We start from the raw sequence: 57671 nt of genomic DNA, 5'->3' as shown, positions 1-57671 counted from the left end.
TCTAGAAGATTACGTACAAAAACCTTTTAAAATAGAAGATACTACTAATGAAATATCACACTATTTTTTTGATATGAAACCAAACAGTTCAATTACTACGAAAATCTCTTTACACACCTCTCCTAATGCAAATGAATTAACCTTTTTAATAATTAAAAAACCTGAATACAAATTAAAAGATAATAACTTAAATAAAGCAGCTATTTTAGAAGATATTCTAAGTATGCGATATTCAATGCATCCTCTTCAGAAAGAAAACGAAAAAATAAAATTCTCCCTTATAGATCCAGATGCTATTTTAAAAGATGGTCTTTACGAACCATTATTTGTTACGAACCGTGAAGAGAACTTACAAACTGTCTTCTTTGAAAAGGAAGGCAAGCAATTAATTTTATCAAGCGGTAATGAAACAAATGATGAAATGACTTACGCAATCGTGGCTTTTAAAGATTGGAAACAAGTTGAAATATTTAACAATAGAAAAGTCGTTTATACTAAGGTTGCACCTGAAACAAGACAAATCTTTAATTTCACATTGCCTTCAGTGGATCAGGAAAGTAATTTTCAACTCGTTGCTTTTCCATTTCCTTTTAAAGTTAGCGAAGAAGATTATATCAGTCAACAAGCATTCAGTTCCTTTCGCATCGTAATTGAAAATGAAAATAAATAAGTTATACTGTGCACATTACAACAACCTAAAAAAGGCCTACTCACACGAGTAGGCTTTTGAAACTATGAAAGTTTCGTCAATAACTGATTTAAATCTTTTTTCGTTTTCGTCGTTAATGATTTCATTTTATTAATATCGATTTTTTCTTTCTCCGCTCCTACAATTAACGGATACATGCTTTGACCGATTGTTTTAGAATCCGTCGGATGTGATGCTTCTAGCTCTTTTTCAATCACGTCCCACTTTTCATTAATTTGTTTGCCAAGCTTATTCACTGTTTCCAATTTTGGATTAGCAGCTAACTGCTTGTCCAAGCTATCAATTAATGCCACAACTTCTTTAACGTTCGTTTTCACAGCAACACTTTTCTTCGGATCTTTCGTTGTCTTTTCGTTATTGTTTGTGTTTGTGTTTGAGCTTGTACTTGTGCTTTGATCTGCTGTTTTCCCGCTAGTCGTTTGGTCATTCGTTTTTCCTGTCGTTTCTTTTTCTTTTGTTTTCACATTCTCATTTTGAGTTGATGTTTTACCGTTACTTTCTGTTCCTGATGATTCTTTCGTATTTTTTGCATCTTTATCTGTTTTTTCATTTGAAGAAGTATTTGTTTCTTTTTCAGTATCTTTCGTTGTTTTGGACGCTTCATCTGCACTTGTCGTTTTTGCTTCTCCTTCATTTTGCGCTGTTACTTGCTCTTTCTTTTCTGCCTCTTTATCTGCTGATGGACTACAAGCTGCCATAGTAAGCATTGTGCCAATTGTTATCGATGCGATAGCGACCTTTTTCATTTTCATATAAATCCCCCTATGTTTACTTTATTTATCCTCCCCTTTACGATTCGATTTCCCTTTAAAAAATCCCTTTTCATACGAATTACCATCTTTCCGACAGTAATCTTCATAATAATACGTACAAAAACTGATAAATCAATTCGAATATTCGAGTTTCTTCTACTTCATTTTTCTTCTCTCTAACAAAAGAAAAAGAGTATATTGTCACATTAAGAATTACTATCTTTATATGACGATATACTCTTCTATCAAATTTTTATCTTTCTTGACATTTTATTTATACAAAAAAATAAAATTTTCTTTCGTTTTTTGTTTCTCAACATTTGTTAACATAATATTTTTATGAATAACCACCATTCGAGTGAATGACTTGCCCAGTAACCCATTTCGCTTCTTCACTTACTAAAAAAGAAATTAAGCGCGCAGCATCCATTGTTTCTCCAACTCTACCTTGCGGGAACTTCCATACTAAATGATGCTTCAGCTCCTCTGTAATCCATCCTGTATTCGTCGGTCCTGGATCTACAGCATTCACTGTAATCCCCTTCTCCATCGCAACTGGTGCTACTGACTTTGTAAATGCTTCAATTGCTCCTTTCGTTGCTGCGTATGCTAGTTCATCAGGCATTGGCCCGAGTGACTGTCCTGAAGTAAGATTAATAATACTCCCACTCGTCTTGCTTGCATAATGTTTTATAAATAATGAACTTAATAACATAGTAGCCCGAACATTAACCGTATAATGTTTATCTAACTGTTCTACATTTAATTCCTCAATTCTCGTATGAGTAGCATACGCTGCATTATTAATTAAAATAGATGGATCACCTAACCGTTCTGATACCATATAAAACAAACGATTTGATGAATACGACTGCGATAAGTTGATTTCTGCCATTTCACATCGAACACCGTAACTTTCAATTTCCTCTTTCAGCAAAAAGGGTTCTTGATCACTCATTCCCCATGGCATCGCTTTATCATACTTTGGCCAGTACGTGAAAAAAATGTCTATCCCCTTTTGAGCAAGCACCTTGCATACAGCTGCACCAATTCCATTCAGACGAGTTGCCCCTGTTACAATTGCTATTTTCTTCACCTTTTTCTCCTCCATCTATACACAGATCCCCTGCATGAATACAGAGGATCTATCTTCTTATTGAATATTTGACAGTATACGTTCAGCACCTAATTTTAACATTTTAATAAAAATATAATTTACAATCGTAAACATTACAAATAAAACGATAAACATAACCCACAGTCCGACATGAAGGAAGAAGTATAATACACTTACTCCCCCCACAATAATTAAAGCTATTAAAATATTAACTAAAAAATTCCACAAAGTTGTATATCGACTTTTAAATAATTTCTGCTCTGTATCCCAATGAATATCTGCAGTTTGTGCGTCCCAGCGTGTTCCGATTAAATTAATTAACAATAAACCGTTCGCACTTAATAAGAACCAAAGAACCATAAATACTGGAGAAATTCCCGCTACAACTGCCATCGTAATACCGAATACTGCTAAAATAATTACATTAATTAACCAAGCAGTGATTGCTTTCGCAAAAAAGATATCCGAAGCCTTTACTGGTAAATAACGATTCACAAACCAAGAGCTTCCATCTCGCGAAAATGACGTTGTTGCAATGACGTTACTACCCATTAAAAATAACGATGCACAAAGGCCAACACCAATTGCAAATCCCGTTGTCTCTGGATTGTTAATATACTCTGTAATAAACTTTAAATTTCCATCTTGCACAAATAAAATAAAGAACAACATAATTGGCATAACGAAAGTTTGTACGATACAATTTAAGAAAAATTGTGGTGTACGGAATAACGTTTTAAATTCTTTTTTCACATATGCTTTCAAATGTGAACTTTGTACCGTAGATTTCTGTAAGCCTTCTGCTGAAATGACTTCTTTTTTTGCTGTACTCGTTGAAAGTCCAATAACCCCTTTTAAATATGTACGCTCTGCAATGTAATAAAACAACACAAAAAATACAAATGAAATAACTGCAAAGATTATTATATATAAAGGACCCTTCCAATTTGCATTTTCTACTAATGCCACTGCTCCAAAATATGTAGTTGGAAAATAGTTTGTCATTTGTACTAAAAGAGAAGACTGGTTGTTTGCAAGGTAATCCGCAATTGCATCTTCAGAAAACGAACTTTTATTTTTCCACTGCAAAAATACGTTAATTCCTACAATAAATAGTATACTTACGATTCCAATAAATATATTTCCTCGGTCTTTATTTTTCGCTATATTTGTATACCTCATAATAACTGTCATCAGTAACGAAGCTAGTACTAACGGCACAATCGGGAAGAGTAAGTAAATAAAAATCATATATATGTAATATGTAATAAACGCGCCACTTTTTAAACCGTACGTAATAAAGATTGGTAATAAAATAAATGAACTCATTACGTATTGTGTAATTAATACCGTTAAAAATTTGGCTGAAATAATTTGCGCTGGTTTTAATGGTAATGGTAATAACATTTCAATGTCATTGCTGTAGTAAAATACAGTTAAAATGTTCGTAATACTCATTAAAAATACCCATATACTCGCAATCGCAAGTCCCATTGCGATAATCATTCCTGGATCTTGCCCTAAATGTATCATTCCCTCATACATTGCATGCGTGATAGAACCAAACAGTAAAAAGCCGACAAATAAAATAGCTGCAAATGAAAATACATACGCCCATCGCTTCTTCTTATCTGTTATAAAATCTGCATAATTTAATTTCAATAATACTTTCGTTAACGTCCAAATTTTACTCATTGCCCGTCATCTCCAAGAACATTTTTTCAAGTGATTCATTGGATTTAAAATGATCTCTCATTTCATCTAAATTCCCTTTGAACTGCAAATTCCCCTTATTAATAATCGCGACGCGGTCACATAATTTTTCTGCCACTTCTAATACGTGTGTAGAGAAGAATACAATCTTTCCTTTATCCGCATGTTCTCTCATCATTTCTTTTAAAATATATGCAGATTTCGGATCCAGCCCCGTTAACGGTTCATCTAAAATCCATACATCTGGCTCATGCACGAGCACACCAATAATAACAATCTTTTGTCTCATACCGTGCGAGTAACTTTGAATTTGATCTGATAAAGCATTATAAAGATCAAATTTCTTCGCTAAGGACTCAATTCGTTCTTGGCGTACTTCTTTCGGCACTTCATACATATCTGCCATAAAGTTTAAATATTCAATTCCCTTTAATCGTAAAAACATATCTGGACTATCTGGGACATAACCAAACGTCCTTTTCGCTTCCATCGGATTTTTCATAATATCTATACCATTAATCGTAATCGTTCCTTTGTCCACCCCATGGATACCAGTAATCATCTTAATTGTCGTTGATTTACCGGCACCATTCGGTCCTAAAAATCCAAAGATTTCTCCGCTAGGCACAGATAAACTTAAATCTTTTACTGCATAGGTAGAACCATTATAACTTTTTGACACATTCGTAATTTCAATCATTACATCCAATCCTTTCCTTAATTACCAAATAACTATATTAACATTATAGCATACTTATATTTTTAGATTTTTGTATTTTTCAGTTTTTAACCTTTAAAATAAATATACAGACCTAACCCAACGATTAAAACGACAGCTAGTATAATATAAATCATCGTAAGTCTTCTAATATTCCCCTTTGTAGATTTACTATAATTTGCATCACCCTTTCGCCCAATTAACACCGTCGCGACTACAGTAATCACTACAAGTAATACAACGATCATAATCCAATTTAGCATACCTTCCTCCCCCTCCTTACAACCATTTTACAATATTATCCTCTTTATTTCGCAGCCTATTTCCTCTTTTTACTATTATTATGAAGCAAACTGGAAAACTATTATTACCATTCCTATTCATATGTGATATATTTATAACATAACGTGATTTATTTCTAACATGATAAGGAGGAACTATCATGAAAACAACTTGGATAAAATATTTAGGATTTCTTGGTTTCTTCGGTTTTCTTGGCTTTTTTTATGGAAAAGGATTGTTTACTATGTTTTGTTTCTTCTCCTTTTTCACCTCATATAGAACGGTTCAACACGATGAACTGTTTGAACAAATCGTTAATAAATCGTGCCGCAATGCCTTTATCGTTACGTTACTAACTACCGCTATCATTATGTTCATTGAAATGTTATTTCCAAACCCGGTGCTACAAGAAATTGATATCGCTCTTATTTTCGGCACACTTATTCTTACGTTCGGATTCTCTATGTTCTTTTACGATAAACCAGTTGATGAAATGGAAGATGCACCATGGCGTTCGTAACGAAAATAAAAGAATACCGCGCCAAATTGAACATGACGCAAGAAGATTTAGCGAAACAAGTTGGTGTACGTCGTGAAACAATTAGCCATCTCGAAAAAGGAAAATATAATCCTTCCTTGCAGCTTGCTCACGATATTGCGAGGGCACTTCATAGTACGATTGATGAGGTTTTTATTTTTGAGGATTGATTAAAGGCATCCAGTCACAAGAATCACATAAAAAATACCGTCATTCTTTCCAAGACGAATGACGGTATTTCTCATTGATTATCCATATAAAACCGCATGAAATATGCCTAATAGTAAGTATTGATCCTGCATGTAATCTTCATCATATACTTTCATCTCAATGTAATACATATCTTCCTCAAGACGAATATTCCAATCTGCAATTACATAGCCTTTTCGTAATAACTTTCCCATTCCAAATGAAGTTTTATGAACAACATATTCTTCTGCCTTATATGTAAAGGTAAATAAGAAATTTGCATCCAATAACTTTCCGTCACATACAAGTATTTCATGCTCTACATCATTATTATCTTTGTACGTTACTAAAATCCTTCTTTGGCGCTGCCTACTTACATCCTTTGCAATGACGCGAATATTTCCCTTACTATCCTTTATTTCATAAATGATATTACTACCAATTTTCGGAATAAAATCCAGCACTCTCATCAACGTATTTTTATAATAGCCCCGTACTACGCCTACTTGCTCGCTTCCATTATAAACCTCTATCGGCGTCGTATCTGCTTTGCTGTCACACGGTCGTTTGTAAGAGAGCTGCATCATTCGCTCTCCTCTTAAGTACTGATCAAACGTCACAGGATATTCAATCGCGCGCAGTTCTTTATTTAGCTCATACAAATAGCGTTGAACACTCTCTATTAATGTTGTAGTAGCTATACGCTCTTGCAGTTCAAATTCTTGCCAGCTGGAAGAAACATTCCATTGATTATGATCCTCTTCATAGAAGAAACTAAGAATTACCTCTTCACGGTTAGCCGTTTCATATTTCATAGGCACGTTCTGCCCATGTTGAACTTGTTCCATCCACTGACCTAAATAAATGCCCAGCTCTGCAACCTTTATACATGATTTTTGAAAAAATACGCTGTCACTCGCGCAAATCGTTACATCTCCTTCGATAAAACCCTTTGAATATGCATCATACCGTGACTCATCCTTCTGCGGGAGATTCTTGTCTAACTCAAATAAAAACGTTAACATCCTTTATTCACCTCTAGTTGTTACACTAATCATACATGACATCGCATCACTCTGAGAAACTATTTATATACGTATATTTAATTCACGCATTATAACACGTGAATGACCTTGTATAGTAGCGTTATTTTTTGTTCTATATCTTAGTATATGAACTTATATCATCGATTTTTCAAATATATCTATCACAACTCACAATATATCAACGATTTTTTCAATATATCTATCACAACTCACAATATATCAACGATTTTTTCAATATATCTATCACAACTCACAATATATCAACGATTTTTTCAATATATCGATTTTTCGACAAATATCAGCACAATTAAAATGAAGCTACCTTTTCTTCCGCCATTTCTACAATTTCTAAAATTTGTAGCAGACTCTCCACTTCATAAGTCGGATTAACACTCGTCTTATTCTCTTTCAAACTCGGATTATACCAACACGTATCAATGCCGTAATCTTCTCCGCCTTTCATATCAGAAGTTAACGAATCTCCAACTATTAGTACACTTGATTTATCAGTAATCCCAAACTTTTCAAACGCATAATCAAAAATCTCACGCGCTGGTTTTTGATGACCAACTTCTTCAGAAATAATAATGTGATCAAAGAAATTACATAAAGGTGAATTTCCGATTCTTGATTGTTGCACCTTCGTATATCCATTCGTAATAATACCTAACTTGCAATCTTGTAGATTTTCACATAATTGCACTGCACCTTCTATAAGGTGTACCTCTTTTCCTAAGTTTTCAAGATATACATCACTAAATTGCTGCGCATCTACGTCTATATTATGAAGTGCAAATAATTGTCTAAATCGCTCTACGGCTAATTCACTTAGCGTAATCATTTTATTTTCTAAATCTCTCCATAATCCATTACTAATCTCTTTATAACTTGCAAGATGATCATTATACCCTGTAGGCATACCAAACTGTACAAACGCATTATGTAGTGCGTATCTTTCCGTTTCAGGGAAATCTAATAATGTATCATCTACGTCGAATAATATAACTTTGTATTTCATGATGTTCTCCTCAACTCCTATTTTAAAAGCTTCGTTCTCATTGCTTAAAATTTATTTAATTCTTTTAACTAAAGCACACTTTAATTCAATTTTTATATAACTAAAATTACACCTCTGCGTTTAATAACTTATAATCATTATTAAAGTAGGCATGTTAAATTACACCACTTTACCGTCACTTAACATAATAACACGATAGTAATATAAGTTTATATATTTCATTATGAGGCGCTTAACCTGCTCTTTATTGAATACACCATTATCTTCTATTTTCAACTACGCTATAAGTAAAAGGAGGCTAATCTGCTCAGCCTCCTTTTACTTATTAATCTTCTAGTAATAACACTTTCATTTCCTCTAACGACTCTTTCGTAAAGCCAAGTGCTTTTTCAGCATACGCTTCAACTGAACCATATTGCTTTTTCACTTCATCAATCGCAGCTTGTAAATACTCAGCACGAGCTTCGAACATCGCACCTAATATCGCTCTACTCTCATCGTTTTGTAGTTTTGCACCTAAAAAGGCCATCATTTTCTCGTTTAACTTTTCACGGAAACCGTTACTTAGTAAATAATCTTCCATTACTGTTTTCTCTGGTACACCTAGTAAAAGTAATAATAATGCTGATCCAAATCCAGTACGGTCTTTTCCAGCTGTACAGTGGTTTACTAACGGTAAGTTTTCCGGGTTTTGCGCTAAGTTTAAGAAGCTTACGAACGCCTCGTTACCACTTACGAAATCTTGATTCATTTTTACAAAGTATTCGCCTGGTTTCCCTAACATAGAAAGGTCACCAACTTGGAAAAACTCATTTATATTCAAGTCTTTCGCTAAATCTTGCATAACTGGTAAGCACACTTGACGAGCTCCTGTAATCTCAGGGTTTGGCTTATGCTTCACTTCGAAGTCTGTACGGTAATCACAAATTAACTTTAAGCCAGACTTTTGTAAATACTCAATATCCCACTCTGTTAATCCTGCTAACTCTTCAGAACGGTACAACTTGCCCCATTTTACTTTACGGCCTTCAAGCGTTTCATACCCTCCCATATCACGGAAGTTAAACGCGCCTTGTAATGGCAGTCTACGCTCAGCTACTGTCACTGCTTGTCCATTACTACCTATTAGTCTAAAATATGGACGCTCATTTTCACTTAAATTTCCAATTGTATATGATGATTCTCCATTTACCGTTGCAAGTAACTCCCCATTTTCTTCAATATGATCTGGTGAAGTACTCCAATAAATGCGAACTTCTTCTATATTATCTTCCCACTTTATATGTAACGTATTCGTTTCATTTCTTTCTACAGTTGCTTGTAGCCAATGTCTTTGCTGCTCCATTCTTTCACCAACGCTTTCTTCGTATAGTCTAATCCTTCTCTATTTTATTATAGGAATATCTACTTTGTCGTTCTCATTTTTCTTTTTATCTTACAAAGAGGCAAAAAGTTCTTTTACTTGTTCAAAATTTGTACATGGATTCCCTCGAAATACGTATGCGATTTGTTCATTACCGAGATTTTCATATACAACTGTTCCGTGATCAGGGTGAGAATAAAACTCTAACCCGTTTATAATTTGTTGTGGACCATAATTCATTGCCCATGAAGAAACAGGATAATACGCTTTGTTTTTATGCCTACAAACCCAAAGTGCATATAGTTTATTATCTTCGTCCCAGTATACATACTGCGTTTCATCATTTCCAAAACCGACCGATTCAAGTTTCCAACTCAGCTTTTTATGAATTGATAACTTTACATAGCGTATGTTATCTGGATCATTCCACTCACGACATCTTCCTATCTCACCCATTTCACCTCTCTTAGCTTGAAAGCTTAATAAGTAAAATGGTGTATGTAATATCGTTTTCGCAAACTCTGTATGTACCGGTTGTAATCCGAGTAGAAACCTTTCCATTTCGCCTAGGTTTACATATCCATGATCAACAGAAATTTCAACTTGTGTTTTCCATGTAGATGTAACGTAACTTTCTTTTCCTTTATAATTTACACCTTTTTAATACACAAGCTTTTTATATTGAAAACAATCCCCTTTTGCTTGAGAAATACAGGTATCTGGAAATACTGGCTCCATTATATCGAGAAAAAACTCCTTTACTCGAAACATTCCAGTTGGAGTATCAATCTGAAACCAAACAGTTTCCCACTTTTCACCTTCAAAACGTTCTGAAACTTTTTCAATCCTCCACCCTTCTAACAACACATTTGGATACAGTAAAACGAATGAATGCATGGATTGTTTTAACATATATACCCCTCCCACTAAATGAGTTCGAGAGAGTACATCATTCACCCTCCTAAAACTCCCTCACATACCGCTCAGTACAACTCAGCAACTGACATCCATTCTTTTCAAAAACATCCTTCATCCACTCATTTTTCATATTTGTCTCACCAATATAATAAGATGCACCTATTTCCTTTAAGACAAACAACGCACCTGCAAATAATGCAGCTTCATATCCCTTATTACGCATATTTGGAGTAACTGCGAAGTACATAAGTTTCCCTTCTTCTAACGTACCTCTTTCAATATGCGGGATTACAATTCCTATCGGCTTTTCATCGACATTCGCTGTTAAGCAATGTTCTTTCCATTGCTCACCAATTTCTTGTAGCATCATATGCACAAATTGATCATGAACGACTGGTTCTCCCGTCGCTTCATTCCACAGTGAATAAAAAGCCTCTTCCCCTACTTCTTCAATTAACTTAAAATCAACTTCACTTTCTATATCTTCTACTTCGTATATATCTTTAAATACAATCATGCTTTCCGTAACATATTCAAATGAATACGTTTCAAAACATTTTTTATACACATCATAATTTGGGCTTTTTGAAGAAATTTCAAAATGTAATTTTTCTAATCCATCTTTTTCAGCTTCGGCAACGCAATACTGCATCATTCCCTCTAATTGCTCTTCTGTAAAAACCTCTGCATTATTTTCTTTTATCATAATAGAAGAAGCACTTCTTCTTATTTTAAAATGTTTTTCTAACTGTTCTATCGTCGTCATATTCTTCCCTCATCTATATCATACTCGAATTTCTAATCGTTCTCCTTGCATGAGCAGGATTGTCCTTGAATATATAGAATACTAGAAAAGATCGCATCTTTAAAGTGCGGAGGAGGTTCTCCAGTGGATATTACAGCATTGCAACAACAATTAGAGCTTATACAACAAAATGACTATACGCAACTACAGCATATAGATGTAAATGAGTTAACTTTGAACATGCTTCAGTATATCGGAACGACTGATAGCTACGTTCGTTACCAACTTATATATAAATGTTTTGCGCATTTCATTCATCATGAATTCCTTATGGACGATCAGCTGAAATTACTTCTGCAAACTTGTTTAAGTGATGAGTATTTATATTGTGACATTTACTCCCCACATACAGATGGGGTTTTCACACGTTCTTACACTGTTTCGTTAATTGCGTTAATACTCCAATTCGCTAATTCGCACTACTTTTGTACAGAGGAGGATATCGAAGAAATAAAAAATAAACTCATTACATACACAAACTTAGAAACGGATTTTCGGGGCTATATCGAAAATAAAGGATGGGCTCATTGTCTTGCTCATGTATCTGATGCCTTTACTGAAATTGTTCATAATACGTATACAACTTTTGAATGGTACGAAGAATTAATTCATTGTTTATTAAATAAAATCTTTATTCCATCTGACCTTTTTCATAATAACGAAGATGAGCGCATTGTTACGCCATTACTAGCAATGCTGTATCATGATTTTCCTCAAAACGAGTTAATTTCTATTATTCATAAAAAAATAAAAAGGCTTCCTCAAATTAGAAAACGCCTTTCGCTTAATGAGTATTGTATTTTATGTGCCAATATTAAAACCTTTTTACGCACATTATTTTTCAGAACAAAAGATGACCATAACTTAGCCTTTACAGCACGTAAAACAGAAAGAATGTTAAAAGAACTTCCTAACTATTATTAAATACAAGGAGCAATGACATGGGTTATATTGAAGATATGAGAAATCTAGTAGGAAATCATCCACTTATTTTAATAGGATCACACGCCATTATATTAAATGAAAAAGATGAAGTATTGCTGCAACTCCGTACAGATTTTAAACGCTGGGGCATTATTGGTGGTGCCCTAGAATATAACGAAACGTTAGAAGATGCTTTAAAACGAGAAGTGTTTGAAGAAACTGGACTTATTATTAAAAATCCAGAACTATTCCGTACATACTCAGGGCCAGACTTCTTTCAAATCTATCCAAACGGCGATCAAGTACACGGTGTACTCGTTGTTTATATTTGCCGAGAATTTCATGGTGAACTTGTATGCGATCAAAGTGAATCAAAAGAACTACGCTTCTTTTCACTTGATAAATTACCTAATAATCTTCCTCCTGTTATTGAGAGGATTATTACAGATTATCTAAAAAAATAAGGGAACGCTTAACGTTCCCTCTCAAATCCAATCTGCTTTTTAATTTCCGCTAAATTTACCTTCGCAATAGCACGTGCCCGCTCAGCACCTTTTTCTAACGCTTCATATAATAAATTTGGCTCATTCATATACATTGCGTATTTCTCCCGAGGTCCAGCTAACTCACGATCTACAACGCGAAATAACTCTTTTTTAACATCGCCCCATCCGATTCCAGTCTCATATTTTTCACGTAATGACTGTACTTCGTCTTCTGTCGCAAATTCTTTATAAATTGTAAATAAGGTTTCTAGTTCTTTCGGTTCATTTGGAAGTGAAGAATCTGTTTTGATTTTAAATATTAATTTTCGTAGTTTTTCTTGCTCTGCAAATAATGGGATCACATTTCCGTAACTTTTACTCATCTTCCTTCCGTCAAGACCAGGTAAAATAGCTCCTTCTTCTTGTATGACATACTCTGGAAGTGTAAATGTCGTGCCAAATGTATGATTAAAATACGTCGCAATATCACGAACAATTTCAATATGCTGAATTTGGTCTTTTCCAACTGGTACATGAGTAGCTTGAAATAATAATATGTCAGCTGCCATTAAAATCGGGTACGTGTATAACCCCATATTCACTCCCGCATCGACCTCTAACCCTGCTTCTTTATTTTGCTCCACCTTCGCTTTATACGCATGAGCACGGTTCATAAGACCTTTCGGAGTTAGGCAAGCTAAAATCCAAGCTAATTCTAGAATCTCCGGCACTTCCGTTTGTCGATAAAAAATCACATCTTCTCCAAGTCCAAGCGATAGCCAAGTAGCTGCTACCTCTTTCGTATAACTACTAAACTGACTCGGATCATGCACAGCATTTAATGCATGATAATCAGCTATAAAGTACAATGCTTTTCCTTCATTATTCTTTGACATTTGTAATGCAGGTTTAATCGCACCAATATAATTTCCTAAATGCGGATAACCTGTCGGCTTAATTCCTGTTAACATTATTTTTTCACTCACACTAACTCCTCCTTTCTCAAAATAAAAAGAGCCCCTCATCCTTAAAAAAGGACGAGAGACTCCCGCGGTACCACCTTAATTAGCTATCATTAGCTCACTTCATACTTCAATAACGTGAAGTAAGCGTCTTTACCTACTCATTTCAGTTAGAAGCTCCAGAGTCCATTCCATATTCATCCCTTACTGATTCTCACCACATATCAGCTCTCTGAAAAGTTTCGAATATGTACTCTTCTCTTTCATTGCTTTTTCGTTATTTTTTACAGTTTATCACATTTCACTTCTAAACAAACCCGAATTTTCTATTTTATATAGCAGGAATTTCCACTTCAATTGTCTAATGATATATAGGTTTGCAGAAATATTCGAAACAACTTTGGAGGTTTTTTCATGGTAAAATATATATCCATTTTAGGTTCCACAGGATCCATCGGCACATCTGCATTAGATGTCGTTTCAGCTCATCCTGAACATTTCAAAATCGTCGGTTTAACCGCAAATTATAATATCGATCTTCTTGAGCAACAAATCAAAACGTTTCAACCTCGTATTGTAAGCGTTGCAACAAAAGACTTAGCAGACACGCTTCGTACGCGTATTTCAGCGAATACAAAAATCACATACGGAACTGATGGCTTAATTGCGGTAGCTACTCACCCTGATTCAAATCTTGTATTAAGTTCTGTTGTCGGAGTTTCCGGACTACTTCCAACGATTGAAGCATTAAAGGCGAAGAAAGATATTGCCATCGCTAATAAAGAAACGTTAGTTGCAGCTGGTCATATCGTAACTGAACTGGCCAAGCAAAACGGATGTCGTTTAATTCCAGTCGATAGCGAACATTCAGCTATTTTCCAATGTTTAAACGGCGAAAATAATAAAGAAATTGAGAAATTAATCGTTACAGCTTCTGGCGGTGCATTCCGTGATAAAACACGTGAAGAAATGAAAACTTTACAAGCAAAAGATGCTTTAAAGCACCCAAACTGGTTAATGGGGGCAAAACTAACGATTGATTCTGCCACATTAATGAATAAAGGATTCGAAGTAATGGAAGCAAGATGGCTATTTGATATTCCTTATGAAAAAATTGATGTAATGATTCATAAAGAAAGTATTATTCATTCTTTAGTAGAGTTTATTGATGGATCAGTTATTGCGCAGCTCGGTGCTCCTGATATGAGAATGCCAATTCAATATGCGTTTCACTACCCTACTCGGCTACCTTCTTCCTATGAAAAATTAAATTTATTAGAAATTGGTAGTTTACATTTTGAAAAACCAGATTTAGAGAAGTTCCCTTGTCTACAATACGCATATGAATGTGGCAAAATTGGTGGCACTACTCCTGCTGTATTAAACGCAGCAAATGAAATTGCAAATGCACTATTCTTAAAAAATGAAATTGCCTTTTTCGATATTGAAAAAACAATTTACAAAACAGTTGAAGCTCATCATAACGTAAAAGATCCTTCACTAGATGCTATATTAGAAGCGGATCAATGGGCGCGCCAATATGCAAATGAATTGTTAATAAAAAAGAGCTAAAACAGTTCCCACTGTTTTAGCTCTTTTTTTCACGTATTCAACTTAACAAATCGATATCCGTGCGTAACTAACACTTTTAATATTGCATACCCTGGAATTGCTAAAATAATCCCCATAATTCCAAATAAATTTCCGGCAGTTAAAATAATAAAAATGATAGTAATCGGGTGAATATCTAACTTTTTACCCATGACTTGCGGAGAAATAAATTTACCTTCTGCTAATTGTACGACCATCATTACGATAATTACCTTTAAAACCATTGCTGGCGAGTCAATAAATGCGATAATTAAAGCTGGTGTAATTGCAATGATTGGGCCTACGTACGGAACGATATTTACAATCATCGCTAAAATAGCGAGTAGTACCGCATATTTAATACCGATAATAAGGTAACCAATTAATAGCATAATACCGATAAATAAGCTAACGATAATTTGTCCTCTAATATACGAGCTAATCGCATAATGCATATCGTCTAGTATTCTCATCGCTGCTGGTCGTCTTTGTTCTGAAATAAACTTTAAAAAGTGATTCGGTAATTGCTCACCATCTTTTAAAAGATAGAACAATATAAACGGAACCATTACAAACGTTAAAACAACCTCTGTAACAGTACTCAAAAATCCAGTTACATTTCCTGTTACTGATGATAAAGATTTCGTAAAATCAACTGTGTAGTCTTTTACCATATTCGCAACATTAATATTTAAATTCTCCTGAATTTTACCGAGTAAATTACTTTCCCCGAATCTACGTGCTGCTTGTTCAATCTCATGACCAAAATAAGGTAAGTTATCAATTAATGCATCAATTTGATCTTTAATAATAGGGATAACCGTTACAACTAAAAATACAAATAATCCTAGTACGATTAAATATATGGAAGCTATCGATACAATTCTTGAAACACCTTTCTTTTCTAAAAGCGAAACGAATGGATGTAAAATATAGAATAGCACGCCTGCTAATAGTACTGGGAAGAAAATTGTTTTTAAAAATACGATAAACGGTGTAAAAACAAATGATATTTTTGTTAGCAATAAAATATTAATGAACAATAACGCAAATCCAAGTAATACCGCCAAATAATTTTGTTCTCTAAAAAACTTTCTTAACTTATCTCTTTTTCTTATATTTATTTTCTCCAATGAAACCACCTCTTCGAATGATGAAAAGCCCTTATTCAGGGCTCTTCATCATAATCTATATATCTATTTCTTTGCAGCTTTCACTACAAATGATACAATAAAAATTAACACGATTGCACCTAATAATGCTGGCACGACATGAATCCCACCAAATGATGGCCCAAAGGATCCAAATAATCTACCACCTAACGAAGCACCTAATAAACCTGCGATAATATTTCCGAACATACCACCTGGGAAATTTTTACCTGTTATAGAACTAGCAATTGCACCTATAATAGCACCAACTAAAAATGTGATAATCCATCCCATTTTTAGTCCTCCATTTCTATTATAGTTTGTATGATTCAATACAAACATATGTATTTATCATTGCTAATCATATTTCACTATAGAAATATATTTACTACTATTTTACATATGGAGATACATATATTATATGCAAAAAAAGAAAAATATTGTCAAACTCACTCATAAAGCAATTATATTCATATACCATATTCAAAGGAGGCTTCATTATCTATGATTCTTAAGTTAAATTCCACTTCTATTGAAGTAGCAACATCCATTTTACAGGTTCAAATTCCAGCTTATAAAGTTGAAGCAGACTACTTAAATAGTACTGCCATACCTCGTTTATATGATACTGTAAACGATATTCAAAGTTGTGGTGAAACATTCTATGGATATTTTTCTGAAAATAAACTTGTCGGTTTTATTTCTTTTGTACAAGAAGAAAAACTAATCGATATCCACAGGTTAGTTGTATCGCCCGATTTTTTTCAAAAAGGAATCGCAACGAAACTCCTAATTCATATATTTAACATGTTTCCCTCTTCAATGACATACATTGTACAAACAGGTAAAGCGAATACCCCTGCTATTACTTTATATAAAAAACACGGATTCATTACAGTATCAGATACAATACTTCCTGACGGTATGATTCTTACGCAATTAAAAAAGACAGAATACACAAAATAATTTGACTTGTTCGCTCCTTTATGTTATTTTTTACTTTATAAAACCTTTTGCTGAGTCCAAATTTTGGAGCGGGGGAACCATTTTTGTAGCTATGCTACTTGGGGCGAATCTTTTTTAAGTAGGGAAACTCTCACTTCCCGAGTCCGACAGCTAACCTCGTAAGCGTAATGGGAGAGGAAGGTGCTTTTTGCCTATGTTACACATTTTGCCTCCTTAATTATAAATATGGGATCGATATCAAATAGTCACCTATATTTATAGAAAAGGAGAATGTATTATGTTACGTTTATCTGATCACGCAATAAAAATGATGGAGCAAAGACTCCGAATTGAAAAACAACGCACATATCAAGCAAATAAAGTTGTAGATAACTTACATCACAAATACTTCTTTCAGCATATTTTCCAACCGAAAAGATGAAGAAAATGTTTATTTAATATTAAAAAACACAAGGTGTGTCTTACAAAGACATTCCTTGTGTTTTTTATATTCTTTATAAAATTCTCACTACATTTAAACTTGCTGTAATCGCACCTGCTATAGTAGTCACATGACCTACACCTAACGGGCCATTTTGTAATATTAATGTTGAATTGGCACTCGTCACATTCACAAGAAGTGTATTTGAAATGGCTGGTTCGATTACTACAGTTGATGTCGTTACGTTTTGTATAAAACTCCCTGTTAGTTGCGTTCCATTTAATAGCAACCTAACAGATACTGTCTCATTCCCACCAGTCGCGTCCCCTTGGAAATAGTAGCTTACTAAATATATTCCTGGCGTCGCTACTGTGACTGTCGTAGCACTAGTTAAAGATACACCAGTTCCATATACAGTGGATCCAGAATTAATTGGGATGTTGGCATTTGCTGCAATTGTACTTGTTGATGTAGAAAAGAAATATCCGCCACCTGTCGATATAGCAGATGATCCTGTTGCTCCTGTCAAGCCAGTTGGACCCACTTCACCTTGTATTCCTTGTGCTCCTTGCGGGCCTTCCTCCCCAGTAATTCCTTGTATCCCTTGGAAGCCGTCTTCTCCTTGTATACCAGTAGCCCCTTGCTCTCCTTGTATTCCTTGAACACCTTGAGGACCTTGTGAACCAGTTACACCCGAGAGTCCAGTTATGCCTCTCTCTCCTTGCATTCCTTGTCCTCCTGTTTGTCCTCGCTCACCTATTTCCCCTTGTATTCCCTGTATGCCTTGTATACCTTGACTACCAGCAGGACCCGTAGCTCCTTGTATTCCAATATCACCAATTAGACCTTGGTTACCGATTAATCCTTGAGCACCTTGGAGACCAGTCGGGCCAGTTATACCTTGCTCTCCTGTACCACCAATAGCTCCTTGTATTCCTTGTGCTCCTGTTGTCCCTCGGGGACCTTGTATTCCCCTGATACCTTGAGGACCTTGGGGCCCAGTTGCTCCCGTCGGTCCAGTCACCCCTGTAGGACCAACAGGACCTTCATGCCCTCCAGTTGGACCGATTGGACCACTATTACCTGTCGGACCAGTTGCTCCTATAAGCGGAAGAGGCAGTGCCACTCCGAATTTTTTGCAATTTCTATGATGACGCACAACAATCCCCCTTCCCTAAAATCATTACACCTTTTATATGAAATGCATTTTTATAAGAAAAGTACACCTTTGACCTCATTTTTTTAAAATAAAGAAGCCTATCATTTCATCTTGGTATTATCCCCTATAGGTAGACAGTAAAAAAAGAGTCCATCTGATATGATGGACTCAATACTGTTTTATCTGGAGGGGATTTTTTTATGGCAAGAAAGGGACAATCATTTCAAAAATATACAGAAGAACTAAAGCGAGAAGCAGTTCGTCTTCGATTAGAAGAGAGAAAATCATTGCGAGAAATTCGTGAACAACTCGGTGTGAAGAGAGATGCTCAGATTATTGAGTGGGTAAAACGTGCGCAACAGGGGGAGTCCTTTGATGATCAACGTGGCGTCTGGAATCGAAAGAATTTTAATAGTCTAGAAGAAGAAAATGCTTATTTGGAGGCACAGGTTGAGTATTTAAAAAAGCGCAATCCAAATCTAAACGGGAAGGAATGGTCCTAAAGAAAGAACGATTTTCTCTTATCGATTCATTACGCCAAGCCTAGCCACTTCGATGGCTGTTTCAAATCGCGGAAGTTTCTAAGGCTGGCTACTATAAATGGCGGAAATATCATAACGTACAGCGTTTACGTCAGAAAAGGGATAGGTGGCATAAAGAACATATTTTATCTATTCATCGTCAGCACCCTTATTATGGGTATAAACGCATGACTCGTGCTTTAGCTCGAGAAGGAGTGGTAATGAATCATAAACTTGTTCGTCGTCTCATGAGAGAGCTGGATATTCAATCTATCATTCGAAAAAAATGTCCGTTTTATGGAAGAAAAACATCTGTGATATTTAAAAATCATTTGAAGAAACTGTTTTGATAATGCGTGTATCGAATCATTCTTCTCACATTTAAAAACAGAGAAGTTGTATTTAGTGCGCCCAAAAACATATGAAATGGTCTATCGAGCAATTCAAGAATATATTCAATTCTATAATACAGAAAGGTTCCAAGAAAAACTTCACGGTCTTTCCCCGATAGAATATCGGGAAAAGGCCGTGGCATAATACTCTTTTTATTACTGTCTACTTGACAGGGAGATGACCAACAGTCGAATCTTTTTATTTTTCATATTCAAGGTGATTATGTCTTTTACAACCAAATAAATAGCAAGCCCCTATATAATCAGTTTCAAACTCTAATCCTGGAACGTATCCAGATTTGATACGTTCTACCAATGTTTTATAACAATTATTCTCTTCTGTATATTCCTCAATTAACTCTTTCTTATCATTTTCTGTCCAGTTTTCTTCTACTTCTTCATTCTGAACATCTTCTATTTCTGCTGTTTTCGCTTCGATAGATTCCCGTATAACTTCATTTATACGGGAGAAATTATTCGTTTTATATAGAGCATACACAAATCTACCAATCCAATTAGGACTTTTCCAGCATTCTTTATATCCCTTTTCGAACCATTCAATTGCTTCTTTATAGCAATTCAACTCAACATATAAATCTGCTACCTTAATTTCCCCTAAAAAATTATCAGATTCCCTGTTAAAAGTATCTAACTTCTCTTTTGCTTCTGTCGTTCGCCCTAAATCAATTAAACATTTTACATAGCTATACATGATATAGTCCGAATCCCCTGCAACTCGCAAGAAAAATTCTGAAGCTTTTTCCAGCTCTCCAAGGTTATAATGTGCTACAGCTACATTATGATATGCTTCATCTGATGGTTGAATCGAAATAGACTTTTGTAATGCTTCTTTCGCTTCTGTCCATTTTTCTTGTTTCATGTAAATGTCCCCTAAGATGTTATAAGGAAAGTATGAAGAAGGATTCAACTTAACAACTTCTCTTATTAATTCAAGAGCTTTATCATCATTCTCTTCCTCATAAAAGTACATCCAAGCCAGATTATTGAGAGATTGTACGTCTCTAGATTCATGTACTGCTTGTTGAAACAGTTCCATTGCTTCCTCATATTTATTTTGTTCAAACATTTCAATTGCCTTCTCATTAATGTTCAAATAAATACCTCCGAAGTAAATGAATTCATCTATTCCCTATCATTATAGTAAAATGTAAAAATTATAATTTCTATAAAAAAATTTCTTTCTCTCGTCTACATTTCGATTGAAATAGAAGCTAAAACACATGAATTTACAACAATCAGTAAATTTTTCAATCTCCCTTAAATTGGATATACACCCTGTTTTAATTTACATATTATGGTACAATTAAAAGGGTACTAACTAAACATTTACGCTCCACACTAGTAATCTAGCAATACCAAAATCAAAATTCACATGGAATTGAGGGATGTTATGAAACAGAAATTAGCTGTTCTTCTATTCACCGGAATCATATTATCCGGATGTTCAGCTATTCCAGGAAATTCTTTAGAAACTGGAAACGGCAGTATGGAATTATTAACACCAACCATTACAACAAAAGATAATGAATTAGAAATTAAGACCGAGGGCATTGATGAAAATAAAGTGACCTTTATTTATGTTGCTAATAAAAAAGTGTTGGAACAAAAGCTAAAGAATGGTGAATCCTACAAGCTTAACATTAAAGATATCGAACATGCTCATAGGACAGACTACAAACCAAAAGTTCAACTTTTGCAAACGAAAGATGATGATGATGGTGGAGAAATAGTAACCTTCAAACAAGTTAGATATACAGTTAAAAACTGATTTTAAAGTTGTTTCATTATAAATGTAACGAACGAAAATATACTTTTAACAGTAGATACATGTAAGGGGTGCTAACATGAAAAAACGATGGATTTCTTGGTGGATTGGTAACATATTTTGGATTATCGTTTTTGGAATATGGGCCACTATCATTTGGCTACGAGATGTTGATGGTGCTGGTGTTATTCAAACACCTGAAATTAAATCAATATCACTTATCGTTTTATTAATTACGTTTATCATACCGGTATTTTTTCAAATTATATGGCTAATCATTAATTTGAGAATGAGTAAAAAAAATAATTATACGATTTAGTTTTTTTGAATTAACAGATGAATATTTTTCATAAAAAAGAGAGGAATCTACATCAAAATAGATTCCTCCCTTTTACATTTGGACTTATACTGCGCTTTTACTGCAGCACTACTCCTCTTTTTTACGATGCATGTTCATCTTTCTTCTTCATTAACGCTCTTTTCTTCATCGCTTTCGTTAAATATCCACCTTTAAACGAACGAATTTCATACGAAGACATAAACGCTTTCGGTGCAATTTCATTAATAATTTCTAAAAGCTCTTTCTCTCTAGAACGCTTTGCGACGATATCTAAGCGATAACGTATAGAATTAATACCTTCGCCTTCAAATACTGTAACGCCAAATCCAGAGTGACGTAACTCATCTACTAATTCATTACAACGGTCTAGTAAACTAACTTGATACGTAATATAACCAATTGCTAATTTATTCTCTATATAACCGCCTAATAACAGTCCCGCACTAAAGCCAATGACATAGGCAACGATGTTCATCCAATTTGATAAATCTTGAAACACAATACCTAAACTGACAATGTAAATAGCTCCTTCTAACAATCCAACACCAGCAGCGGATCTTGTTTGATTCTTTACAAGCAAAATCGTACGAATTGTTAAAATTGGAACGTAAATAATTTGTAGCACAAAAATAAGTAGCGCTTGTAACATTGGTATCCACCTCTTTCAAAAAGTCTTTTGTCATAATAACATACATAACCTTTAGAAATCGATGGGTTTTTTAAAATTTTTTTATTATTTTTCATACTATTGAAAAACGCAAAAAAGAAGCGTATCATATTTGTCGTTAATTTGATTACTTGTATCATATCGCTAAACTAAAAAAGGAACCCAATTAGGTCCCTTTCATCATAGCTCTATGTTTTTCGAAGCATGTTCCCTTTGCTTCTCTTCTTCTTTCACTAACTGCATATTTGCATACGCTAAATTTGCAATCATTAAAAAGTGACCACCTAAAATACCTGTACCGAATGCCCAAATTTCCATTTCATGCTCAATTTCATACATGATTATAGCTCCTAAAATAGCAGCTGCAAATCGGTTTAAAACTCCTAATCCAGGAGACTTTTCCTTCATTACGATACTTTTTCCGAGTTTCTCCACTCTGCGAGCTAATAACCAAAGACAATAGGCGCTTACTGCTAATCCAATACCAAACCCTGTCACTTGTTTTCCAAACGGAGTAATCGTCCACATAAGTAGTAAACCACTAAAGATCACATACAATTGTAATCGATATACACGTAAGGCTTCTTGAATCAAAATATCCGCTCCTAAGTTCTCATTTTTTGTACTTTAGAAGAAAAGCAGCAACTTACACAGTTGCTGCTTTCTCTTCTTCTTGTTCTTGTTCCATCTTACGAATTTCAACACGTTTAATTTGGTAAGCGTCTTTTTCTAACACTTTAAATTCATAACCTTCTGCCTCAACGTGTTGTCCTTCTTCGATTTCATGATTTTGCATCATAATCCATCCACCGATTGTATCCACATCATCTTCTTCGATGTGTAATCCAAATAAATCTTTCACTTCTGAGATAAGCACTTTTCCATCAACAATGATATGTTGCTCGTTCACATGTTGAATTGGTGGCGCTTCATCTTCATCATATTCGTCACGAATTTCGCCGACGATTTCCTCCAAGATATCTTCAAGCGTTACAATTCCGGCTGTTCCTCCGTACTCATCATATAAAACAGCCATCGGAATTCGCTTCTTCTGCATTTGAAGTAATAAATCGTGAATTGGAGTCGTTTCCATCACTTCAATAATCGGACGCATATACGAGCGAATAGATGATAAATCTTTTTGATCCTCGGTCATATATCGAATAAAGAAATCTTTTACGTTGACCATACCGATAATATCATCTTTATCCTCTCCAAAAATCGGATAACGTGTGTATCTCTCATTTTGGATCACTTTCATGTGTTCTTCTACTGAATCTTCCAGGTAGAAACCAACGATTTCTGTTCGCGGTACCATAATCTCTTTTGCAATACGATTATCAAATTCAAAAATGTTATTTACATACTTGTATTCGGCTTGATTAATTTCGCCACTTTCATAGCTATCTGAAAGAATAAGGCGTAATTCTTCTTCGGTATGAGCTACTTCATGTTCAGAAGCCGGTTTTAAACCGAATAAACCAGTTATCACACGAGCTGAACCATTCAATACCCAAATAAATGGATACATTACTTTATAGAACATCATTAGTGGAGCTGCAAATAATAATGTTACTTTTTCAGCCTTTTGAATTGCCATCGTTTTCGGAGCCAATTCCCCTACTACAACGTGTAAATACGTCATTAACATAAAAGCAAGACCAAATGTTAATACTGATGAAATAGAAGGATTTAAGTTCCATTTCTCAAATAATGGGTGTAATAACTTTTCAATTGTCGGTTCACCTAACCAACCTAATCCCATAGCTGTCACTGTAATACCTAATTGACAAGCAGATAAATATTCATCTAAATTTGTTGTTACCTTTTTCGCTGCTAAAGCACCGCGTTTTCCTTCTGCAACAAGCTGATCAATACGACTTGAACGTACTTTTACAATCGCAAACTCAGCTGCTACGAAAAATCCAGTAAATGCGATTAAGATCGCAACCATGACTAAATTAAATATTTCCAATGAATCCCCTTAGTTAAAAAACTAAGGTGTCCACCTCCTGTATACTATAATGTTTTCTTATTTGTTTCTTAGAAAACATAGCCCTATACAAAAATTAAAGAGGTCAGATTTCACTTTTTCTATAATAATAGAGCAAGTGTCTGTATTAAAGCTGTCGTTTGACCAGATAAAGATTTCGATATTTTTTCACGTTGTGAATCAGTCAATCCATCTAAAAGCGGCTTTAACTCTGTTAACTCTGCTTCTAATCGATGAATATGGTCTGTCACTTCATTCACTTGTTTCGAAACGTGTTCATTGATACCGAGCAGCTTCTTCTTCTCCTCGATTTTCTCTTTAATCTCACAAAGCGGCATATGCATTTCTTTGCACTTCTCAATAAATTGTAATGTCTCAAATGCTGTTTCGTCGTAATAGCGATAATTAGATTGAGATCGCTCCGCTTTTAAGATACCTAGATTCGTATAATAATCAATCGTTCGTTTCGACACGTGAGCCATGAGAGCCAACTGTCCGATTCGATACACCTTCCCAACGATCTTCCCCCCTTGTTTATATTACTTACATGATACAATACATAAACTGTACAGTCAAACGTGACGGTTTATTATTCACAATTTATACCAAATTCCAAGCTCCACCCTACTATTATCCAATACAAATCACTCATACAATAAAATTACTAAACTATTACCTAATCACTACATTGTCTGTACCTTTTAACCTTTCTTATTTAAAAGCATATTCTACTAATAATGATTGCTTGTATAGGAGGAAATTAACATGAAAAAGACAATCATTTCTCATTTTTATAATGAAGAATACCTACTCCCATGGTGGCTTATGCATCACACGAAAATATTCGATCACGGCATTTTAATTAATAGAGGGTCTACAGATCGTTCCGTAGAGATTTGTAAACTATTAGCACCCCACTGGGAAGTACGAAATTCCAGATTTCTTGAGTTTGATCCAACTAATACTGATATTGAAGTGATGGAAATTGAAAGAGAAGTTTCAGGTTGGAAAATCGTTTTAAATACTACTGAATTCTTTTGTTGTAATAATACTGAAGATTTTTTTTCATCTCTTCATACACTAGGCCAAAACATGTATGCGATTAGAATGATTTTAATGATAGATAATCACAATTATAATTATTCAAAGCCTAGATATTCTATCCCCTTAGTAGAACAACGATACCACGGTGTCTTCCCTTACAACCCACAACTCGGATGTGCTTGGAGATTTATTCACAATCATCTAGATGGTGCATATTTACCTGGTAGACATCATTCGCGGCACGGATATATAATTTATGACTATCCTTCATTTATTTTAAAATTTTATTTTAGCCCTTGGAATGAACAGTCAAAGGCAAGAAAATTACAAATTACCCCTACCCTTTCAAAAAGGGGTGTTCAAATGGGGCTTCAAACACATTACGGTCAATCTCCTGAAGTACTGGACATACGTTTTTTAGAGCTTAGTAACCTAACACAAGACCTCCGTCATAACCCTGAATACCAAGAATTATTCCCAAAATTCAAACCGTAATATTTTCTGCATCGTCATCGCCTCAAACATTTTCATTCGCTTAATCAAAAACAATCTCATTTGCATAAAACATGAATACTGTATAAATAATAAATTTTTATTTTAGGAGGAAAAAATGAAAGCTGTTATTCTTGCTGGTGGGTACGGTACAAGAATTGGGGAAGAAACACATTTAAAACCGAAACCTATGATTGAAATTGGAACAAAACCCATTCTATGGCACATTATGAGTTTGTATAGTCATTACGGGATTACTGAGTTTATTATTTGCTTAGGCTATAAAGGATATGCAATTAAAGAGTTCTTTCTAAATTACAACTTACACATGTCTGATTTCACAATACAGTTAAACGATAATACAATTACTAGCCATTCTCATCGTGTAGAACCGTGGAAAGTTACACTAATCGATACTGGTGTAAATACCGAAACGGGTGGCCGAGTGAAAAAGATTCAAAATTATGTCGGAGACGAACCTTTCTGCCTCACTTATGGTGATGGATTAAGTAATGTAAATATAAAAGAACTTATTACATTCCATAAAAAACATGGAAAAATGGCTACTGTTACTGCCGTACAACCTCCTGGTAGATTTGGTTCTCTCATATTAGATAAACAGTCTGTAACATCTTTTCAAGAAAAGCCATTAGGTGATGGCGGATGGGTTAACGGTGGATTTTTCGTTTTAAATCCTGAAGTTTTCAATTACATTAGTGGAGATAAGTCTGTTTTTGAAACAGACACTTTAGTTCAGTTAGTAAACAAAAACGAATTGGCCGCATATCAACATTCTGGTTTTTGGCATCCAATGGATACATTGCGTGATAAAAATAAATTAGTCGAGCTATGGGAAAGTAATAACGCTCCATGGAAGGTTTGGTAATATGGCTTCATCATCTTTTTGGAATAAGAAAAAAGTATTTATTACGGGACATACTGGATTTAAAGGCTCCTGGCTCACCCTTTTCTTAAGTTCTTTAGGGGCAGAAATAGTGGGCTTTTCTTCTCATCCCCCATCCATTCCTAATCTTTTTGAACAAGGTAACGTAGCAAAAGAGTGTATGACAATTCATGGCGATATTACTGATTACGACTCTTTATTCCACGCCCTAAAACAACATAATCCCGACATAATATTTCATTTAGCAGCTCAGCCAATCGTCACCACTTCATACAAAAATCCTATCGATACATTCAAAACGAATGTTTTAGGTACTGTCCACGTGCTAGAAGCAGCAAAGTCCGTCGAAAGCGTACGTGCCATTATTAATGTGACAAGCGATAAATGTTATGAGAATGACGGTAGTGGCGACCGAGCGTTCGTGGAAAATGACCGACTAGGAGGTTTCGACCCTTATAGCGCTAGCAAAGCTTGCGCTGAAATAGTGGCAACATCCTATCAAAAATCATTCTTCCGCACTAATACCCAGAAACTCGCCTCAGTCAGAGCTGGTAACGTCATCGGCGGTGGTGATTGGGCAGAAGATCGATTATTCCCTGATATCATTCGGGCATATTTGCACAATCATACTTTGTGTATTCGAAACAAATATGCCGTCCGTCCGTGGCAACATGTTTTAGATCCTCTACATGGCTATATCCTTCTAGCTGAGAAACTTTGGAATGATGCTAAATATGCAGAAGTATGGAATTTCGGACCGATTAATGAACCTAGCAGAACCGTAAATGATGTCATTCAATCCGTAACGAAATTATGGAATAAACGACTCACCATCCATTCTCCCTCTACGAAAACTCCTTATGAATCACCAATTTTAACACTCAACAGTACAAAAGCAGTAAACAAACTCGGCTGGACCCCTAAGTTATCAACAGATGATTCTATTGCTTGGACTGTTGATTGGTACAAAAAATATGCATCCGGTGAAAATATAGAATCTTTCACGCGACAACAAATCGATGCATTCAAAAATTTATAAGGGGGCTATAAAATGGAACAGAAAAAATGCCGTTTTTGCCACTCATTACTAACCAACACTTTTTTAGATTTGGGCGTTTCTCCTCTTGCTAATTCATTTGTAGCTCCTGAAAATTCATATAAAATGGAACCATTTTATCCGCTGCACACATTTGTTTGTCACTCTTGTTTACTCGTGCAGCTAGATGAATTTGAATCTCCGCACAATATTTTTCATGACTACTTATACTTCAGCTCTTACTCCTCAAGCTGGCTGCTACACGCTAAAAAATATGTAGAAATGGCGATTAAGCGTTTCAACTTAACAAAACATTCAAAAGTGATTGAAATTGCAAGTAACGATGGGTACTTATTACAATACTTTCAAAAAGAAAATATCGAGACATTGGGAATTGAACCCGCAAAAAACGTAGCAGAAATTGCTATCCAAAAAGGAATTCCTACTGAAGTAAATTTTTTCAGTAATGACTTAGCAAAAAAATTGCCACACGCTGATTTAATCGTCGCAAATAACGTATTAGCACACGTTCCGAACTTGCATGATTTTGTCGCTGGTTTAAAAACACTATTAAAACGTGATGGCACGATAACAATTGAATTCCCACACTTATTAAACCTCATATCCTTTAAACAGTTCGATACTATCTACCATGAGCACTTTTCCTACTTCTCACTTATAAGCCTTCAAAAAGTTTTAAGTTATCATCATTTACAAATTGTTGATGTAGAAGAACTTTCAACGCATGGTGGTTCCTTACGGATTTTTGTAAACCATCTAAGTGCCCAATCAACTATCCATTCCAATGTTACAAAATTAATTCAAAAAGAAGTCGACCACGGGTTAGATACTTTAGATTGCTATCTCCTTTTTTCTAAACGCATCGAACAATTGAAAATAAATATTTTAAAGTTTTTTATTGAAGCGAAAGCTTTAAACAAACAAATTATCGGTTACGGTGCTCCAGCTAAAGGAAACACCCTTTTGAATTATTGCGGGATAGGTAAAGAATTTCTAGCTTATACAGTAGATAAAAATCCTCACAAACAAAATCTCCTTTTACCAGGAACTCGTATTCCAATAAAATCTCCAGCAGAAATTAAACGTACAAAACCAGATTACATTCTTATACTTCCTTGGAATTTGAAAGACGAAATTATGAAAGAATGCTCTTTCATTCGTGAATGGGGCGGTAAATTTTTAGTGACGGTTCCAGAAATTGAGGTGATCGAGCCATGAAGAAAGTTGTTGTAACAGGTGGTAGTGGCTGGATAGGTAAATATGTTGTACATTCACTTATACAAAAGGGATACGAAGTGCACGCCACGTATAATAAAAATAACCCCTCTCACCTCCCTTGCCATTGGCATAAAGTAAACTTGCTTCGCGATGACGAAGTAAAACAATTCATTTACGACGTTCAGCCTAGCCATCTCATTCACCTTGCTTGGGAAGCAGTGCCACCAGCATGCTATGTATCTATTAATAATTACTATTGGCTAAAGTCTAGTATTTCATTGATTCAACACTTTACAACATGCAGTGGAAAGCGTGTTGTCGTTGCAGGTACTGGCGCAGAGTACGAATGGTTTAACGGCGTATTATTTGAAGATTCACCGCTCCTTTCTTATAAAACCCCGTATTCTTTATGTAAAAATGCACTGCACTCCTGGCTAGAAACGTATGCACAACAAACAGGCCTCAGCATGTGTTGGGGCCGCATTTTTCATATGTATGGACCTCACGAACAAGGTAATCGGCTCGTTTCTAACATTATCACTTCCTTATTAAAAAACGAGGAAGCACTATGTACACATGGAAAACAATCGAGAGATTTCCTCCATGTGAGTGACGTCGCTGACGCTCTCGTAACAATATTAGAACACAGCGTTACAGGCACCATCAATATCGCTTCTGGTCAATCTGTACAAATTAAAGAGTTAGCTTCTATCATTGCTAAAAAGATAGGAAAAGAACATTTAATTAAACTAGGTGCAATCCCTTTCTCTAAAGATGAACCTTTATTTGTCGGGGTTAATGTAGAACGTTTAAAAACTGAAGTAAACTGGAAACCAACATACGATCTAAATACAGGAATTGAAGAAACAATTTTATGGTGGAAATCATTTATACAAAAACATAACGATATGCATCATTAAAACGTAAATCCTTCGTTCCTCTCGCTAATTCCTTATACCATCCTTCTAATCTTTCCGGCGTAACAATATGATGCGTCCCCATTCCCCCATGCTTACTAGCTTCAGAAAGAGTCGGACCAATTTGTAACTTTCTCTTTCTCATCGCATCGTTCCACGGACTAAACCCAAACCATAATATACAGGCAAGAGGTGGATAAATCATCGATTCATGCGCAGATAAATGTCTTCCAACCGTATAACTTCCATGCTCATGATTATGAATAAATCTACCTCTTCTCCATAACGGCCAATCTTCTGGTAAATAACCATGAAACCGCTGTTTCATTAAAGGTATTCCAAAGTTAAGGTCCGGATAGTTGTAGTTAGGATCATCAACCATAATAAGCCCGTCCAGCCAATACATCCTCCCCCCCAATTCATTCAGCGATTTCCAAAACTGATTTTTATCTTGCACGCAAAGAAACTCAGTCGTATTTAAAATCATTTTCCATCCTTGTACTTCTTGTTCTATCCTCATCACTTCATGATCTGTCGCATATGCATCAAACTCTGGATTTACAGAATCTCGCACCTCCCAATGCGGTGCGAATTTTTTACAAATCTCAACCGAACGATCCTTAGAACCTTTATTAATTAAAATGCCATGATCAAACAGTTTCGTATGATGTATAAGCCACCACGGCAATAAATACTCTTCGTTATAAAAATGAGAAATAACAGTTGTAGTTATAACAATCTCCTCCTCTTTCTCTATTAATCTACTTTTTCATCCTACTCTTAATATACTTATCTGCTATGTCATTGGTTTCTCTTATTTTAAAAATATGTTTTTCTACCATATACTACACTTTCTTAGACAGCCACTATTTCCTAAAGAAACATCCCAATAAACTGAAAATTAAGTTATAATATCATTATAAAATATGAAGGAGGAATGCACCCATGTACTACAACACTTCATTCGAAAACGATCAACCTGTAGGCCGTCTATAAACTAAGGCGGGCTTGTAACACATACACTATGCCTCGTCTTAGGGAACTCATATTACCCTAAAAATAGACGGAGGTACTTCAAATGAAACAAACAATTTTAGGAGCTATATGCTTATCACTAGCAGCAAGTATATGGGGCGGTATGTATGTTGTTAGCAAATACGTACTCGATTTTATCCCACCACTAACACTCGTTTGGCTACGCTTTATTATCGCTTTTGTTGTTTTGTATGGCATTTTAAAACTAGCTGAGAAAAAGCAAAAGAAAAAAGTAACCATTCGCAAAAAAGATTGGCTCCTATTCGCTTGGATTGGATTTATCGGATATTTTATTTCAATCACATGTCAATTTATCGGAACAAAATTATCCGACGCTCATACAGGCTCATTAGTAACATCAGCTACACCTGCATTTATGGTTATATTTGCAGCGCTTATTTTGAAAGAGAAACTAACTGCTCGTAGACTTTTATCTACTATAATAGCGACAATCGGTGTCATTATCGTAATCGGATGGGACATTGAAATTGGCTCTTATTTTATCGGAACAATCATTTTAGTTGGAGCCGCTATTACGTGGGCTTTACTATCTATTTATGTAAAAATCGCTTCAATCCAATTTTCATCCTTAGTTATTACAACGTATGCCATATTCTTTTCACTCTTTTTTATTACACCTTTTATGATATGGGAACTACAAGCATCCTCTATCGGAACAGTAAATACGTACGTCATATTAGGCGTATTATACTTAGGAATCGTCTCAACAGCAGGTGCCTTTTTCCTTTGGAATAAAGGATTAGACTTAATGGATGCAAGCATCGGTTCCTTATTTTTCTTCTTCCAACCTATCGTTGGATCATTACTTGGTTGGCTCTTATTAAATGAGACATTAAATAGTAACTTTTTCATTGGTGGTATGCTCATTATATGTAGCGTTTTCATTACTACTTTTGAAAAGAAATAACAAAACAGGCAGAGATTCTTAGTCTCTGCCTGTTCGCATAATTGGATCTTGGTCGTGAAAACCAATACAAATCGGTATATATCATAATACTTCGCTTCTATTTGCTCTACTGCTAACGAAAAGACATCCTCTTGCATCTCTTCTAAATACTGAAATATATCCACACTAAACACTCCTCACTCTTTACGCACTCCAATGCGATGGACGGGACAACAATTTCGGCAATTTCGTATGCTTATCCCCTTTCGCCGCATTAATTTGAACTTGCGTAAGAAAAATACAATTTGTAAAGTCTGCTCCGCGAATATCTGCATCTCGTAAATCTGCTCCAATGAGATCTGCCCCTCGTAAGTCTGCTCCATTTAAGTTTGCCGCAATTAAGTAAGCTCCTCTTAAATTTGCACCTTGTAAATCTTTCTTTTTCAGATTTGCTCCCATAAGGTCTGCTCCGCGGTGAATGATTCGTTTCTTACGCGCAGTATTCATTTCCTTCCATACTAATTCGCTCGTTTCTAAAAGAAGAATGTTCACCTCTGCCCTATGCATTGGAACATTTATTTTCATTAACTCACCTGGATTTAAATTCGAAAGTCGCTCTGTCTCCTCAATTGCGGTCTCCAGCTCTTTATGAATTGGCTGTGTTGCCTTTAAAAGAATCGCTTCATTCAAATACCAAAGCATTTCATGAAGTTGATGCATAACCGGAAAAGCATCGTACATTTTTCTTGCATGCTTTGCATCTTTCCTCCAATCAATCCCTTTAAACGTACCCTGAGAAATCTTCTGCCCAGCACCGAAACACTCAAATACTGTACAACCTTTATAACCTTTTCCTCTAAGATTTTTATGTATACTACATTTAAAATCTGATTGTAAGTTGGAACATGGTTTACCACCATCTTTATTCACTGCAAAATCTACCGATGCTGCGAACGGTAATGCAACGCAACATAGACCGAAGCATTTTTCGCAGTTTGCTTTTAAATGATCATTATGATTAGTCAAAATCTATACCCCCTGTTGTCTTTTGACTATTTCATAATATTCCAACTGTAATAAATAATCAATTTTAAAATAAACCGGCATCTTTCGTTTCAATTCATAACTTTATCATTCAATTTCCTTTCAATTGAAAAGGACTATTTCTATTCAATGAATTATAATTAAATTATAAATTTTCTAACTAAAAGGAGACTTATTATGGCACTAGAAATGAAAACAAACTGTCAAATTTGTGATCAATCGCTCGAACAAGATTCTGAAGCATACATTTGTGTATATGAATGTACATTTTGCGCACCATGTACAGAAGAAAGACAAAACGTTTGTCCAAACTGCGGCGACGAATTAGTACGTAGACCGAAAAAGAAACAATAAAAAGCAAAGCGATATCGCTTTGCTTTTTATTATTTTCTGAGTATATGAAATTATATCGAACACAACTTAAACATTTAAAAACTTCACACAAACAGGCTCTGGCACAGCAACATCAGATTGTAAAAGTGTTAACTTTCCTGTAGATTCATCTCTTGAAAATAGCACAAGATTATGTGACTTTTCATTTGTAGCAACAAGAAACTTTTCAGTAGGATCTAATACAAAATCCCTCGGCCATTTTCCTTCTGTAGATGTATGTTCCACAAATGCAAGCTCACCTGAGTTTTGATCCACACTGAAAACAGCAATACTATTATGACCACGATTACCTGCATATACAAAGCGGCCTTCAGAAGAAATATGGATAGCACTGCCTTGACTATTTTCATCAAATTGTTCTGGAAGAGTAGAAATATACTGTAATTCTGTAAAGGAGCCTTCTTCCGAGTTATATGTTAACGCAATAACCTCTGAACTAAGCTCCGTCATTACATAAGCGTATTTTCCATTTGGATGAAAAGCAATGTGTCTTGGTCCACTTCCCGGATTCACAGACAGGCTATTCACTTCTATTAATGTACTATCTTTTATTTCATACGTAATTAATTTATCTATCCCTAAATCAACACCTATCATATATTTTTCATCAGGAGTGTACCCCGCGTAATGTGCGTGTGGTTTTTCTTGTCTTTCTTTATTCGGACCTGAACCTTCATGCGCCATAATAGATGCAGCAGGATTTACAGTTCCATTTTCTTCATTTATTTCAAAAGACTCAATCGTTCCTTTATGGTAATTTGCTGTAACTACTGTATGATTTCCACTATCAACACTAATATGACAAGGAGAAGCCCCTTCTACTACTTGTCTATTTTTCGCTTTTAGTTCTCCAGTATGACTATCAATGGAATAAGCAGCTACACCGCCAGATTCGCCTTCCTTAACAACGGAATAGAGATATTCATTATTTCGGTTAATCGTTACATATGTAGGGTTATCCAACTTAGCGGCAAGTGTTACATTACCAATTTTTTTTGCTTCCGTGTCTAAAATAAACTTATATATTCCTTCACTATTTTCTTTCGTGTATGTTCCAACATATCCGATAAACTCTTTGTTATCCTTCATTTTCATAACCCTCTCTCCCTATATTTTTCATTCATCATACTTCTTAAAATATTTTATGTTGAAAGAGTATCCTAAAAAATCGGAGTACCTCTTTATACGTTACCATATTTTCTTGGTAAATAGCTTTTAAACCCACTTTTTTTGATACGCTGCTATACTTTCATATTCTTCTTCCAATTGACGGGACAAACGGATATAGATTGGCGTTAAATCTTTATATTTTTCCACACTTTCCATGTTTGGCTCATGATGAAAATCTGCACCTACCATTTCAGAAACTACATGTAACGTATCTACTTCACCTAAACTATATAAACCGAGGATGGCAGCTCCTAAGCAAGAGCTTTCGAAACTTTCAGGAACATATACGTCTTGATGGAAAATATCCGCCATCATCTGTCTCCAAAGTTCCGACCTTGCAAAACCGCCTGTCGCTTGAATTTTTTTCGGTTCGCCAATTAGTTCTTTTAAAGCGAGAAGAACTGTATATAAGTTATAAATTACTCCTTCTAAAACAGCACGTATCAGATGTTCTTTCTTATGATGCAATCCGAGTCCAAAGAAAGATCCTCGCGCATTTGCATTCCATAAAGGAGCTCTTTCCCCCGCTAAATACGGGTGAAATAATAAACCGTCAGATCCCGGATTCACTTTTGCTGCTATTTCAGTAAGCACCTCATATGGATCTTTTCCTAAGCGCTTTGCAAGTTCAATCTCTGAAGTGCCCAATTGGTCACGAGCCCACCTGAAAATCATACCGCCGTTATTAACTGGTCCACCGATTACCCAATGGTCTTCAGTTAACGCATAACAAAAAATTCTACCTTTTGGATCTGTTACAGGACGATTTGTTACAGCACGTATCGCACCGCTTGTACCAATTGTAACAGCCACAACGCCAGGATCTATTGCATTTACACCTAAATTAGATAGTACTCCATCACTCGCTCCTACTACAAAAGGCGTAGAAACAAGTACATTCATCTCTTTGGCAAACTCTTCATCTAATCCTGTTAAACTGTGCGTTGTTGGAACAAGCTTTGAAAGCTTTTCATCTGTAATTCCTGCTACATGTAAAGCCTCTTCATCCCACTTTAAAGATTTTAAATTGAACATTCCTGTCGCTGATGCTATAGAATAATCAATTACATATTCTTTATATAACTTGTAAAAAACATATTCTTTAATAGAAATGAATTTATAACTTTTTGCGAATAACTCTGCTTGCTCATTCTGTAGCCAAACTAATTTCGAAAGTGGTGACATCGGATGAATTGGTGTCCCAGTACGAAGGTAAATTTCATGACCATTCATATCATTCTTTATTTTCTCCGCCCAGCTTGCACTTCTATTATCTGCCCAAGTGATACATCTCGTTAACGGCTTTCCCTTTTCATCTACAGCAATGATACTATGCATTGCCGAACTAAAAGAGACACAAAGAATATCATTCGGCTGTACACTACTTATTCGTACAGTTTCTTTAATCGTATTTATTACTGCATGAAAGATTTCTTCTGGGTCTTGTTCTGCTGTTTCAGGTGTAGGAGAATATAAAGGATATTCAATTCCATGACTAGCAATAACAGATCCATCAGTAGAAAATAGAACTGATTTTGTACTAGTTGTCCCAATATCTACACCAATCATATATTTTGAGCTCACCATCTCTTCCTCCTAACAAAAAATTGCTACAGTATCCCACCATAAAAATACATTCCTTTTATCTATTAATAACGTTGTATGCCACAATTATCTAAATAGAAACATCTTTATCTTAAACAAACATATCGAGTAGTAAAACGCCTCCAAAAGCGATAAATGAAAGTAACGTTTCTAATACTGTCCATGTTTTAAATGTTTCTTTCACTGTTAAACCTAGGTATTCTTTTACCATCCAAAAACCAGCATCGTTTACGTGTGAAAACATTAATGCTCCTGCACCTGTTGCAATAACGAGTAACTCTAAGTTCACACCTGTCGTATTTTCAACGATTGGCGAAACGATACCCGCTGCTGTTGTTAAAGCGACTGTCGCTGAACCTGTCGCAATTCGAATTAACCCAGCTACTATAAATGCTAATACAATTGGAGATAGAGCTAAATGCTCAGACATTTGAGCAATAGCATTCCCTACCCCACTATCGATGAGAATTTGCTTAAATCCCCCGCCGGCACCAATAATCGCAACAATTGAACCGATTGGTAATAAGCTATCTTCTGTTATCTTCTTAATAGCTTTTTTATCGATACCTTGACGAAATCCAAGAAAATAGAACGCCGCAAAACATGCAATCAATAGTGCAATTATAGGACTACCGATTAATGTGACAATCTTCATCAAAGTATTAGAAAGAGGCACATAAGGAGCTGCTGCAGCTAAAACCATTAACATAACAGGTAACAATATAACTAAAAATGAAACTCCTATTCCTGGTAATTTCGTTGATTTTGTATTTACACGAATCAATTCTGGCTCATTTTCAGGAATTACACGTTTGTGAATCCACTTAGCGAATATAGGACCTGCAATAATCGCTGCAAAAAATGTAATAATGAGTGAATACATTAGTACCTTTCCAAGATTCGCTTTATAAATACCAATTGCAACTATGGCCCCTGGATGCGGAGGAACAAGACCGTGTACGACAGATAGCCCAGCAATTGCTGGTAATGCTATCAATAAAATATTTTGTTTCGTTGTTTTATGAATTGAAATTACTAACGGCAGTAATATTAAAATGCCTACTTCAAAAAACACCGGGATTCCAATAATAAAACCTGCAATTAACATAGCCCATGGTAAGTTTTTTATCCCAAAGGATTTAATAAAGAACTCTGCCACTTGCATTCCAGCACCTGACTCTGCCATCATTTTCCCTAAAATTGTACCCAATACTAAAATACCTACTAAATGCCCGAGAACACTTCCGACTCCCATTTCATAAGCACTCACTATTTTATCCATTGGCATTCCAGACATAATTGCTAAAAACAAACTTGCAATCGTTAAACTAATAAACGCATGCCATCTCCACCACGATACCCCTAAAATAACAATTACAATTGATAATAATGTAATAATTAAAAGGTACATATTCATACGCAATTTCACCCCTTTATGTAAACCCTTTCAAAATTACTATACAATTAAGAGCACCTATATAGTTCTTTCATGAGTAAGAATTTATATATCGATATACAAATCATCTTCACAAAATAATAATTTATACAAAAAGAATCTCCCTTATCAGAGATACATGTTAACTACTCTCTCTGATAAGGGGATTTCTCTTTCATAATTATAATGTTATTTTATACATGCTTCATACGAGCATATTTTCCTTCTTCAAAAGTGAATGACACTTTCTTCTCTTGCTGTTTTCACGTAGTAAGACTACAAACTCAGGATCCAGTTTAAACGATGAAGTTACTTAAGATTTGTCCTCTCATGAAAAACAATTTTCGGAAAGCACCTTCGCTTTCATACATTATAATTTAGGCGCTTTCGCCCAATCAGCAGCAAATTTCTCAATACCTTGGTCTGTTAATGGGTGCATAGCAAGTTGTTCAATTACTTTATAAGGAATTGTTGCAATGTGAGCACCTGCCATCGCTACACGAGTTACATGATCTGGATGTCTAACAGAAGCCGCAATAATTTGTGTATCTAGTTGATGAACATCGAATAATTCAGCAATTTTAGCAACTAATAATACGCCATCTTCAGAAATATCATCTAAGCGTCCTAAAAATGGAGAAACGTACGTTGCACCTGCTCGAGCAGCTAAAAGTGCTTGGTTCACTGTGAAAATAAGTGTAACATTCGTTTTCACACCTTTTTCAGTAAGGTAGCGACAAGCTTCTAATCCAGCTAACGTCATCGGAAGTTTAACTGTAACTTTTTCATCGCCACCGTTAATTTTAATCAGTTCTTCTGCTTGGGCGATCATCTCTTCAGCTGTAACAGCATCTGGCGTTACTTCTGCCGAAACAGATTCAACTTTAGGAACTGCCTGACAAATTTCTGCAATACGGTCTTCAAATTTAATGCCCTCTTTTGCTACTAAAGAAGGATTCGTTGTAACACCAGCTAAAACTCCAAGTTTATATGCTTTTTTTATATCCTCAAGATTTGCAGTATCAATAAAAAATTTCATGATTAATTCCCTCCAGTTTTTAAACGTTGATGAGTTACATGTTTAATATGCTTATCCCGTAAAAGCCCGATTGGTGTGGAATGAAGCCCCTACTTATTAAAGTTTCACTTTATTTCTTTTCTACTGCATGTCCGCCAAATTCATTGCGCAGAGCTGCTACAACTTTTCCTGTAAATGTATCATTGTCTAATGAGCGGTAGCGCATTAATAGAGACATTGCGATAACAGGAGTTGCTGTTTGAAGGTCTAATGCTGTTTCTACTGTCCATTTTCCTTCACCAGAAGAATGCATAACACCCTTAATCTCATCCAGTTTTGCATCTTTAGAAAATGCATTTTCTGTTAATTCCATTAACCAAGAACGAATGACTGAACCGTTGTTCCATACTCTTGATACTTTTTCATAATCGTAGTCAAATTCACTTTTCTCTAGAATCTCAAATCCTTCACCAATAGCAGCCATCATACCGTATTCAATTCCGTTATGAACCATTTTTAAGAAGTGACCACTACCAGCTTTTCCAGCATATAAGAATCCATTTTCTACAGCAGTATCGCGGAAGATAGGTTCAACGATGTCCCAAGCTTCTTGATCTCCTCCGATCATGTAACAAGCACCATTACGAGCTCCTTCCATTCCACCAGAAGTTCCTGCATCCATAAAGTGAATGCCATCTTTCTTTAATTGCTCATATCGGCGGATAGACTCTTTATAATGTGAATTACCAGCTTCAATTAAAATATCTCCTTTTGATAAAAGTGGTGTAACCTCATCAATAACAGAATCAACAACAGCGTGTGGTACCATTACCCAAAGAATTCTTGGTGATTGTAATGACTGAACAAGTTCACTTAAACTAGATGTACCTGTTGCCCCGTACTCTTTCATTTCTTCTACTGCGCTCGTATTTAAATCAAATGCTACTACTTCATGTTTATGATCCATTAAATTTTTCCCTAAATTTAATCCCATTTTACCTAACCCAATTAATCCTACTTGCATAATATAATTCCTCCTCAAATCATCTTTTATTAAAAATCCATATCACTACAATCTGGAATACCTTTCAGCACTGAAATGTTAGTATGTACAGAAAGGTATTCACAATCATAGCTTAAGAATTCAACACATTTTTTGTAATTTGAACAACATTTTCTGGCGTAAATCCAAATAGATTCATGACTTCAGCTCCAGTACCTGAAGCTCCAAATGTTTCAATTGATAGTACTTTTCCTTCTTGTCCTACATAACGTTCCCAACCAAGAGATACACCCATCTCAAGAGATACTCGTTTCGTTATAGAAGACGGAAGAACGGATTCTTTATATTCGTTCGATTGGTGATCGAATAGCTCCCAGCTCGGCATTGCAACGATGCGAACAGAAACTTGATCTTCTTCTAATTTTGCTTTCGCACTAGCAGCTAAGGATACTTCAGAACCTGTCGCAATTAAAATTACATCCGGATTTTCATTCGTTTGTGTTAATACGTAAGCTCCTTTAGAGAGATTCTCTATGTTCGCTTTCGTTTCATTAAACACCGGTAAATTTTGACGGCTCAGTACTAAAACGACTGGACCATCCGTTTGCTGTAAAGCATACGCCCAAGCACTTGCTGTTTCATTTGCATCTGACGGACGGATAACTGTTAGACCAGGAATTGCTCGAAGAGCTGCCAATTGTTCAATTGGTTCATGCGTTGGACCATCTTCTCCTACAGCAATCGAATCATGTGTAAATACGTAAGTAACAGGTAACTTTTGCAGTGCAGCCAGTCGAATGGACGGACGAAGATAATCATTAAATACAAAAAATGTACTTACGAAAGGTTTTACTCCTCCATGAAGCGCCAATCCATTCGCTGCAGCGCCCATTGCATGTTCACGTACACCGAAATATATATTTCGTCCAGCATACGATTCTACTGCATATACTGCTTCACCTTTTATATCTGTCATCGTAGAATGAGAAAGATCCGCACTTCCACCGAAAATAGAAGGAATCGATTTCACATAATGATTAATAGCTTCCCCACTTGCAACACGAGTAGAAATTGTTTTTTCAGTATCAAAGGATAGAATGTCTTTCGCTTCAATTAAAACCTCACCTGTAATCGCTTTTTCTAATTCATCTGCCAGTGTAGGATTCGCTTCTCTGTATAAGTTGAACTGCTCATTCCAGTCATTGTCTTTTTCAATACCTTTTTGTTTTAGTGCATTAAAATGAGCCTTTACTTCTTCAGGTACAAAGAAATCTTCCTTATAACCCCAACCATACACTTGTTTTGTCGCTGTTGCCTCTTCTACTCCAAGCGGATTACCATGTGCTTTGTTCGTTCCAGCAACTTTTGGACTTCCATAACCTATAATGGTTCTAATTTCTATAAGAGTAGGTTGATCCGTATTTTCTTTCGCTAATGTAATAGCTTTTGTAATAGCATCGACATCGTTTCCATCTTCAACTCTTACATATTGCCAATGTACAGATTCTACCCTTTTCTGAATATCTTCAGAGAAAGCAATGCCTAATTCACCATCAAGTGAAATTTCATTTGAATCATACAGTACAATTAACTTGCCAAGTTTCATATGTCCTGCCATTGACATCGCTTCATAAGCGACACCCTCCATTAAGTCACCATCTCCGACTAAAGCATACGTATTGTGATCTATAATAGAGTGACCACCCTTATTAAACTTTGCTGCTAAATGAGCTTCTGCCATTGCCATTCCGACAGCATTAGCAATCCCTTGTCCTAACGGGCCTGTAGTCGCTTCAACTCCAGGAGTATGACCAAACTCAGGATGTCCTGGTGTTTTACTATTTAACTTTCTGAAGTTTTTCAAGTCATCAATTGAAACATCATATCCAGCTAAATGAAGTAGACTATATAACAGACTAGATCCATGTCCCGCCGATAAAACGAAACGATCACGGTTAAACCATTCTGGGTGATTAGGATTGTAATTTAAATGATTCGCCCATAATGCATAAGCCATTGGTGCTGCTCCCATCGGAAGACCTGGATGACCTGAGTTTGCCGCATTAATAGCATCAATCGATAACGTACGAAGTGTATTCACTGCTAATTGATTTATGTTTTGTGTCATAGTAATCGTCCCCCTAAATGCTTTCATTAAAGAAAGTGCTTATTTTTCCGTCTCTTGATCTAACCACCATTTAAATCCACTTTCTTGCAACAGTTCATTAGACGCTTCTGGACCATATGAACCAGACTCATATTCATAAAGCGGTAATAAGTTTTCCTCGAACGCTTCAAGAATTGGTTGTACCCATTCCCATGACAATTCAACTTCTCTCCAATGTGCAAAGAATGTAGCGTCTCCACTCACAGCATCATGAATGAGTCTTTCATACGCTTCAGGTACTCCCACATCCGCTTGCTCACAAGTAAAGTTAATACGCATCGGTTCAATTTCTCCATTTTTCAATGGATTTTTACTGTTTAACTGTAATGAAACGTTCTCACCTGGACTAATTTCAATTATTAACAAGTTAGGTGCTGCATTTGGATTACTATCTTGATATTGCTGTTTTAACGTATTTTTAAATTCAATTACAATACGAGTAGACTTTTCTTTCATTCGTTTGCCTGTTCGTATATAGAAGGGAACGCCAGTCCAAAATGGATTATCGATCCACAGGCGAGCAGCAACAAATGTGTCTATGTTAGAAGAAGGATTTACTCCTGGCTCCTCTTTGTATGCTACAACTTGCCCGCCTTTTATCTCACCTGCAGCGTATTGTCCGCGAATGATATGGCTTTGAACGTCTTCTTTTTTCACTTTACGAAGCGTTTCCATTACCTTTCGCTTTTCCTCTCGAATTTCACATGCATTAACCTTTTCCGGCAGATTCATAGCAGTCATCATTAATATTTGTAACATATGATTTTGAACCATATCTCGAATGGCCCCTGCCTGGTCATAATATCCTGCCCTTTCTTCAACCCCAACTGTTTCACTCGCTGTGATTTGTACATTCGCTATATGTTCTTTATTCCAAATTGATTGGAGAACAGGATTTGCAAATTCTAATGCTTCAAGATTTTGAATCATCGGTTTACCTAAATAATGATCGATACGGTATATCTCGTCTTCTTCAAACGTGCGACTAAGCTTATCGTTAAGCTCACGAGCAGATGTAAGGTCGTGCCCGAATGGTTTCTCAATCATCAGACGTTTCCATCCATCCGTTTTATCAAGTCCGCTTTCCTTAATATTTAAAGCAATGGTCTCGAAAAATTCAGGAGCAACGGAAAGATAAAACATTCTATTTCCTTTTATATGTAATTCTTCTTCCCTTTCACGAACGACTTGTAATAACCTCTCATAGTCTTCCGGCTTACTCACATCTAATGGACAATAGCGAAAATTATCTAAAAAACCTTCCAGTTCTGGAGTACCTTCTTCTCTATGACGGGAAAACGTCTCTATTGATTCTTTTATTCTTCCTTGAAAATCTACATGAGATACTTGACGTCTCCCAAGCCCGATAACGGATATTTGCTTTGGAAGTTTTTGATCTCTATATAAGTTATATAGTGCGGGGTAAATTTTGCGTTTCGCTAAGTCCCCTGTCGCTCCAAATAAAACAAAGGTCATTGATTCCAATTTTAGTCCCCCTCTTGTTGTATAATCCTTGTCAATATTTTAAAAATGAATTGTACAGAAGCTCATGTTTTATAAAAACAAAGAGTTATCAAATTCCAATTCTTTTTATGCCTTTCGCTTTTTAATTGTCCCCAATATTAATAGTGGCAATTCAAAGCATTTCTACCACAACTTACTTATTTATAGAATTTAACGGAATATTTTATATCTAATTACTTTTAGTAATTAGATAATCTTATGTCTAATATATTAACCACATAAATTATTATCGTCAATAAAAATGTCTTGAATTACATACGATTTATTTCGTAATACTTTTCTAAGTGTATTCCTAGTTACCATTCATTTTCAAAGATAATGATCGATACGATAAATATCAGTTTAATCAAAACATTCAATTAATTTTTTTGTTAAACTCACGAGCAGACGTTACATTATAATCAAAAGGCTTCTCTATAATAAGACGATTTAATCCTTTTGTAGCCCACAATCCACTTTCCTTAATATTTAAAGCAATGACATCAAATACTTCTGGTATAACAGATAGGTAAAACATACGGTTTTCAGGAATATTTAATTCTGTTTCACGCCTCTTTACAAGACTCAACAAATCTTGATAGTCCTCTACATTCGCTGTATTTAATTGACAATAACGAAATGTGCTAATAAATCCTTCTACTCCTGATTCGTCATCAGTAGATCTTCTAGAAAATGTAGCAATGGATTGTTCTACCTTTGTTTGAAATTCCACATCTGACATTCCCCCTCTACCAATACCGATAATTGAAATAGATTGCGGTATATGTTGATTACTAATTAGTTTGTATAAAGCATGGTAAATTTTGCGTTTCGCTAAATCCTCTGTCGCTCCGAATAAAGTGAAACTTTAATTAGCCCTTACCAATCTGGCTTTTACAAGCAGCCCAACTCCCACCTAACTTCTTTGCTTTCGCTGAATTTTGAGGCGGGGGTCTTACTGCCCGGCAAAAAGCGGGATAACATTCAAAAAAACCTTGCAGAAAAATTCTACAAGGTTTTTGTCTATACATACAAATTAATCACTATATTAAAATAAAAGAGTTTATAATTCATCACAATACTATTAAATATAAGCTGCTTTAAAGGCTTGTTGGACAGCTTGTACTTCTAATGAGTCTTTACCATATAAGTTCGTTGCTACACGAATACAAGCTTCTTTTAATTCTTTAAAGTCAGAAGTCATATTTAATTCATCCGTATTTGCATAATAGAAAATATCAAACATTTTATCTTCTCCAATGCCATGTACGTTTACTCCATTATGGTTTCCACCACTAGCAATCAAGTAAGCTACTTTATTAATAATGCTAGAGTTCGTGTGTACACCACCATGATCGTGGTCAGCATCAATAGGTAAGTTATTATAATGTCTATAGTCCTCCGGATATCTAGAAGAGATAGATGATGGGTTTTTCATATCTCTAAAAATACGACCTGATTGTTCTCCCATTGTCCAATTGAACTTTCCGTTATTGGCATACTTTTCAACTGCTACTCCTAAAATATCAGATAGAGCCTCATTAATTGCACCAGCTTCTCCTGCGTACTCAAGTCCAGACTCATTTCTTGTAACCGCGTGTGTAAATTCATGTCCTGCCACATCAAATGCTCTAACAATTGGATCTCCGTATACTAGCATAGCTCCATTACTAAATGCATTAAACCACTGCTTAGGATTTCCTTTATTCGTACCATTTGTATTCCAGCCATGAACGACAGAAATTACTTTTTGTCCGTTATTATCAAAGCTGTTACGCCCATATTTTTCTTGATAAAAATCATATACTTTCGTTGCTAAATAATGGGCACTAACTGCTTTAGGATCAGTAAAATTTGTAGAATTACTTGTTACTAAATCATCGAGATAACCCCATACATTTCTTCTATAATTATTATAATCTTTATAATTAGCAGTGTATGTTTCAATTCCCTTACCACGAGAATAATCTGCAAGCATGTACGTTCCATCACTTCGCTGCGTAATTCCAAACGTACGATTAATACCTAAGTCATCTTTTCCTGTACCTGTTAATTTTGAAGGATCTTGTGATTTATTTGCTGTCGCAGATTGGACAATACTACTATCTACTTGTATACCCAATTTTTGAACGAGTTCTTTTAATAGATTACCACCAAAAGCATCAATTAATACTGTACCCGATACATATTCAGGTGTAGATGCACTAAAAGTAATTTGATATGCGTTTGTAGCTTTACTTGTATTTTCATCTACATATACTACTTGTTTAATTTCTGGTTCTTCAACAAATGTGAGATTATTCCCATAAATGTTAAAGAGCTGTTTCTTTGCATCTTCTTCTGATAGAGTAATAGGTTGTTTCAAATCTTCCTGTTGTTGTAGATTTTGGGCGCTATCCCCCGAAACACTCGTAAGTACACCATCATCATTAATATGTGCTGTTAATTGATATCCGTATACATCACGTCCTTCATATGTTTGTTGAAGACGTACCAATGTAGTACCATCATAAGATTTACGACTTTGCGTAACATTATAATTAACTTTGGATTCAGTATTAACTTGCTTTGATGATAATGCTTGTTCTGTTTTTCCTTTTAGCGCATCCTTTGCTACATTTTCTGCCGAATTTTGAGAAGGTGCTGTTAAATTACCTGTTCGGAACGTATCTTCCTTTGTTTCCACTTTTAAATCTTCTGTTTCCGCATGTACTCCTCCATAAGGCATAATCGCCGATAACACCACTCCTGTAGTTAAACCTACCTTTACGAAATTATTCATATTTTTACTCCTTTATAATCGTATTATCAAATTTTAAAAATGTATTTTAGAATTTTAAGCATAGATAAAAAATTTTAACTATAGCCAATCGTTTTTACATACCTCTACATATATAGGTTAATAGATTGGTTTGCTACTTTTTTAGATTCAATTCATTTCTCAAAAATTACTCATTATATAAGCTATCTTTATATTTATTTATATACGTTATTTTTTGTGGTTCTGATAACATATTTATTGCCATCCACACATTCTTTTTCATTTCTAATTTTTGCATTGGTATCTCTTTTAAAAACTGATTACCTATAATCGCTTCCATTTCTTCATCAATTCTTTGTATAAGATTTTCTTCTGGATTATTTTGCAAAGAAGTATTTTTCAATCCCCATTTTGTTATTATAAATTCATTCGTTTTATTCATAGGATTAATAATAGTAGCTTTACTAGTTAATCGTTTTTTTATTTCATCATGATAGATTTTAATTCTATATCCCTCTTTTAGTGGAATGATATCTTTTACAATTATTACATTTGTTCCTTCCATTTCCTTCGTATAAATTTTTTCACCTTTTTCATTAAAGACCTCTATCGATGCATATTTTTCACCTGCATAATAGCTATGAGGCGTTTTAGTAGTAACCGTAAAAACAGCTCGCTTTTGCTCTAAATCCGTATTTAATTCAGCAAATTGGTCATCTCCTAACCCTAGGAATTGGATCGTTTGATTTACCAACTTGCCCACTTTCATTTCGTTAACATCAATAGTTAGACTATTATCTTTTTCTTTTACATAGGCATAATACGAACTGAAATGATACATAACATCTGTTTTTCCACCTGAAATCTCAACTGTATAAACCCCATTTGGTACATCTTGTAAATTGATATCTGTTGTTTCGATTGTTTTCTCTTGAATAACTATATTCCCTTCTTTTAATTTAATTTTTCCTCCTTTCAATGTATCTATTTCATTTGTATTTAAATGGATATGCAAATTCCCTTTTAGCCCAAGTGAAGCAATTTGCTGATTTGTAACTATTTCAAAGTTAGAGTTTATAAGAATCTCAGAATCAACTAGTGCTCTTGCTTTAGCTAATTGTGATTCAGGCACTATATAAGCTAAAGAAGTAACAGCCGGAAAACCTTTCGCCCTATTCATCTCTATTTGTTTATGATTAAGCTTAAAGCCCCATCTTTCAAATACAGGTGTAAAATCAACTCCTCCATTCTCACTATAATACTCATTCATCAAATCTGGTAAAGAATGGTCATCTTTTTTGAAAGCAGCATTGCTAGCTAGTTTTCGATAACCTTGATACATTTTTGCAAAAGCTTCATCGCCAGCTTTTTGTTTCGCCATCGTTAAAAGAATAAGTTTTTGTCGTAAATCTAAATCATCATAATTTTTATTTTCTTTCATTAAAGCATTATATAAATTCCGTTCTACCTGTTCCTTTTTCCCGAAATTAAACAACCAACCAACTTGATCTGCTTTTTTGCCGTATTTACTATATTGATATTGAACACCAAATAGATTATTAGAAACTTCTCCTGTAAATATTCCTTGATTATCAAAACCAGCTTGGTATCCATGAGCGATTTCATGTAAAGTTCCCCAACTCAGTTTATCTAACCACATTTTTGTACTATCTGAACTATTCGCTGTCCAATTTGTGCCATAATAAGCACCGCCAGCACCAGATATATCTGCTTTTAAAAAATAACGATTTTGACTTTTTTTATTTTCAAACGCTGAACCATCTAAACCAATAATTGAATCATACATCGCAAAAATATCTTCATAATACGCAATTAACTCATCCAACGATTGAAAATCTTTTAAAGATCTTACTAACTCTTTATCTTTTTTAGGTACAAATAATTGAAAACTCTCCCCTTGAATTAACGCATACTCTCCATCAAATTGATCCCATGTACTAAAAAATTGAGATACACTTTCTTGTTGTTTATAAATGGGAAGAGGCTTAGTAGCACTTTCATTCCCTACTTGGTACTCAAGTACAGCGTGCTCTTCACCATACGGAGTATCTATGAAAGGAACTAAAGGCGTATCACCTTGAATGGTAACCCATTCATTTCCTACTTGTATGGATTTTTCATTTTTTGAGTCATTAGACAATAAACGTAATGTTAATTTGTCTTTAAAATTAGGATTCGTTTGTCTTACCTTTAGTGGTGTATTTCTCTGCAAAATAAGCCCTAAATCTTGTCGATCGTGATATTTCCCCTTACTTATGCCCGCCTGAAATATCCAAGTAGGCTCTTCTAAACTAGTAATTTCTTTTACATTTGTCCGTTCATCAGCATGTAAGTGTATATTTCCTATGAGGAAAAACATTGTATACATTATGCCTATAACAAGTAACCTTTTCATTTACATATCTCCTTCTCTATTTTTTATATACAAAATACAATAAAACCCTCCTTCTTCACTTATAACTGTCGTCAATAAGTTACTTATCAGTGTAATTATTATAGTTACATTAACTCGTGATTATCAATCATTAAACGTATGTAATTTTGCATATATGAATATTTTGTGATAAGTTCCAAAATATCGTATAATTATCAATATTTTTTCAGACATTATTCAATAAAAAACACGAAGACTCTTAAGTCTTCATGTTTTTTATACATGTTATTACACTTGTAATTGAATTAATTACTAAAATCTTTTTAATCGTAAAAAATCAATTATTTTTAGGCTAATAGCCATACGTAAACTTTTATGATTTACTCATCCTTTTTGTTCTGTAATATTAAATTTTGAAACCAATTCCGTTAATTCTTCCACCTTTTCTTTCATTTTGTTGGATTGGATTGATATTTGTTCAATTGATACGGCCTGTGATTGAATTGAATTTACTGTTTGAAGAATCTCCTTTTTCACATCCGTAGCAGTTTCAGAAACTAGCGAAAGAGAAGCATTTACTTCTTCTGTACCAGCAGACATCTCTTCTGTCGCTGCGGATACTTCTTGAATTTGACCTGTAATCTTAAGCAGCTTCTTTTCCTTCTACTGCCTTTTGTTGTCCTTTTTGCATGACATTAACTGTATCTTGGGTATCTTTTTGAATCGATTTTATTAAATGATTAACTTCTTTTGCAGATTCTTTAGATTGCTCAGCCAAGTCTCGAACTTCTGCGGCAACCACTGCAAATCCTTTCCCATTCTCTCCAGCACGTGCCGCTTCAATAGCGGCATTTAAGGCAAGAAGGTTCGTTTGTTCGGCAATATTAGTAATTGCAGCGAGAGCTGTATCAATCTGTTGTGTACGTGTAACAAGTTTATTTATTACTTTTGATGTTTCCTCGACAACATCATGCACACTATTCATTTGAAGAATAGAGTGATTTATCACTTCACTACCGATATTTATTCGTTCTGTAGTCGTTACTGCTACCTCAGCGACTACTGCTGAAGATTCAGCTACAGTTTGCACCCCGGTTGTAATTTCTTCCATTGAGGATGGGCTCTCCTGAATACTAGTTACCTGTCCTTCTATTTTTGTTTTTACTTCTAGAACAGTCTGTACAACCTCATTTGAAATACTAGACGCTCGATTTGTATCTTGTACTACGCCCTCCGTAGGAAAAATAACCTCTTGTGTTGTCATCTTAACATTCTCAATTAATTGTTGAAGGTTATCTAACATACTATTAAAAGACTGAACAATATGCCCTAATTCATTATTTGCTTTATAAGGAGTACGTGTTGTTAAATCTCCAGCTGCTACTTTCTCCATATCATTTTGTAGTAATGCAAGTGGTTTTCGGATAGTTAATTTAATAATATATCCAATTAATATAATTATTAAAATTACTAAAATCGAAATACTAACAAACATTATCATTGTATTTTGAGCACTATTATTATTTTCCTTCTGTAAAAGCTCTGCATTATTACTATTATATAAAATCAATTCACAAATTGATTTTATTGATTTTTGCATATTAGGTTCAATCTCTTTTAGGTAATATGCATATACTTCTTCATTATTAGATTTTCCTAATTCTTGTGCTTTCTTCATTTGAGTCCTTAATTCATTAAATGTTTCATGAAACGTGTTATATAATTCTTTTTCTTTAGTAGAAATAAGTTTAGCCTCAAACTGCTTTAAAAGATGATCATTTTCTTTACGAATTCCATCCATTTCTCTTATTAATTCGTTCATTCTTTTTTCATCTTTTGATAACATTATTTCCATAAAGTTCATATTAACGTGATAAAAATTAGATTCTACAATCCCAATCCACTCAATTGGTAGTAAATTATCCTCATACATATTAGAGGAAGTACTTTTCCCTCTTTCTAATCCCCAAAACCCTATTAGGGATAATACTATACATGCAATACTTGATATCGTTATTAATATGTTTAGTTTTGTACCAACCTTACTGTTTCTTAATAATTCCAATTTCATATTTTTTAATTATAATATATAGTTTAAATAATGTATTTTATAATAAGAATCCAAAAATTCATGATTATGAGCACACCCCATTAAATCTTGAACTTCTCATCCAAAATATCCACAAATATTGTGGCACCAGGGGAACCTATCATTGATATATAAATTATACTTCCATACAAGACTAGCTTAAAAATATTTTTCTTATTGCTCATTTTTCTATTTCCTCTCTATTAGAAGTACTTCTAGCACATCACACTAATAAAAACGATAGTATTAAAAAAATAAGGAAAGACATAACACCTATGTCTTTCCTCTAAAATTGTAACACTCAATATGCTCTTGGCTCTATTTGATTTTCCAGTTAAATCCTCGCATTTCTTTCTTTATAATATTTCCTAACTCCGTCCAACTTGTAATTCGCGGGATATTGAGATGTTGATTGTAAGAAGTATTTTTTGCATACACATTTATCGGTTTTCCTATTAACGTTTCTAAGACTGCCGGCTTATCATCAAAGAAATAGTTTAATTTTATTTCTTGTATGAAGTGTATTTTTTCTTCATCCTTCATTCCATAGAAAAAGCGATCTTCATGTACCGGAAAACCTTTTTCTATTAACCATTTTTTTGTTTGCTCTCCATGCTCTTTAGGTCGCGCTGTTATATAGTATATTTCATGTCCCTGTCTTTCTAATTCTTGCAATGTCTCTACTGCATATGGAAACGGTGAACAAGAAGTATAATAAATCTCATCCAGCAAACTATTCCACATATGACTACCTTCCTCCGAAGTCATGCCAAATGCTTCATGAATTTCAATTGTTTTTAAAGAATGAAATACATCCAATCCTACTTTTTTGTTTAATTTTTTATTATATAAATGAAAAGCATGCTGCCTTAAATCAATTAACGTATCATCGATATCAAATCCAAACTTCACTCTTCATCGCTCCTTTCTGCAATCCATTTATCGGAAAATATAAGTAGTTTTTATTCTCCTTATTTCTCACCTTTCTGATATTCTGGGTAACCAATAAATCTATAATCTTTTCCAACCTGGGTAAATGATATATCCTTAAATTCAATTGCATCTTGCATTTTAGTAATACCAGCCCCCTCTACAAAGCTAGGCGCCATTCTACCCCCAATCATTTTAGGTGCAATATATAAAATCAGTTTATCTATTAATTTATTTTCAATAAACGAAGCATTTACCTCTCCACCACCTTCAATAAGCAGGGAGGAAACTCCTTTTTCCCCTAAAACATCAAGCATTTCATATAAGTTTATATGCTTTTCTCCGCTAGTAACAAATACTTTGACTCCTGCATTTTCTAATGCTTTCTTTTTTTCCGCTGCATGATTACTTGTTGTAAATATCCAGGTAGGAGCTTCTCCATCTGTAATAACCTTAGCTTCCATTGGTATGCGTAATGTTGAGTCCAATATTACTCGAATTGGATTTCGCCCATTTGGAATACGCGTTGTCAATGATGGATTATCCTCTTGTACAGTATTTGCTCCTACTAAAATGGCTGCATTTTCATTTCGTATTTGGTGTACTTCCTGTCTCGCTTCTGTAGATGTGATCCACTTACTATCCGATAAAGAAGTAGCAATTTTCCCATCTAATGTAACTCCTGATTTAATCGTTACAAATGGGCGCTTTGTCAAAATATATTTATTAAAGACTTCATTCATCTTTTTAGATTCTTCTTCACACACTCCTACAAGTACTTCAATACCTGCATCTTGTAGAATTTTAATTCCACGTCCAGAAACAAGCGGGTTTGGATCAAGTGTAGCAACTACTACCTTCTTAATTCCTGCTTGTACAATTGCTTCTGCACAAGGCCCTGTTCTTCCATGATGAGAACAAGGTTCAAGAGTTACATAGATTGTACCACCACGCGCCTGTTCTTCCGCCATACGTATCGCATGTATTTCAGCATGTGGTTCTCCAGCCTTCATATGTGCTCCGACCCCTACAATTCGGTTATCATTTACAATTACAGATCCAACCAATGGATTTGGAGTCGTTTGTCCCTTCATAGCCTTGGCATTTTCTAGTGCTAGCTTCATATACAATTCATGCTCAAGCATGTAAGTGTCCCCCTTCAAAATGTCCAGAACGCTGAATCTTCGTTTGCAAATATTTCTCATTAAACTCTGAGACATCACCCCATAACGGTTCACGACTCGTAACATTTAATCCAGCTTTTTGTAACGCTTCTAATTTTTTCGGATTATTTGTAATAAGTTTTACAGGTTTTGAGCGTAGCGCTTTTAATACTTCAATTGTATCATCATAGTTTCGAACATCATCTTCAAAACCTAGGTTCAGATTAGCTTCTACTGTATCTAACCCATTTTCTTGCAAGAGGTACGTCATAGCTTTACTAAACAAGCCAATTCCTCTTCCTTCATGATTCGCTAAGTAAAATAATGCGCCTGAACCATGTTCTGTAATCATTTGTAAAGACTGCTTTAATTGGAATCCACAGTCACAACGTTTACTACCAAAGATATCACCGGTGTGACAAATACTATGCATACGAATTAGGGCATCTTCAGAATTCTCAAAATCACCATATACAAGCACACTAGATTGCTGCATATCAGCTAAATTAATAGATGAAAGTTTTTCAATAACCCCTTCTACACTATTTGTACCCTCACTACATTGTAACCAAGAATACCATTGAAAAACTTTAGTCTCCCCATATAAATTAATTGGCAATTTGATAGGGCCTACTAAATAAATATCCTTTCCATCTTGATGTATAAATTGAATTTTATCTTCTAACATATGAATTGTATCTGTTGTAACCATTAGGTACCTCCTAGTATAGAGAATCTCTAAAATTCTCTTCCATTGTTATATTTTTTATTGTTTAACTTACACAACGTAAGTGTTTTTACAGATGCTATTCTTTTTTCTCTCAGCTTATATGCAATATGTATCATTACAACTTTGGCCATTTAAAGAAAAGAGTTTTAGTTACATAAAACAACTTAGTTACTTTACGTAAGTGAGTATACATTCGTAATTAATTTACGTCAAGTAATTAATTATAAAAACATTTGTTACTAATAGTAAGATGTTATATAATTTATTTTAGGAGGTGAAGGAAAATGAATGATTCTACATTATGCCCTCGCTTTGAAAAAGGAATGAAATTTTTTAGTCAACGATGGACAGCACTAATTATTTACCAACTTTTTTCTGGATCTCAGCGCTTTTGTACGCTTGAATCTTCTCTTCCTGTTAGCGGAAGATTACTTTCAGAAAGATTGAAAGAATTAGAACTAGAAGGAATTGTCGAACGTAAAGTCTTTCCTGAGACACCAGTTCGTATAGAATATTCTTTAACTCAAAAAGGATTTGCTTTAGAAGCTATTATTCGCGGAATAGAAGAATGGTCACAGGAATGGATAGAACTTGAGGAATAACATAAAAGCTTTTTCGTATATAGTTTTAAGTGTCAAATTACAGATACCTATTATTAAAACGCTAATTTTTCAAGCATTTATGAAAAGCTAGCGTTTTTTAATAAATAAAATGTAAGAAATAAAGCAAGGTGATCAAAACGATCACCTTGTTACCTTACAGATTAAAATAGTGTTTTAAAATCTTTTATTCATACATACTCGATTAATAAAAAAACGAATAAGTTTTTTTATTACTAAACAGTTTTATTTTTACAATACAGTTAGCTTCTCCTGCTATTTGCGGACAGTAAGACCACCACTGATTAAATTTCTATTTTATTACATTCGAATATTACTTATGAAATTTCACACGCTCTTCAAGTGGTTGGAATTCTTTTTCACCTGGTGCAGCTGTTGGATTACCAAATGGCATTTGTGCAATTAGTTTCCAATTAGCAGGGACATTCCATTCTTGTTTTACCTCATCGTCAATTAATGGATTATAATGTTGTAAAGATGCCCCTAATCCCTCTGCTTCTAAACCTGTCCACACGACTAATTGGTGCATACCTGATGCTTGGTGTGACCAAATTGGGAAGTTTTCAGCATATGCAACAAATTTTTCTTGAAGCGATTTAACGATAGCCTCATCTTCAAAGAATAGTACTGTTCCATAACCAGCTTTAAAAGAATCCATTTTTTGTTGCGTTCCTGAGAATTCTCCATCTCCAACTACTTTTCTTAATGTTTCAGTTGTAATATCCCATAATTTATCATGAGCTTCACCAAATAATACAACTAATCGCGCAGTTTGAGAATTGAAAGCTGATGGAGTATATTTCACAGCAAACTCCACAATTTCTTTAATTTTTTCATCCGATACTTGTACCTCTTTGTTAATTCCATAGTAAGTACGTCTTTCTTTCAGTGCAGTATAGAAATCTTTTGTCATAATTCCATTCCTCCTAAGTTTTAATATTCTTCAAAAGGATACATCTCAAAGATAATATGCGTTTAAATGAGTTCATTTTTGAATCATTGAACTTCCTATCACCCATTGCCAGTCATTCTAAATCTAAACACACTGCTTCCTTCAGTTTCCCTAAAAAAAGCCTTATAACATCATTCATAAAATCTAATCATCATTCGGTATTATTTTACCCATTCTCTATTCATGTATCCTGCTTGTTTCATATTTACACAAACATGAAAATAAGCTTAAATTGATAGTTAAAAAGCCAGGTAGCATGAATAATGCATTACCTGGCTTTTTACATTTTAAATTTAACTAAATATTACTAACGAACTGTAGTAGAAACCATACTGGTCACTTATTTAATAATTAACATCTCATAAGGATTTACATATTAGTAATTGCTTATAATACTCCATTATCTAATATGAAAGTATAAAAATACTTTCATTACTGATTCAACTGATTTTTCACCGCTCTTATAACCAATTCATGATCTTCTTCTGGTGGTAATCCTGAAACTGTTATCATTCCAATAACCCCTACGTTTTTTATTCTGATAGGAAAGCATCCACCAAACGCAGCATATTCCGAAGTATCTAAAAGATATTTTTCATTATATGAAATTCCAGTTATTTCACTTTGTATCTGCATATAATACGAGCTACGATCATGTAGGGAAACGACTCGTTTTTTACGCTCAATCCATTTCGTATTTTCCTCATTTGTCCCTGTCATCTTGAAATGAAATAATTGCACACCATTTTTCGTTATATCAACAGCAATCAATTTCCCCTCTTTCTTCGCTGTTTCAACGATAAATAAACCTATTTGCAAGGCATCTTCATTTGTAAAAGAGGAAAATTGAAGTGTTTCCTCCTCTTTTAAAATTTGTTTACTTATTTCATTCAAATTTGAAGTACTCATATCTTTAACCTCCATAATTGTTTTATGCCACACCGACATTTTTTCGAAATTATTAGGCCATATAGTACAACCTTTCAATCAATTTGATTCTAAATAAACTACTGTAACATCTTTGGTAACTAGTAGTACCGTAAAGCTTGTTTTCTTCTTACTGGTGCTATTATGAATGACATTCAAAGTTATAAAAAGTACTATTCTACTTATCCCTATCTTACAGAGACTATTATGAAATATATTTAACATCTTAAAAATGTATGTACTAAAGAATAATATTTTTAATCACTAACTTTTTTGATCAATCGTTATAATCCAATTTCATCAAAATTTTTATCAATTATTACACTATCCAACAATAGGAGGAAACAAAGATGGATGAAAATATATCCAAAAGCTGAAAAGCAGTTGAGTCCCTTGAGAGAATAGTTATAATTCACTACATATAGAAATAAACATACAAAAAACGCCATCCTTTCCTATAATTCTAAAGAAAGAATAGCGTATTCTTTTCAAAAATGATTTCTTTTATTGAGAAAATTTGATTCTATATTATACATAAAAGGGCAACCAGTGCTAAAACAGCTGGAAGTCCTTGTTTCACAATAATTGATTTATTAGATGTGAAACCTCCGAAAATAGCTGCTATCACCACACAAATCACGAAAAATAATTGGACCATATAACCAATTGGATTGAGCCCAAGTACAAGTCCCCAAATGAGACCAGCCGCTAAAAACCCATTATATAAGCCTTGGTTTGCAAACATAATGGCTACGTTTCGATCTCCTTCTAAATGCTTCGGTAATTTGAAAGCACGTTTTGCTACTTTTGAATCAATAAAAAACATTTCAAGGATCATGATAAACAAATGTTCTAATGCTACGATCCCGACTAAAATAGCTGCGATTATTTCCACACTATTCTGCCCCCTACACTCTCTATTCTTTAATATTCTCCACATTTTTTTTGCATCTGTAATAGAACATGAATAAGTATTTTGCGTTCTTCTCCACTGATATTTACGAACATTTCCTTCATAAAATGTTCCTTTTCTTTCTTGTCAAAACATTAATTGATATATCAATTATTGATACATCAATTAATATACACCTCTCTTTTTATTTTTGCAAGTTTTTTTGCTCAATTGGTTTTATTTTGTTCCAGCAACTTTAAACCAATTCAAAACATCAGTTTGCATTTCTAGAAATCATAATTACTTTAAGTTCATTCTAACAATCATATTTAACTAAATATATAAAAGAATTGAGTTATATCTCCATCAATTTATAAAAATTAATTTTTTCTAAAAACAGATACTTTACGTTTTTTATAGTAATAAAAATCATTTTTTGTTTCAGAAGCAATCCATTTTGTTAGCTTGATGGGCATAGGATAGCACCCAGATGACGAACCAATTATCTTTCAAGAAGACGGCTAGAAAACTGGATTTGGTAGGGGAGTTGCCTACTTCCCCGATCCAGATGGTACTAATTTAGAGCTAATTGCTCCAAAAAGGCCATTCAGACATGAATAGTTAAAATAAATTAATACCGAAACAAGCCACCTTCTGTGAAGTGCACCCCAATTGTTAGACACAGTCTAACAATTGGAGGTGCATTTTTTATGGCTAAATTTTCTTCAAAAGAAAAAATCCAAGCGGTGAAACGATATTTAGATGGTACAGAAAG

The 57671-nt window shown here is 34.7% G+C and carries 54 protein-coding genes, 5 pseudogenes, 1 riboswitch and 1 other annotated feature (1 of these 61 running past the window's edge); of the genes and pseudogenes, 20 read left to right on the top strand and 39 right to left on the bottom strand.

Going from position 1 to position 57671, the window contains the following annotated elements:
* Nucleotides 1-670, top strand: partial view of a hypothetical protein gene (locus tag CGQ22_RS20755; protein WP_000810172.1) — the 3' portion only. 269 nt of this gene lie to the left of the window's left edge; the window shows 670 of its 939 coding nt (coding positions 270-939); its start codon lies off the left edge, out of view; its stop codon occupies nucleotides 668-670.
* 62 nt (nucleotides 671-732) lie between these two features.
* On the opposite strand, the gene CGQ22_RS20750 is transcribed toward CGQ22_RS20755, so the two are convergent.
* From CGQ22_RS20750 to CGQ22_RS20725, 5 genes are all read right to left on the bottom strand, one after another.
* Complete coding sequence (locus tag CGQ22_RS20750) at nucleotides 733-1461, bottom strand: hypothetical protein (RefSeq protein WP_000782526.1); 729 nt, start codon at nucleotides 1459-1461, stop codon at nucleotides 733-735.
* Between the two features lie 337 nt (nucleotides 1462-1798).
* Entirely contained in the window at nucleotides 1799-2557 is a 759-nt protein-coding gene (locus tag CGQ22_RS20740; protein WP_089149282.1) for an SDR family oxidoreductase, read from the bottom strand.
* A gap of 57 nt (nucleotides 2558-2614) precedes the next feature.
* On the bottom strand, nucleotides 2615-4273 hold the full coding sequence (locus tag CGQ22_RS20735; RefSeq protein ID WP_089149237.1) for a putative ABC transporter permease subunit: 1659 nt from the start codon (nucleotides 4271-4273) through the stop codon (nucleotides 2615-2617).
* The gene (locus CGQ22_RS20730) at nucleotides 4266-4991 is read right to left on the bottom strand and encodes an ABC transporter ATP-binding protein (protein WP_000570195.1); all 726 of its coding nucleotides are present in this window, start codon (nucleotides 4989-4991) and stop codon (nucleotides 4266-4268) included. The genes CGQ22_RS20735 and CGQ22_RS20730 overlap by 8 nt, the downstream gene beginning before the upstream one ends.
* Before the next feature lie 86 nt (nucleotides 4992-5077).
* The gene (locus CGQ22_RS20725) at nucleotides 5078-5272 is read right to left on the bottom strand and encodes a hypothetical protein (RefSeq protein ID WP_000935864.1); all 195 of its coding nucleotides are present in this window, start codon (nucleotides 5270-5272) and stop codon (nucleotides 5078-5080) included.
* A 179-nt stretch (nucleotides 5273-5451) separates the two neighbouring features.
* Here CGQ22_RS20725 and CGQ22_RS20720 point away from each other — a divergent pair, with 179 nt between their 5' ends.
* Together CGQ22_RS20720 and CGQ22_RS20715 are read left to right on the top strand one after the other, a co-directional pair.
* On the top strand, nucleotides 5452-5811 hold the full coding sequence (locus tag CGQ22_RS20720; protein WP_074593369.1) for a DUF3796 domain-containing protein: 360 nt from the start codon (nucleotides 5452-5454) through the stop codon (nucleotides 5809-5811).
* A complete protein-coding gene (locus CGQ22_RS20715) occupies nucleotides 5799-5999 on the top strand; it encodes a helix-turn-helix transcriptional regulator (RefSeq protein WP_042512355.1) in 201 nt (66 codons plus the stop codon). The genes CGQ22_RS20720 and CGQ22_RS20715 overlap by 13 nt, the downstream gene beginning before the upstream one ends.
* Before the next feature lie 78 nt (nucleotides 6000-6077).
* On the opposite strand, the gene CGQ22_RS20710 is transcribed toward CGQ22_RS20715, so the two are convergent.
* The 5 genes and pseudogenes from CGQ22_RS20710 to CGQ22_RS20680 form a co-directional block, all read right to left on the bottom strand.
* Nucleotides 6078-7043: a tubby C-terminal domain-like protein gene (locus CGQ22_RS20710; RefSeq protein WP_046945756.1), complete on the bottom strand. Its 966-nt coding sequence runs from the start codon at nucleotides 7041-7043 to the stop codon at nucleotides 6078-6080.
* A 328-nt stretch (nucleotides 7044-7371) separates the two neighbouring features.
* Nucleotides 7372-8082 carry a YjjG family noncanonical pyrimidine nucleotidase gene (locus tag CGQ22_RS20700; protein ID WP_000875942.1) on the bottom strand — a complete coding sequence of 237 codons (711 nt, stop codon included), beginning with the start codon at nucleotides 8080-8082 and terminating at the stop codon, nucleotides 7372-7374.
* A gap of 325 nt (nucleotides 8083-8407) precedes the next feature.
* A complete protein-coding gene (locus CGQ22_RS20695) occupies nucleotides 8408-9427 on the bottom strand; it encodes a tyrosine-protein phosphatase (RefSeq protein WP_089149236.1) in 1020 nt (339 codons plus the stop codon).
* Between the two features lie 90 nt (nucleotides 9428-9517).
* Nucleotides 9518-10357 (bottom strand): annotated as a pseudogene (locus tag CGQ22_RS31550) (hypothetical protein).
* 49 nt (nucleotides 10358-10406) lie between these two features.
* On the bottom strand, nucleotides 10407-11129 hold the full coding sequence (locus tag CGQ22_RS20680; RefSeq protein WP_000207421.1) for a GNAT family N-acetyltransferase: 723 nt from the start codon (nucleotides 11127-11129) through the stop codon (nucleotides 10407-10409).
* 123 nt (nucleotides 11130-11252) lie between these two features.
* On the opposite strand from CGQ22_RS20680, the gene CGQ22_RS20675 reads away from it, so the two are divergent.
* Nucleotides 11253-12092 (top strand): DUF2785 domain-containing protein, encoded by an 840-nt coding sequence (locus CGQ22_RS20675; RefSeq protein ID WP_000355454.1) that lies wholly within the window; start codon nucleotides 11253-11255, stop codon nucleotides 12090-12092.
* Nucleotides 12093-12109: 17 nt separating this feature from the next.
* A complete protein-coding gene (locus tag CGQ22_RS20670) occupies nucleotides 12110-12556 on the top strand; it encodes an NUDIX hydrolase (RefSeq protein WP_000540455.1) in 447 nt (148 codons plus the stop codon).
* An 8-nt stretch (nucleotides 12557-12564) separates the two neighbouring features.
* On the opposite strand, the gene CGQ22_RS20665 is transcribed toward CGQ22_RS20670, so the two are convergent.
* Nucleotides 12565-13563, bottom strand: a complete 999-nt coding sequence (locus CGQ22_RS20665) for a tryptophan--tRNA ligase (RefSeq protein ID WP_046945754.1) — start codon at nucleotides 13561-13563, stop codon at nucleotides 12565-12567.
* A 44-nt stretch (nucleotides 13564-13607) separates the two neighbouring features.
* Nucleotides 13608-13815, bottom strand: a binding site (T-box leader).
* Nucleotides 13816-13953: 138 nt separating this feature from the next.
* Between CGQ22_RS20665 and CGQ22_RS20660 the strand changes: the two genes are divergently transcribed.
* Nucleotides 13954-15111 carry a 1-deoxy-D-xylulose-5-phosphate reductoisomerase gene (locus tag CGQ22_RS20660; RefSeq protein ID WP_000241796.1) on the top strand — a complete coding sequence of 386 codons (1158 nt, stop codon included), beginning with the start codon at nucleotides 13954-13956 and terminating at the stop codon, nucleotides 15109-15111.
* A gap of 29 nt (nucleotides 15112-15140) precedes the next feature.
* Here CGQ22_RS20660 and CGQ22_RS20655 read toward each other — a convergent pair whose 3' ends face one another.
* Nucleotides 15141-16262 carry an AI-2E family transporter gene (locus CGQ22_RS20655; RefSeq protein WP_000411482.1) on the bottom strand — a complete coding sequence of 374 codons (1122 nt, stop codon included), beginning with the start codon at nucleotides 16260-16262 and terminating at the stop codon, nucleotides 15141-15143.
* Between the two features lie 63 nt (nucleotides 16263-16325).
* Complete coding sequence (locus tag CGQ22_RS20650; RefSeq protein WP_000539714.1) at nucleotides 16326-16574, bottom strand: GlsB/YeaQ/YmgE family stress response membrane protein; 249 nt, start codon at nucleotides 16572-16574, stop codon at nucleotides 16326-16328.
* Nucleotides 16575-16784: 210 nt separating this feature from the next.
* Between CGQ22_RS20650 and CGQ22_RS20645 the strand changes: the two genes are divergently transcribed.
* Nucleotides 16785-17246, top strand: coding sequence for a GNAT family N-acetyltransferase (locus tag CGQ22_RS20645; RefSeq protein ID WP_046945753.1), 462 nt, complete (start codon nucleotides 16785-16787; stop codon nucleotides 17244-17246).
* A gap of 38 nt (nucleotides 17247-17284) precedes the next feature.
* Nucleotides 17285-17427, top strand: a riboswitch (cyclic di-AMP (ydaO/yuaA leader).
* A 96-nt stretch (nucleotides 17428-17523) separates the two neighbouring features.
* Nucleotides 17524-17667, top strand: coding sequence for a hypothetical protein (locus CGQ22_RS32100; RefSeq protein ID WP_000945243.1), 144 nt, complete (start codon nucleotides 17524-17526; stop codon nucleotides 17665-17667).
* Between the two features lie 73 nt (nucleotides 17668-17740).
* Here the strand turns inward: CGQ22_RS32100 and CGQ22_RS20635 are convergent.
* A pseudogene (locus CGQ22_RS20635) lies at nucleotides 17741-18784 on the bottom strand (BclA C-terminal domain-containing protein); the annotation flags it as partial.
* A 242-nt stretch (nucleotides 18785-19026) separates the two neighbouring features.
* On the opposite strand from CGQ22_RS20635, the pseudogene CGQ22_RS20630 reads away from it, so the two are divergent.
* Nucleotides 19027-19884: pseudogene (locus tag CGQ22_RS20630) on the top strand (IS3 family transposase).
* 54 nt (nucleotides 19885-19938) lie between these two features.
* Here CGQ22_RS20630 and CGQ22_RS20625 read toward each other — a convergent pair.
* Nucleotides 19939-20853: a tetratricopeptide repeat protein gene (locus tag CGQ22_RS20625; protein WP_001024463.1), complete on the bottom strand. Its 915-nt coding sequence runs from the start codon at nucleotides 20851-20853 to the stop codon at nucleotides 19939-19941.
* A gap of 279 nt (nucleotides 20854-21132) precedes the next feature.
* On the opposite strand from CGQ22_RS20625, the gene CGQ22_RS20620 reads away from it, so the two are divergent.
* Both CGQ22_RS20620 and CGQ22_RS20615 read left to right on the top strand, forming a co-directional pair.
* A complete protein-coding gene (locus tag CGQ22_RS20620; protein WP_074593361.1) occupies nucleotides 21133-21528 on the top strand; it encodes a hypothetical protein in 396 nt (131 codons plus the stop codon).
* Between the two features lie 76 nt (nucleotides 21529-21604).
* Complete coding sequence (locus CGQ22_RS20615; RefSeq protein WP_000747687.1) at nucleotides 21605-21844, top strand: DUF3923 family protein; 240 nt, start codon at nucleotides 21605-21607, stop codon at nucleotides 21842-21844.
* A 121-nt stretch (nucleotides 21845-21965) separates the two neighbouring features.
* Here CGQ22_RS20615 and CGQ22_RS20610 read toward each other — a convergent pair whose 3' ends face one another.
* The 4 genes from CGQ22_RS20610 to CGQ22_RS20595 form a co-directional block, all read right to left on the bottom strand.
* Nucleotides 21966-22514 (bottom strand): DUF2179 domain-containing protein, encoded by a 549-nt coding sequence (locus CGQ22_RS20610; RefSeq protein WP_000938438.1) that lies wholly within the window; start codon nucleotides 22512-22514, stop codon nucleotides 21966-21968.
* A 198-nt stretch (nucleotides 22515-22712) separates the two neighbouring features.
* Nucleotides 22713-23126, bottom strand: a complete 414-nt coding sequence (locus tag CGQ22_RS20605; RefSeq protein ID WP_000613879.1) for an ATP synthase subunit I — start codon at nucleotides 23124-23126, stop codon at nucleotides 22713-22715.
* Between the two features lie 52 nt (nucleotides 23127-23178).
* Nucleotides 23179-24507: a hemolysin family protein gene (locus CGQ22_RS20600; RefSeq protein ID WP_000402275.1), complete on the bottom strand. Its 1329-nt coding sequence runs from the start codon at nucleotides 24505-24507 to the stop codon at nucleotides 23179-23181.
* 119 nt (nucleotides 24508-24626) lie between these two features.
* Nucleotides 24627-25034, bottom strand: coding sequence for a MerR family transcriptional regulator (locus CGQ22_RS20595; RefSeq protein ID WP_000285637.1), 408 nt, complete (start codon nucleotides 25032-25034; stop codon nucleotides 24627-24629).
* 256 nt (nucleotides 25035-25290) lie between these two features.
* On the opposite strand from CGQ22_RS20595, the gene CGQ22_RS20590 reads away from it, so the two are divergent.
* The 5 genes from CGQ22_RS20590 (at nucleotide 25291) to CGQ22_RS20570 (ending at nucleotide 30160) form a co-directional block, all read left to right on the top strand.
* The gene (locus CGQ22_RS20590; RefSeq protein ID WP_000750968.1) at nucleotides 25291-26064 is read left to right on the top strand and encodes a glycosyltransferase family 2 protein; all 774 of its coding nucleotides are present in this window, start codon (nucleotides 25291-25293) and stop codon (nucleotides 26062-26064) included.
* 115 nt (nucleotides 26065-26179) lie between these two features.
* A complete protein-coding gene (gene rfbF / locus CGQ22_RS20585) occupies nucleotides 26180-26947 on the top strand; it encodes a glucose-1-phosphate cytidylyltransferase (RefSeq protein ID WP_000648807.1) in 768 nt (255 codons plus the stop codon).
* A gap of 1 nt (nucleotide 26948) precedes the next feature.
* Nucleotides 26949-28004 carry a CDP-glucose 4,6-dehydratase gene (gene rfbG, locus CGQ22_RS20580; RefSeq protein ID WP_089149235.1) on the top strand — a complete coding sequence of 352 codons (1056 nt, stop codon included), beginning with the start codon at nucleotides 26949-26951 and terminating at the stop codon, nucleotides 28002-28004.
* Between the two features lie 12 nt (nucleotides 28005-28016).
* Nucleotides 28017-29240 carry a class I SAM-dependent methyltransferase gene (locus tag CGQ22_RS20575; RefSeq protein ID WP_089149234.1) on the top strand — a complete coding sequence of 408 codons (1224 nt, stop codon included), beginning with the start codon at nucleotides 28017-28019 and terminating at the stop codon, nucleotides 29238-29240.
* The gene (locus tag CGQ22_RS20570; RefSeq protein ID WP_139032778.1) at nucleotides 29237-30160 is read left to right on the top strand and encodes an NAD-dependent epimerase/dehydratase family protein; all 924 of its coding nucleotides are present in this window, start codon (nucleotides 29237-29239) and stop codon (nucleotides 30158-30160) included. The genes CGQ22_RS20575 and CGQ22_RS20570 overlap by 4 nt, the downstream gene beginning before the upstream one ends.
* On the opposite strand, the gene CGQ22_RS20565 is transcribed toward CGQ22_RS20570, so the two are convergent.
* Nucleotides 30129-30914 carry a glycosyltransferase family 2 protein gene (locus CGQ22_RS20565; RefSeq protein ID WP_071732485.1) on the bottom strand — a complete coding sequence of 262 codons (786 nt, stop codon included), beginning with the start codon at nucleotides 30912-30914 and terminating at the stop codon, nucleotides 30129-30131. The two genes, CGQ22_RS20570 and CGQ22_RS20565, sit on opposite strands and share 32 nt — an antisense overlap.
* Nucleotides 30915-31235: 321 nt before the next feature.
* On the opposite strand from CGQ22_RS20565, the gene CGQ22_RS20560 reads away from it, so the two are divergent.
* The gene (locus CGQ22_RS20560; RefSeq protein ID WP_089149233.1) at nucleotides 31236-32120 is read left to right on the top strand and encodes a DMT family transporter; all 885 of its coding nucleotides are present in this window, start codon (nucleotides 31236-31238) and stop codon (nucleotides 32118-32120) included.
* 183 nt (nucleotides 32121-32303) lie between these two features.
* On the opposite strand, the gene CGQ22_RS20555 is transcribed toward CGQ22_RS20560, so the two are convergent.
* The gene (locus CGQ22_RS20555; protein ID WP_000181433.1) at nucleotides 32304-33125 is read right to left on the bottom strand and encodes a pentapeptide repeat-containing protein; all 822 of its coding nucleotides are present in this window, start codon (nucleotides 33123-33125) and stop codon (nucleotides 32304-32306) included.
* 195 nt (nucleotides 33126-33320) lie between these two features.
* On the opposite strand from CGQ22_RS20555, the gene CGQ22_RS20550 reads away from it, so the two are divergent.
* Nucleotides 33321-33497 carry a DUF1272 domain-containing protein gene (locus tag CGQ22_RS20550; protein ID WP_089149232.1) on the top strand — a complete coding sequence of 59 codons (177 nt, stop codon included), beginning with the start codon at nucleotides 33321-33323 and terminating at the stop codon, nucleotides 33495-33497.
* A 66-nt stretch (nucleotides 33498-33563) separates the two neighbouring features.
* On the opposite strand, the gene CGQ22_RS20545 is transcribed toward CGQ22_RS20550, so the two are convergent.
* The 15 genes and pseudogenes from CGQ22_RS20545 to CGQ22_RS20475 form a co-directional block, all read right to left on the bottom strand.
* Nucleotides 33564-34631, bottom strand: a complete 1068-nt coding sequence (locus CGQ22_RS20545; RefSeq protein ID WP_089149231.1) for a lactonase family protein — start codon at nucleotides 34629-34631, stop codon at nucleotides 33564-33566.
* A gap of 120 nt (nucleotides 34632-34751) precedes the next feature.
* Nucleotides 34752-36293: a gluconokinase gene (gene gntK, locus CGQ22_RS20540; RefSeq protein WP_000254932.1), complete on the bottom strand. Its 1542-nt coding sequence runs from the start codon at nucleotides 36291-36293 to the stop codon at nucleotides 34752-34754.
* A 109-nt stretch (nucleotides 36294-36402) separates the two neighbouring features.
* Nucleotides 36403-37728 (bottom strand): gluconate permease GntP, encoded by a 1326-nt coding sequence (gene gntP, locus CGQ22_RS20535; protein ID WP_001057596.1) that lies wholly within the window; start codon nucleotides 37726-37728, stop codon nucleotides 36403-36405.
* A gap of 388 nt (nucleotides 37729-38116) precedes the next feature.
* Nucleotides 38117-38785 (bottom strand): fructose-6-phosphate aldolase, encoded by a 669-nt coding sequence (gene fsa, locus CGQ22_RS20530; protein ID WP_000667679.1) that lies wholly within the window; start codon nucleotides 38783-38785, stop codon nucleotides 38117-38119.
* Nucleotides 38786-38894: 109 nt separating this feature from the next.
* Entirely contained in the window at nucleotides 38895-39788 is an 894-nt protein-coding gene (gene gnd / locus CGQ22_RS20525; RefSeq protein ID WP_001195925.1) for a phosphogluconate dehydrogenase (NAD(+)-dependent, decarboxylating), read from the bottom strand.
* Nucleotides 39789-39900: 112 nt separating this feature from the next.
* Nucleotides 39901-41895: a transketolase gene (gene tkt, locus CGQ22_RS20520; RefSeq protein WP_089149230.1), complete on the bottom strand. Its 1995-nt coding sequence runs from the start codon at nucleotides 41893-41895 to the stop codon at nucleotides 39901-39903.
* 39 nt (nucleotides 41896-41934) lie between these two features.
* Nucleotides 41935-43419 (bottom strand): glucose-6-phosphate dehydrogenase, encoded by a 1485-nt coding sequence (gene zwf / locus CGQ22_RS20515; RefSeq protein WP_000445368.1) that lies wholly within the window; start codon nucleotides 43417-43419, stop codon nucleotides 41935-41937.
* 381 nt (nucleotides 43420-43800) lie between these two features.
* A pseudogene (locus CGQ22_RS20510) lies at nucleotides 43801-44260 on the bottom strand (glucose-6-phosphate dehydrogenase).
* 261 nt (nucleotides 44261-44521) lie between these two features.
* Nucleotides 44522-46219: a M4 family metallopeptidase gene (locus tag CGQ22_RS20505; protein WP_089149229.1), complete on the bottom strand. Its 1698-nt coding sequence runs from the start codon at nucleotides 46217-46219 to the stop codon at nucleotides 44522-44524.
* 166 nt (nucleotides 46220-46385) lie between these two features.
* Nucleotides 46386-48614, bottom strand: a complete 2229-nt coding sequence (locus CGQ22_RS20500; protein WP_089149228.1) for a putative mucin/carbohydrate-binding domain-containing protein — start codon at nucleotides 48612-48614, stop codon at nucleotides 46386-46388.
* 363 nt (nucleotides 48615-48977) lie between these two features.
* On the bottom strand, nucleotides 48978-49193 hold the full coding sequence (locus tag CGQ22_RS32970) for a hypothetical protein (protein ID WP_374058662.1): 216 nt from the start codon (nucleotides 49191-49193) through the stop codon (nucleotides 48978-48980).
* Nucleotides 49194-49236: 43 nt separating this feature from the next.
* Nucleotides 49237-50664, bottom strand: coding sequence for a methyl-accepting chemotaxis protein (locus CGQ22_RS20490; protein ID WP_089149227.1), 1428 nt, complete (start codon nucleotides 50662-50664; stop codon nucleotides 49237-49239).
* 336 nt (nucleotides 50665-51000) lie between these two features.
* Complete coding sequence (locus tag CGQ22_RS20485) at nucleotides 51001-51594, bottom strand: 5' nucleotidase, NT5C type (RefSeq protein ID WP_000668228.1); 594 nt, start codon at nucleotides 51592-51594, stop codon at nucleotides 51001-51003.
* A gap of 59 nt (nucleotides 51595-51653) precedes the next feature.
* Nucleotides 51654-52757, bottom strand: coding sequence for a bifunctional diaminohydroxyphosphoribosylaminopyrimidine deaminase/5-amino-6-(5-phosphoribosylamino)uracil reductase RibD (gene ribD, locus CGQ22_RS20480; protein WP_000889424.1), 1104 nt, complete (start codon nucleotides 52755-52757; stop codon nucleotides 51654-51656).
* Nucleotides 52750-53487, bottom strand: a complete 738-nt coding sequence (locus CGQ22_RS20475; RefSeq protein ID WP_000258861.1) for a GTP cyclohydrolase II — start codon at nucleotides 53485-53487, stop codon at nucleotides 52750-52752. The genes ribD and CGQ22_RS20475 overlap by 8 nt, the downstream gene beginning before the upstream one ends.
* Nucleotides 53488-53789: 302 nt before the next feature.
* Here CGQ22_RS20475 and CGQ22_RS20470 point away from each other — a divergent pair, with 302 nt between their 5' ends.
* On the top strand, nucleotides 53790-54107 hold the full coding sequence (locus CGQ22_RS20470) for a winged helix-turn-helix transcriptional regulator (RefSeq protein WP_001000104.1): 318 nt from the start codon (nucleotides 53790-53792) through the stop codon (nucleotides 54105-54107).
* A 331-nt stretch (nucleotides 54108-54438) separates the two neighbouring features.
* Here CGQ22_RS20470 and CGQ22_RS20465 read toward each other — a convergent pair whose 3' ends face one another.
* The 3 genes from CGQ22_RS20465 to CGQ22_RS20455 form a co-directional block, all read right to left on the bottom strand.
* A complete protein-coding gene (locus CGQ22_RS20465; protein ID WP_000158943.1) occupies nucleotides 54439-55038 on the bottom strand; it encodes a nitroreductase family protein in 600 nt (199 codons plus the stop codon).
* A 471-nt stretch (nucleotides 55039-55509) separates the two neighbouring features.
* On the bottom strand, nucleotides 55510-56025 hold the full coding sequence (locus tag CGQ22_RS20460; protein WP_116777641.1) for a heme-degrading domain-containing protein: 516 nt from the start codon (nucleotides 56023-56025) through the stop codon (nucleotides 55510-55512).
* A gap of 502 nt (nucleotides 56026-56527) precedes the next feature.
* A complete protein-coding gene (locus tag CGQ22_RS20455; protein WP_000402471.1) occupies nucleotides 56528-56899 on the bottom strand; it encodes a DUF1304 domain-containing protein in 372 nt (123 codons plus the stop codon).
* A gap of 483 nt (nucleotides 56900-57382) precedes the next feature.
* Here CGQ22_RS20455 and CGQ22_RS32965 point away from each other — a divergent pair.
* Nucleotides 57383-57517, top strand: a pseudogene (locus CGQ22_RS32965) (VOC family protein); the annotation flags it as partial.
* Between the last annotated feature and the right edge of the window lie 154 nt (nucleotides 57518-57671).

Source organism: Bacillus sp. M13(2017) (assembly GCF_002218325.1).
GTDB classification, from domain to species: domain Bacteria; phylum Bacillota; class Bacilli; order Bacillales; family Bacillaceae_G; genus Bacillus_A; species Bacillus_A thuringiensis_K.
The sequence above is the reverse complement of the archived record's forward strand: the minus strand, read 5'-3'. Positions and strand labels throughout refer to the sequence as shown.

What these genes read in the sequence shown, in the direction of transcription:
- CGQ22_RS20750 (WP_000782526.1), bottom strand. Translation starts at nt 1,461, where the DNA reads ATGAAAATGAAAAAGGTCGCTATCGCATCGATAACAATTGGCACAATG.
- CGQ22_RS20735 (WP_089149237.1), bottom strand. Translation starts at nt 4,273, where the DNA reads ATGAGTAAAATTTGGACGTTAACGAAAGTATTATTGAAATTAAATTAT.
- CGQ22_RS20730 (WP_000570195.1), bottom strand. Translation starts at nt 4,991, where the DNA reads ATGATTGAAATTACGAATGTGTCAAAAAGTTATAATGGTTCTACCTAT.
- CGQ22_RS20725 (WP_000935864.1), bottom strand. Translation starts at nt 5,272, where the DNA reads ATGCTAAATTGGATTATGATCGTTGTATTACTTGTAGTGATTACTGTA.
- CGQ22_RS20720 (WP_074593369.1), top strand. Translation starts at nt 5,452, where the DNA reads ATGAAAACAACTTGGATAAAATATTTAGGATTTCTTGGTTTCTTCGGT.
- CGQ22_RS20715 (WP_042512355.1), top strand. Translation starts at nt 5,799, where the DNA reads ATGGCGTTCGTAACGAAAATAAAAGAATACCGCGCCAAATTGAACATG.
- CGQ22_RS20710 (WP_046945756.1), bottom strand. Translation starts at nt 7,043, where the DNA reads ATGTTAACGTTTTTATTTGAGTTAGACAAGAATCTCCCGCAGAAGGAT.
- CGQ22_RS20700 (WP_000875942.1), bottom strand. Translation starts at nt 8,082, where the DNA reads ATGAAATACAAAGTTATATTATTCGACGTAGATGATACATTATTAGAT.
- CGQ22_RS20695 (WP_089149236.1), bottom strand. Translation starts at nt 9,427, where the DNA reads ATGGAGCAGCAAAGACATTGGCTACAAGCAACTGTAGAAAGAAATGAA.
- CGQ22_RS20680 (WP_000207421.1), bottom strand. Translation starts at nt 11,129, where the DNA reads ATGACGACGATAGAACAGTTAGAAAAACATTTTAAAATAAGAAGAAGT.
- CGQ22_RS20670 (WP_000540455.1), top strand. Translation starts at nt 12,110, where the DNA reads ATGGGTTATATTGAAGATATGAGAAATCTAGTAGGAAATCATCCACTT.
- CGQ22_RS20660 (WP_000241796.1), top strand. Translation starts at nt 13,954, where the DNA reads ATGGTAAAATATATATCCATTTTAGGTTCCACAGGATCCATCGGCACA.
- CGQ22_RS20650 (WP_000539714.1), bottom strand. Translation starts at nt 16,574, where the DNA reads ATGGGATGGATTATCACATTTTTAGTTGGTGCTATTATAGGTGCAATT.
- CGQ22_RS20645 (WP_046945753.1), top strand. Translation starts at nt 16,785, where the DNA reads ATGATTCTTAAGTTAAATTCCACTTCTATTGAAGTAGCAACATCCATT.
- CGQ22_RS32100 (WP_000945243.1), top strand. Translation starts at nt 17,524, where the DNA reads ATGTTACGTTTATCTGATCACGCAATAAAAATGATGGAGCAAAGACTC.
- CGQ22_RS20620 (WP_074593361.1), top strand. Translation starts at nt 21,133, where the DNA reads ATGGAATTGAGGGATGTTATGAAACAGAAATTAGCTGTTCTTCTATTC.
- CGQ22_RS20615 (WP_000747687.1), top strand. Translation starts at nt 21,605, where the DNA reads ATGAAAAAACGATGGATTTCTTGGTGGATTGGTAACATATTTTGGATT.
- CGQ22_RS20610 (WP_000938438.1), bottom strand. Translation starts at nt 22,514, where the DNA reads ATGTTACAAGCGCTACTTATTTTTGTGCTACAAATTATTTACGTTCCA.
- CGQ22_RS20590 (WP_000750968.1), top strand. Translation starts at nt 25,291, where the DNA reads ATGAAAAAGACAATCATTTCTCATTTTTATAATGAAGAATACCTACTC.
- rfbF (WP_000648807.1), top strand. Translation starts at nt 26,180, where the DNA reads ATGAAAGCTGTTATTCTTGCTGGTGGGTACGGTACAAGAATTGGGGAA.
- rfbG (WP_089149235.1), top strand. Translation starts at nt 26,949, where the DNA reads ATGGCTTCATCATCTTTTTGGAATAAGAAAAAAGTATTTATTACGGGA.
- CGQ22_RS20575 (WP_089149234.1), top strand. Translation starts at nt 28,017, where the DNA reads ATGGAACAGAAAAAATGCCGTTTTTGCCACTCATTACTAACCAACACT.
- CGQ22_RS20570 (WP_139032778.1), top strand. Translation starts at nt 29,237, where the DNA reads ATGAAGAAAGTTGTTGTAACAGGTGGTAGTGGCTGGATAGGTAAATAT.
- CGQ22_RS20560 (WP_089149233.1), top strand. Translation starts at nt 31,236, where the DNA reads ATGAAACAAACAATTTTAGGAGCTATATGCTTATCACTAGCAGCAAGT.
- CGQ22_RS20550 (WP_089149232.1), top strand. Translation starts at nt 33,321, where the DNA reads ATGGCACTAGAAATGAAAACAAACTGTCAAATTTGTGATCAATCGCTC.
- CGQ22_RS20545 (WP_089149231.1), bottom strand. Translation starts at nt 34,631, where the DNA reads ATGAAAATGAAGGATAACAAAGAGTTTATCGGATATGTTGGAACATAC.
- gntK (WP_000254932.1), bottom strand. Translation starts at nt 36,293, where the DNA reads ATGGTGAGCTCAAAATATATGATTGGTGTAGATATTGGGACAACTAGT.
- gntP (WP_001057596.1), bottom strand. Translation starts at nt 37,728, where the DNA reads ATGAATATGTACCTTTTAATTATTACATTATTATCAATTGTAATTGTT.
- fsa (WP_000667679.1), bottom strand. Translation starts at nt 38,785, where the DNA reads ATGAAATTTTTTATTGATACTGCAAATCTTGAGGATATAAAAAAAGCA.
- gnd (WP_001195925.1), bottom strand. Translation starts at nt 39,788, where the DNA reads ATGCAAGTAGGATTAATTGGGTTAGGTAAAATGGGATTAAATTTAGGG.
- tkt (WP_089149230.1), bottom strand. Translation starts at nt 41,895, where the DNA reads ATGACACAAAACATAAATCAATTAGCAGTGAATACACTTCGTACGTTA.
- CGQ22_RS20505 (WP_089149229.1), bottom strand. Translation starts at nt 46,219, where the DNA reads ATGAATAATTTCGTAAAGGTAGGTTTAACTACAGGAGTGGTGTTATCG.
- CGQ22_RS20500 (WP_089149228.1), bottom strand. Translation starts at nt 48,614, where the DNA reads ATGAAAAGGTTACTTGTTATAGGCATAATGTATACAATGTTTTTCCTC.
- CGQ22_RS32970 (WP_374058662.1), bottom strand. Translation starts at nt 49,193, where the DNA reads ATGTCTGCTGGTACAGAAGAAGTAAATGCTTCTCTTTCGCTAGTTTCT.
- CGQ22_RS20490 (WP_089149227.1), bottom strand. Translation starts at nt 50,664, where the DNA reads ATGAAATTGGAATTATTAAGAAACAGTAAGGTTGGTACAAAACTAAAC.
- ribD (WP_000889424.1), bottom strand. Translation starts at nt 52,757, where the DNA reads ATGCTTGAGCATGAATTGTATATGAAGCTAGCACTAGAAAATGCCAAG.
- CGQ22_RS20475 (WP_000258861.1), bottom strand. Translation starts at nt 53,487, where the DNA reads ATGGTTACAACAGATACAATTCATATGTTAGAAGATAAAATTCAATTT.
- CGQ22_RS20470 (WP_001000104.1), top strand. Translation starts at nt 53,790, where the DNA reads ATGAATGATTCTACATTATGCCCTCGCTTTGAAAAAGGAATGAAATTT.
- CGQ22_RS20465 (WP_000158943.1), bottom strand. Translation starts at nt 55,038, where the DNA reads ATGACAAAAGATTTCTATACTGCACTGAAAGAAAGACGTACTTACTAT.
- CGQ22_RS20460 (WP_116777641.1), bottom strand. Translation starts at nt 56,025, where the DNA reads ATGTCGGTGTGGCATAAAACAATTATGGAGGTTAAAGATATGAGTACT.